Annotated in this window: 55 protein-coding genes, 2 pseudogenes and 1 riboswitch (2 of these 58 only partly in view); of the genes and pseudogenes, 26 read left to right on the forward strand and 31 right to left on the reverse strand. The window is 61.1% G+C overall.

Going from position 1 to position 56,102, the window contains the following annotated elements; all coding sequences use genetic code 11:
- The 4 genes from mdtD to yccS form a co-directional block, all read left to right on the forward strand.
- Nucleotides 1-940 carry the 3' portion of a multidrug transporter subunit MdtD gene (gene mdtD / locus L6D74_RS00740; protein WP_039767988.1) on the forward strand. It extends 488 nt beyond the left edge of the window, so 940 of the gene's 1,428 nt are visible here — the last part of the coding sequence; its start codon lies off the left edge, out of view; the stop codon is at nt 938-940.
- Nucleotides 941-1,061: 121 nt separating this feature from the next.
- Nucleotides 1,062-2,447, forward strand: a complete 1,386-nt coding sequence (dbpA, locus tag L6D74_RS00745) for an ATP-dependent RNA helicase DbpA (protein WP_007959732.1) — start codon at nt 1,062-1,064, stop codon at nt 2,445-2,447.
- A 158-nt stretch (nt 2,448-2,605) separates the two neighbouring features.
- Complete coding sequence (locus L6D74_RS00750) at nt 2,606-3,784, forward strand: BaiN/RdsA family NAD(P)/FAD-dependent oxidoreductase (RefSeq protein ID WP_236187476.1); 1,179 nt, start codon at nt 2,606-2,608, stop codon at nt 3,782-3,784.
- A gap of 135 nt (nt 3,785-3,919) precedes the next feature.
- Nucleotides 3,920-6,103 carry a YccS family putative transporter gene (gene yccS, locus L6D74_RS00755; RefSeq protein ID WP_085611943.1) on the forward strand — a complete coding sequence of 728 codons (2,184 nt, stop codon included), beginning with the start codon at nt 3,920-3,922 and terminating at the stop codon, nt 6,101-6,103.
- Nucleotides 6,104-6,109: 6 nt separating this feature from the next.
- Here yccS and L6D74_RS00760 read toward each other — a convergent pair whose 3' ends face one another.
- A complete protein-coding gene (locus L6D74_RS00760; protein WP_064599988.1) occupies nt 6,110-6,847 on the reverse strand; it encodes a substrate-binding periplasmic protein in 738 nt (245 codons plus the stop codon).
- Between the two features lie 256 nt (nt 6,848-7,103).
- Here L6D74_RS00760 and L6D74_RS00765 point away from each other — a divergent pair, with 256 nt between their 5' ends.
- Nucleotides 7,104-7,556 carry a GNAT family N-acetyltransferase gene (locus L6D74_RS00765; RefSeq protein ID WP_085646937.1) on the forward strand — a complete coding sequence of 151 codons (453 nt, stop codon included), beginning with the start codon at nt 7,104-7,106 and terminating at the stop codon, nt 7,554-7,556.
- Nucleotides 7,557-7,813: 257 nt separating this feature from the next.
- Here L6D74_RS00765 and L6D74_RS00770 read toward each other — a convergent pair whose 3' ends face one another.
- From L6D74_RS00770 to L6D74_RS00780, 3 genes are read right to left on the reverse strand one after another with little or no spacing between them, the layout of a single operon-like run.
- Complete coding sequence (locus tag L6D74_RS00770; protein ID WP_007894945.1) at nt 7,814-8,110, reverse strand: winged helix-turn-helix domain-containing protein; 297 nt, start codon at nt 8,108-8,110, stop codon at nt 7,814-7,816.
- Between the two features lie 24 nt (nt 8,111-8,134).
- On the reverse strand, nt 8,135-8,626 hold the full coding sequence (locus tag L6D74_RS00775) for a YgjP-like metallopeptidase domain-containing protein (RefSeq protein WP_236187477.1): 492 nt from the start codon (nt 8,624-8,626) through the stop codon (nt 8,135-8,137).
- 41 nt (nt 8,627-8,667) lie between these two features.
- On the reverse strand, nt 8,668-10,791 hold the full coding sequence (locus L6D74_RS00780) for a putative bifunctional diguanylate cyclase/phosphodiesterase (RefSeq protein ID WP_236187478.1): 2,124 nt from the start codon (nt 10,789-10,791) through the stop codon (nt 8,668-8,670).
- A gap of 351 nt (nt 10,792-11,142) precedes the next feature.
- On the opposite strand from L6D74_RS00780, the gene L6D74_RS00785 reads away from it, so the two are divergent.
- Nucleotides 11,143-11,811 (forward strand): polysaccharide lyase family 7 protein, encoded by a 669-nt coding sequence (locus tag L6D74_RS00785; protein WP_011336318.1) that lies wholly within the window; start codon nt 11,143-11,145, stop codon nt 11,809-11,811.
- A 103-nt stretch (nt 11,812-11,914) separates the two neighbouring features.
- Here L6D74_RS00785 and L6D74_RS00790 read toward each other — a convergent pair whose 3' ends face one another.
- A complete protein-coding gene (locus L6D74_RS00790) occupies nt 11,915-12,289 on the reverse strand; it encodes a hypothetical protein (protein ID WP_236187479.1) in 375 nt (124 codons plus the stop codon).
- A 331-nt stretch (nt 12,290-12,620) separates the two neighbouring features.
- On the opposite strand from L6D74_RS00790, the pseudogene L6D74_RS00795 reads away from it, so the two are divergent.
- From L6D74_RS00795 to L6D74_RS00815, 5 genes and pseudogenes are all read left to right on the forward strand, one after another.
- Nucleotides 12,621-12,890 (forward strand): annotated as a pseudogene (locus tag L6D74_RS00795) (DUF6124 family protein); the annotation flags it as partial.
- Between the two features lie 85 nt (nt 12,891-12,975).
- Complete coding sequence (locus L6D74_RS00800) at nt 12,976-13,416, forward strand: hypothetical protein (RefSeq protein ID WP_236187480.1); 441 nt, start codon at nt 12,976-12,978, stop codon at nt 13,414-13,416.
- A gap of 249 nt (nt 13,417-13,665) precedes the next feature.
- A complete protein-coding gene (locus L6D74_RS00805; protein ID WP_476748349.1) occupies nt 13,666-13,782 on the forward strand; it encodes a polysaccharide lyase family 7 protein in 117 nt (38 codons plus the stop codon).
- Nucleotides 13,783-14,148: 366 nt separating this feature from the next.
- Complete coding sequence (locus tag L6D74_RS00810; protein WP_064599999.1) at nt 14,149-14,511, forward strand: DUF6124 family protein; 363 nt, start codon at nt 14,149-14,151, stop codon at nt 14,509-14,511.
- A 277-nt stretch (nt 14,512-14,788) separates the two neighbouring features.
- Complete coding sequence (locus tag L6D74_RS00815; protein ID WP_064600001.1) at nt 14,789-15,217, forward strand: hypothetical protein; 429 nt, start codon at nt 14,789-14,791, stop codon at nt 15,215-15,217.
- Nucleotides 15,218-15,321: 104 nt separating this feature from the next.
- Here the strand turns inward: L6D74_RS00815 and L6D74_RS00820 are convergent.
- From L6D74_RS00820 to tkt, 7 genes and pseudogenes are all read right to left on the reverse strand, one after another.
- A pseudogene (locus L6D74_RS00820) lies at nt 15,322-15,600 on the reverse strand (class II fructose-bisphosphate aldolase); the annotation flags it as partial.
- 306 nt (nt 15,601-15,906) lie between these two features.
- A complete protein-coding gene (fba, locus tag L6D74_RS00825; RefSeq protein ID WP_085646941.1) occupies nt 15,907-16,971 on the reverse strand; it encodes a class II fructose-bisphosphate aldolase in 1,065 nt (354 codons plus the stop codon).
- Between the two features lie 125 nt (nt 16,972-17,096).
- Entirely contained in the window at nt 17,097-17,429 is a 333-nt protein-coding gene (locus L6D74_RS00830) for an MliC family protein (RefSeq protein WP_039767975.1), read from the reverse strand.
- Between the two features lie 57 nt (nt 17,430-17,486).
- A complete protein-coding gene (locus L6D74_RS00835; protein WP_007959706.1) occupies nt 17,487-17,708 on the reverse strand; it encodes a hypothetical protein in 222 nt (73 codons plus the stop codon).
- Between the two features lie 34 nt (nt 17,709-17,742).
- Nucleotides 17,743-18,906 carry a phosphoglycerate kinase gene (locus L6D74_RS00840; protein WP_236187481.1) on the reverse strand — a complete coding sequence of 388 codons (1,164 nt, stop codon included), beginning with the start codon at nt 18,904-18,906 and terminating at the stop codon, nt 17,743-17,745.
- 12 nt (nt 18,907-18,918) lie between these two features.
- Nucleotides 18,919-19,971, reverse strand: coding sequence for an erythrose-4-phosphate dehydrogenase (epd, locus tag L6D74_RS00845; RefSeq protein WP_064600007.1), 1,053 nt, complete (start codon nt 19,969-19,971; stop codon nt 18,919-18,921).
- A 165-nt stretch (nt 19,972-20,136) separates the two neighbouring features.
- Complete coding sequence (tkt, locus tag L6D74_RS00850) at nt 20,137-22,134, reverse strand: transketolase (RefSeq protein WP_039767973.1); 1,998 nt, start codon at nt 22,132-22,134, stop codon at nt 20,137-20,139.
- 271 nt (nt 22,135-22,405) lie between these two features.
- On the opposite strand from tkt, the gene L6D74_RS00855 reads away from it, so the two are divergent.
- The 4 genes from L6D74_RS00855 (at nt 22,406) to L6D74_RS00870 (ending at nt 26,920) form a co-directional block, all read left to right on the forward strand.
- Nucleotides 22,406-23,401, forward strand: coding sequence for an ArsR/SmtB family transcription factor (locus L6D74_RS00855; RefSeq protein WP_236187482.1), 996 nt, complete (start codon nt 22,406-22,408; stop codon nt 23,399-23,401).
- Between the two features lie 18 nt (nt 23,402-23,419).
- The gene (gene metK, locus L6D74_RS00860; RefSeq protein ID WP_011336330.1) at nt 23,420-24,610 is read left to right on the forward strand and encodes a methionine adenosyltransferase; all 1,191 of its coding nucleotides are present in this window, start codon (nt 23,420-23,422) and stop codon (nt 24,608-24,610) included.
- A gap of 143 nt (nt 24,611-24,753) precedes the next feature.
- The gene (gene ligB / locus L6D74_RS00865; protein WP_236187483.1) at nt 24,754-26,427 is read left to right on the forward strand and encodes an NAD-dependent DNA ligase LigB; all 1,674 of its coding nucleotides are present in this window, start codon (nt 24,754-24,756) and stop codon (nt 26,425-26,427) included.
- 97 nt (nt 26,428-26,524) lie between these two features.
- The gene (locus tag L6D74_RS00870; protein ID WP_236187484.1) at nt 26,525-26,920 is read left to right on the forward strand and encodes a DUF1090 domain-containing protein; all 396 of its coding nucleotides are present in this window, start codon (nt 26,525-26,527) and stop codon (nt 26,918-26,920) included.
- A gap of 42 nt (nt 26,921-26,962) precedes the next feature.
- Here L6D74_RS00870 and L6D74_RS00875 read toward each other — a convergent pair whose 3' ends face one another.
- Nucleotides 26,963-27,412 carry a c-type cytochrome gene (locus tag L6D74_RS00875; RefSeq protein ID WP_074692066.1) on the reverse strand — a complete coding sequence of 150 codons (450 nt, stop codon included), beginning with the start codon at nt 27,410-27,412 and terminating at the stop codon, nt 26,963-26,965.
- A 128-nt stretch (nt 27,413-27,540) separates the two neighbouring features.
- Here L6D74_RS00875 and mltA point away from each other — a divergent pair, with 128 nt between their 5' ends.
- Complete coding sequence (gene mltA / locus L6D74_RS00880; protein WP_085646946.1) at nt 27,541-28,713, forward strand: murein transglycosylase A; 1,173 nt, start codon at nt 27,541-27,543, stop codon at nt 28,711-28,713.
- Nucleotides 28,714-28,762: 49 nt separating this feature from the next.
- Here mltA and L6D74_RS00885 read toward each other — a convergent pair whose 3' ends face one another.
- Nucleotides 28,763-29,146 (reverse strand): MAPEG family protein, encoded by a 384-nt coding sequence (locus L6D74_RS00885; protein WP_039767967.1) that lies wholly within the window; start codon nt 29,144-29,146, stop codon nt 28,763-28,765.
- Nucleotides 29,147-29,185: 39 nt separating this feature from the next.
- On the reverse strand, nt 29,186-30,019 hold the full coding sequence (locus tag L6D74_RS00890) for an EamA family transporter (protein WP_064600018.1): 834 nt from the start codon (nt 30,017-30,019) through the stop codon (nt 29,186-29,188).
- 218 nt (nt 30,020-30,237) lie between these two features.
- Between L6D74_RS00890 and L6D74_RS00895 the strand changes: the two genes are divergently transcribed.
- Nucleotides 30,238-31,407 (forward strand): MFS transporter, encoded by a 1,170-nt coding sequence (locus L6D74_RS00895; RefSeq protein ID WP_007959692.1) that lies wholly within the window; start codon nt 30,238-30,240, stop codon nt 31,405-31,407.
- 104 nt (nt 31,408-31,511) lie between these two features.
- Nucleotides 31,512-32,777 carry a cation:proton antiporter gene (locus L6D74_RS00900; RefSeq protein WP_064600020.1) on the forward strand — a complete coding sequence of 422 codons (1,266 nt, stop codon included), beginning with the start codon at nt 31,512-31,514 and terminating at the stop codon, nt 32,775-32,777.
- Here L6D74_RS00900 and L6D74_RS00905 read toward each other — a convergent pair whose 3' ends face one another.
- Together L6D74_RS00905 and L6D74_RS00910 are read right to left on the reverse strand one after the other, a co-directional pair.
- Complete coding sequence (locus L6D74_RS00905) at nt 32,778-33,683, reverse strand: formate/nitrite transporter family protein (RefSeq protein ID WP_039767964.1); 906 nt, start codon at nt 33,681-33,683, stop codon at nt 32,778-32,780.
- 73 nt (nt 33,684-33,756) lie between these two features.
- On the reverse strand, nt 33,757-34,164 hold the full coding sequence (locus tag L6D74_RS00910) for an acyl-CoA thioesterase (RefSeq protein WP_011336338.1): 408 nt from the start codon (nt 34,162-34,164) through the stop codon (nt 33,757-33,759).
- Between the two features lie 197 nt (nt 34,165-34,361).
- A riboswitch (S-adenosyl-L-homocysteine riboswitch) is annotated at nt 34,362-34,460 on the forward strand.
- 23 nt (nt 34,461-34,483) lie between these two features.
- On the opposite strand from L6D74_RS00910, the gene ahcY reads away from it, so the two are divergent.
- From ahcY to L6D74_RS00930, 4 genes are all read left to right on the forward strand, one after another.
- Nucleotides 34,484-35,893, forward strand: coding sequence for an adenosylhomocysteinase (gene ahcY, locus L6D74_RS00915; RefSeq protein WP_007961892.1), 1,410 nt, complete (start codon nt 34,484-34,486; stop codon nt 35,891-35,893).
- 189 nt (nt 35,894-36,082) lie between these two features.
- Entirely contained in the window at nt 36,083-36,928 is an 846-nt protein-coding gene (metF, locus tag L6D74_RS00920) for a methylenetetrahydrofolate reductase [NAD(P)H] (protein ID WP_007959683.1), read from the forward strand.
- 148 nt (nt 36,929-37,076) lie between these two features.
- Entirely contained in the window at nt 37,077-37,889 is an 813-nt protein-coding gene (locus tag L6D74_RS00925) for a substrate-binding periplasmic protein (RefSeq protein WP_039767962.1), read from the forward strand.
- A gap of 222 nt (nt 37,890-38,111) precedes the next feature.
- Nucleotides 38,112-39,980, forward strand: a complete 1,869-nt coding sequence (locus L6D74_RS00930) for an RNA helicase RhlE2 (RefSeq protein ID WP_064600025.1) — start codon at nt 38,112-38,114, stop codon at nt 39,978-39,980.
- 140 nt (nt 39,981-40,120) lie between these two features.
- Here the strand turns inward: L6D74_RS00930 and L6D74_RS00935 are convergent, their stop codons facing one another.
- The 3 genes from L6D74_RS00935 to L6D74_RS00945 form a co-directional block, all read right to left on the reverse strand.
- A complete protein-coding gene (locus L6D74_RS00935) occupies nt 40,121-40,699 on the reverse strand; it encodes a YceI family protein (protein ID WP_045121911.1) in 579 nt (192 codons plus the stop codon).
- Nucleotides 40,700-40,731: 32 nt separating this feature from the next.
- Nucleotides 40,732-41,283 carry a cytochrome b gene (locus L6D74_RS00940; protein WP_236187485.1) on the reverse strand — a complete coding sequence of 184 codons (552 nt, stop codon included), beginning with the start codon at nt 41,281-41,283 and terminating at the stop codon, nt 40,732-40,734.
- 215 nt (nt 41,284-41,498) lie between these two features.
- Complete coding sequence (locus L6D74_RS00945; protein WP_085646952.1) at nt 41,499-43,277, reverse strand: flavin monoamine oxidase family protein; 1,779 nt, start codon at nt 43,275-43,277, stop codon at nt 41,499-41,501.
- A 223-nt stretch (nt 43,278-43,500) separates the two neighbouring features.
- On the opposite strand from L6D74_RS00945, the gene L6D74_RS00950 reads away from it, so the two are divergent.
- Nucleotides 43,501-44,907: an adenosylmethionine--8-amino-7-oxononanoate transaminase gene (locus tag L6D74_RS00950; RefSeq protein WP_236187486.1), complete on the forward strand. Its 1,407-nt coding sequence runs from the start codon at nt 43,501-43,503 to the stop codon at nt 44,905-44,907.
- Nucleotides 44,908-45,045: 138 nt separating this feature from the next.
- A complete protein-coding gene (locus tag L6D74_RS00955) occupies nt 45,046-45,765 on the forward strand; it encodes a 16S rRNA (uracil(1498)-N(3))-methyltransferase (RefSeq protein WP_064600035.1) in 720 nt (239 codons plus the stop codon).
- Nucleotides 45,766-45,769: 4 nt separating this feature from the next.
- Here L6D74_RS00955 and L6D74_RS00960 read toward each other — a convergent pair whose 3' ends face one another.
- A complete protein-coding gene (locus L6D74_RS00960) occupies nt 45,770-46,672 on the reverse strand; it encodes a transporter substrate-binding domain-containing protein (protein WP_236187487.1) in 903 nt (300 codons plus the stop codon).
- Between the two features lie 41 nt (nt 46,673-46,713).
- On the reverse strand, nt 46,714-47,955 hold the full coding sequence (locus L6D74_RS00965) for a D-amino acid dehydrogenase (RefSeq protein WP_236187488.1): 1,242 nt from the start codon (nt 47,953-47,955) through the stop codon (nt 46,714-46,716).
- 108 nt (nt 47,956-48,063) lie between these two features.
- On the opposite strand from L6D74_RS00965, the gene L6D74_RS00970 reads away from it, so the two are divergent.
- Nucleotides 48,064-48,975: a LysR family transcriptional regulator gene (locus L6D74_RS00970; RefSeq protein WP_085646957.1), complete on the forward strand. Its 912-nt coding sequence runs from the start codon at nt 48,064-48,066 to the stop codon at nt 48,973-48,975.
- On the opposite strand, the gene trhA is transcribed toward L6D74_RS00970, so the two are convergent.
- Nucleotides 48,972-49,589: a PAQR family membrane homeostasis protein TrhA gene (gene trhA, locus L6D74_RS00975; RefSeq protein WP_011336351.1), complete on the reverse strand. Its 618-nt coding sequence runs from the start codon at nt 49,587-49,589 to the stop codon at nt 48,972-48,974. The two genes, L6D74_RS00970 and trhA, sit on opposite strands and share 4 nt — an antisense overlap.
- Nucleotides 49,590-49,731: 142 nt before the next feature.
- On the opposite strand from trhA, the gene L6D74_RS00980 reads away from it, so the two are divergent.
- Complete coding sequence (locus L6D74_RS00980) at nt 49,732-50,652, forward strand: LysR family transcriptional regulator (RefSeq protein ID WP_085646958.1); 921 nt, start codon at nt 49,732-49,734, stop codon at nt 50,650-50,652.
- Between the two features lie 201 nt (nt 50,653-50,853).
- On the opposite strand, the gene madM is transcribed toward L6D74_RS00980, so the two are convergent.
- The 8 genes from madM to L6D74_RS01020 all read right to left on the reverse strand — a co-directional run.
- Complete coding sequence (gene madM / locus L6D74_RS00985) at nt 50,854-51,618, reverse strand: malonate transporter subunit MadM (RefSeq protein WP_007953314.1); 765 nt, start codon at nt 51,616-51,618, stop codon at nt 50,854-50,856.
- A 1-nt stretch (nt 51,619) separates the two neighbouring features.
- A complete protein-coding gene (madL, locus tag L6D74_RS00990; RefSeq protein ID WP_064380127.1) occupies nt 51,620-52,036 on the reverse strand; it encodes a malonate transporter subunit MadL in 417 nt (138 codons plus the stop codon).
- Nucleotides 52,037-52,100: 64 nt separating this feature from the next.
- Entirely contained in the window at nt 52,101-53,021 is a 921-nt protein-coding gene (gene mdcH / locus L6D74_RS00995) for a malonate decarboxylase subunit epsilon (protein WP_236187489.1), read from the reverse strand.
- Complete coding sequence (locus L6D74_RS01000; protein WP_236187490.1) at nt 53,018-53,638, reverse strand: malonate decarboxylase holo-ACP synthase; 621 nt, start codon at nt 53,636-53,638, stop codon at nt 53,018-53,020. The genes mdcH and L6D74_RS01000 overlap by 4 nt, the downstream gene beginning before the upstream one ends.
- A complete protein-coding gene (gene mdcE, locus L6D74_RS01005) occupies nt 53,632-54,417 on the reverse strand; it encodes a biotin-independent malonate decarboxylase subunit gamma (protein ID WP_236187491.1) in 786 nt (261 codons plus the stop codon). The genes L6D74_RS01000 and mdcE overlap by 7 nt, the downstream gene beginning before the upstream one ends.
- Nucleotides 54,414-55,265, reverse strand: a complete 852-nt coding sequence (locus L6D74_RS01010) for a biotin-independent malonate decarboxylase subunit beta (RefSeq protein ID WP_236187492.1) — start codon at nt 55,263-55,265, stop codon at nt 54,414-54,416. The genes mdcE and L6D74_RS01010 overlap by 4 nt, the downstream gene beginning before the upstream one ends.
- Nucleotides 55,258-55,557 carry a malonate decarboxylase subunit delta gene (locus tag L6D74_RS01015; RefSeq protein ID WP_039767948.1) on the reverse strand — a complete coding sequence of 100 codons (300 nt, stop codon included), beginning with the start codon at nt 55,555-55,557 and terminating at the stop codon, nt 55,258-55,260. The genes L6D74_RS01010 and L6D74_RS01015 overlap by 8 nt, the downstream gene beginning before the upstream one ends.
- Nucleotides 55,557-56,102 carry the 3' portion of a triphosphoribosyl-dephospho-CoA synthase gene (locus tag L6D74_RS01020; protein WP_236187493.1) on the reverse strand. Its footprint extends 327 nt past the window's final position, so the window shows 546 of its 873 coding nt (coding positions 328-873); its start codon lies off the right edge, out of view; it ends in the stop codon at nt 55,557-55,559. Before L6D74_RS01020 ends, L6D74_RS01015 begins: the two co-directional genes overlap by 1 nt.

Here is a 56,102-nt window from a genome sequence, read left to right on the forward strand (position 1 = left end):
ATACCTGACGTGGCACTGGATCTTCCTGATCAACCTGCCGGTCGGCGTCATCGGTTGCTATGCGGTGTGGAAATTCATCCCCGACCTGCGCGGCACCGAGCGCACGCGCTTCGATAGCCTGGGGTTCCTGCTGTTCGGCGCGGCGATGGTGCTGATCACCATCGCCATGGAAGGCCTCGGCGAACTGCACCTGCCGCACCTGCGGGTAATGTTGTTGCTGTTCGGCGGCATGGCGTGTCTGGCGGCGTACTGGCTGCGCGCCGGGCACATTGAAAACCCGCTGTTCGCGCCGTCGCTGTTCAAGACCCGCACCTTCGCGGTCGGCATCCTCGGCAACCTGTTCGCCCGCCTGGGCAGCGGCGCCCTGCCGTTTCTGGTGCCGTTGCTGCTGCAAGTGGCGCTGGGTTATTCGCCGTCCCAGGCCGGGATGAGCATGCTGCCGCTGGCGGCTGCGGCGATGGTCGCCAAATGGGGCGCGCGGCCGCTGATCGAGCGCCTGGGCTATCGCATCGTGCTGACCGGCAACACCCTGTTTCTGGGGATCATGCTGGCGAGCATGGGGCTGGTCAGCGAGCAGACGCCGTACTGGCTGCTGCTGTGCCTGCTGGCGGTTCTCGGGGCGATCAACTCGCTGCAATTCACCGCGATGAACACCGTGACCCTGATTGACCTCGACGACGCCAGCGCCAGCAGCGGCAACAGTTTGCTGTCGGTGGTGGCGCAGTTGTCGCTGAGCCTTGGCGTGGCGTGTGCCGGTGCGCTGCTCGGCGGCTTTACGGCGGAGATCGGCAACGATGGCGTCGAGACCGTGTTGGGCGCTTTCCAGCTCACGTTCGTGACCGTCGGGATCATGGCGATGCTGGCGGCGACGATTTTCTCGCAGCTCTCGAAAGAGGACGGACGGCGCGCCAAGCGCCGGGAAGAACACATCGAGCATTGACCGGGGTCTGCGTGGCGAGGGGACCGGCCCTCGTCACAGGCTTTGCGTTCGTCCAGAACTTTCGAGGAAAGTGGCCAGAGGCTGCTACACTGCGCGACATTTTGTTTTGCAGGCCAGTCCCGTGACCACCATCGCCACCGCTTTTAATACTTTGCCGCTGTCCGCCGCCATGCTGGCTAACCTCGACTCCCTCGGTTATGCCCAGATGACGCCGATCCAGGCGCAAAGCTTGCCGGTGATCCTCAAGGGGATGGACCTGATTGCCCAGGCCAAGACCGGCAGCGGCAAGACCGCCGCGTTCGGCATCGGCCTGCTGAACCCGATCAATCCGCGCTACTTCGGTTGCCAGGCGCTGGTGATCTGCCCGACCCGCGAGCTGGCCGACCAGGTCGCCAAGGAAATCCGTCGTCTGGCCCGTGCCGAAGACAACATCAAGGTTCTGACCCTGTGCGGCGGCGTATCCTTCGGCCCGCAGATCGGCTCGCTGGAGCACGGCGCGCACATCATCGTCGGCACCCCGGGCCGCATCCAGCAGCACCTGCGCAAGGGTTCGCTGGTCCTCGACGGCTTGAACACGCTGATCCTCGACGAAGCCGACCGCATGCTCGACATGGGTTTCTACGACGCCATCGAAGACATCATCGAGCAGACCCCGGCCCGCCGTCAGACCCTGCTGTTCTCGGCCACCTACCCGGTGGGCATCAAGCAGCTGGCGTCGAAGTTCATGCGCGACCCGCAAACGGTCAAGGCCGAAGCCTTCCACGACGACACCCAGATCGAACAGCGCTTCTACGAGATTTCCCCGGAAGAGCGCATGAGCGCGGTGACCAAGGTCCTGCACCACTTCCGTCCGGCCTCCACCGTGGCGTTCTGCTTCACCAAGCAGCAGGTACAGGAAACCGTCGATCACCTGACCTCCAAAGGCATTTCCGCCGTCGGCCTGCACGGCGATCTGGAACAGCGTGACCGCGATCAGGTGCTGGCGATGTTCGCCAACCGCAGTACTTCGGTATTGGTTGCCACTGACGTTGCCGCCCGTGGTCTGGACATCGATGCGCTGGACATGGTGATCAACGTCGAACTGGCCCGCGACTCGGAAATCCACATTCACCGCGTCGGCCGTACCGGTCGTGCCGGCGAGAAAGGCATCGCGGTCAGCCTGGTGGCGCCGTCCGAAGCGCACCGCGCGCAAGCCATCGAACAACTGCAGAAAACCCCGCTGAACTGGGATCAGGTGGATAACCTCAAGTCCCAGGGCGGTGCCCCGCTGCAACCGCCGATGAGCACGCTGTGCATCGCTGGCGGCCGGAAAGACAAGGTACGTCCGGGCGACATTCTTGGCGCACTGACCGGTGAGGCTGGCATTCCGGGCGCCCAGGTCGGCAAGATCGCGATCTTCGACTTCCAGTCCTATGTAGCCGTTGAACGCACCGTGGTCATGCAGGCGCTGCAGCGTTTGAACAACGGCAAGATCAAGGGTCGTTCGCTGCGCGTTCGGGTTTTGTAAGCGATCTACCATCCAAAGTAGATCCCCTGTGGGAGCGAGCCTGCTCGCGATGGCGGACTGTCAGCCAACAACTATGTTGCATGTGCCGACCTCATCGCGAGCAGGCTCGCTCCCACATTGGTTTCCGGTGAATTTGAATTTAGTGTGAGGACACCGTTTTGCGCTCTACCGAAGTCGTGATCATTGGCGCTGGCGCCGCAGGGTTGATGTGTGCACTGACCGCCGCGGGGCGTGGGCGTCAGGTGATGCTGCTCGACCACGCGAACAAGGCCGGCAAGAAAATCCTGATGTCCGGCGGTGGGCGCTGCAACTTCACCAACATGTACACCGAACCGAGCAATTTCCTCTCGCAGAATGCGCACTTCTGCAAATCCGCGCTGGCCCGCTACACCCAGTGGGATTTCATCGGCATGGTCGCCAAGCACGGCGTGCCGTATCACGAGAAGAAACTCGGCCAACTGTTCTGCGATAACAAATCCAGCGACATCCTCGGCATGCTGCTGGACGAGTGCGATCAGGTCGGCGTCAACCTGCACCTCGACACCTCGATCCAGACCATCGAGAAAATCGAGGGCGGTTACCTGCTCGACACCACCCTCGGCCAGATCCAGTGCCAGTCGCTGGTGATCGCCACCGGCGGGCTGTCGATCCCGACGCTGGGCGCGACCGGTTTCGGATATCAAGTCGCCAAACAGTTCGGCCATGAACTGCTGCCGACCCGCGCCGGTCTGGTGCCGTTCACCATCACCGATCAGCTCAAGGACTTGTGCACCGAACTGTCCGGCACCTCGGTGGATTGCCTGGTCAGCTGCAACGACCAGAGTTTTCGCGAGAACATCCTGTTCACTCACCGCGGCCTCAGCGGCCCGGCGATTCTGCAGATTTCCTCATTCTGGGCGCCGGGTGACACGGTCGAGATCAACCTGCTGCCCGATCACGACGCCGCAAGCTGGCTGCAACAGCAAACCGCCGAGCGCCCGAACAGCGAACTGAAAACCCTGCTCGGCGAAATCTTCACCAAGAAGATGGCCAACCTGCTGGCGGACAACTGGTTCGTCTCCAAACCGATGAAGCAGTACACCCACGCAGAACTGGCGGACATCGCCGAGAAGCTCGGCAGCTGGAAAGTCGTGCCGGCCGGCACCGAAGGCTACCGCACCGCCGAAGTCACCCTCGGTGGCGTCGACACCCGCGAAGTGTCGTCCAAGACCATGGAATCGCTGAAAAGCCCGGGCCTCTACTTCGTCGGCGAAGTGCTGGACGTCACCGGGCATCTGGGCGGATTCAACTTCCAGTGGGCCTGGGCATCGGGTTACGCCGCCGCGCAGTACGTCTGACCCAAAGCCCGCTCCCACAGTGGTGTGTGGTGCATGAAAGGAACACTTTTTGCTGTCAGATGTGATCGGCGCCATTGCGTCGGCGTCATTACTGGCTCAATTTAGCGGCATCGCCTCGGAAGGCCTTCGCACTTCATGTCCTCGACCTCGTTTCGTCAGTCTTTGCGGCGCCTGTGGGCGCTGGATAAATTCAGCTACAGCGTGCGGGTGTTCATCGCCCTGACCGGCAGCATGGCGCTGTGCTGGTATCAGGATGAAATGGGGCTGCTGATCCCGTTGTTCCTCGGGATCATCGCCAGCGCCCTGGCCGAGACCGACGACAGTTGGCAGGGCCGCCTCAACGCACTGGCGGTGACGCTGGTGTGTTTCAGCGTCGCGGCGCTGTCCGTGGAATTGCTGTTCCCCTACCCCATCGTATTCGTCATCGCGTTGGCACTGGCCAGTTTCAGCCTGACCATGCTCGGCGCGCTCGGCGAACGTTACGGGGCGATTGCTTCGGCGACGCTGATTCTTTCCGTCTACACCATGATCGGCGTCGACCAGCGCGGCGGCGCGGTCACGGATTTCTGGCATGAGCCGATGCTGCTGGTGGCCGGTGCCGCGTGGTACGGCCTGCTGTCGGTGCTGTGGCAGGCGATGTTTTCCAATCAGCCGGTGCAGCAGAGTCTGGCGCGGCTGTTCCGCGAACTCGGCTATTACCTGAAGTTGAAATCCTCGCTGTTCGAGCCGATCCGTCAGATGGACGTCGAAGCACGGCGACTGGAGCTGGCCCAGCAGAATGGCCGGGTCGTCGCAGCCCTGAACAGCGCCAAGGAAATCATCCTGCACCGGGTCGGCAACGGTCGTCCGGGCTCGAAAGTCAGCCGTTACTTGAAGCTGTACTTCCTGGCGCAGGACATTCACGAACGCGCCAGTTCTTCGCATTACCCGTACAACGCCCTGGCCGATGCGTTCTTCCACAGCGACGTGCTGTTCCGCTGCCAGCGCCTGCTGCGCCAGCAAGGCAAGGCCTGCCGGGCGCTGGCCGAGTCGATCCAGATGCGCCAGCCGTTCACCTACGACGCGAGTTTCGCCGAAGCCCTGAGCGACCTGCACGCCTCCCTCGAACACCTGCGCATCCAGAGCAACCCGGCCTGGCGTGGCCTGCTGCGTTCACTGCGGGCACTGGCGGCCAACCTCGGCACCCTCGACCGTTTGCTCAGCGACGCCAGCAACCCCGATGCCCTGGCAGATGCCACCGACAGCAGTCTGCTTGACCGCTCGCCGCGCAACTTCAAGGATGTGTGGATTCGCCTGCGCACGCAGCTGACGCCGACCTCGCTGCTGTTCCGCCATGCCCTGCGCTTGCCGCTGGCGTTGAGCATCGGCTACGGCATGGTGCACCTGATACACCCGTCGCAAGGCTACTGGATCATCCTCACCACGCTGTTCGTCTGCCAGCCGAACTACGGCGCCACCCGGCGCAAACTCGGCCAGCGGATTTTCGGCACGGCGATCGGCCTGACGATTGCCTGGGCGCTGTTCGATCTGTTCCCAAGCCCGCTGGTGCAGTCGTGCTTCGCCATCGCCGCCGGCGTGGTGTTCTTTACCAACCGCACCACCCGCTACACCGTGGCGACCGCCGCGATCACGATCATGGTGCTGTTCTGCTTCAACCAGGTGGGCGACGGTTACGGGCTGTTTGTGCCGAGGCTGTTCGATACCTTGCTCGGCAGCCTGATTGCGGGGCTTGCGGTATTCCTGTTCCTGCCGGACTGGCAAGGTCGGCGCCTGAACAAAGTGCTGGCCAACACCCTCACCTGCAACAGCATCTACCTGCGCCAGATCATGCAGCAATACGCCGCCGGCAAGAGCGACGACCTCGCCTATCGCCTGGCCCGGCGCAACGCGCACAACGCCGACGCCGCACTATCAACAACGTTGGCGAACATGCTGATGGAGCCGGGGCATTTCCGGAAGGAAGCCGACGTCGGCTTCCGCTTCCTGGTGCTGTCGCACACCTTGCTCAGCTATCTGTCAGGGCTTGGCGCACACCGCGAAACCCAGTTGCCGGCCGAGGTGCGCGAACATTTGATCGACGGCGCCGGGGTGAGTCTGGCGTCGAGCATCGATGAGATCGCCCAGGGTCTGGCGAGCAAACAGCCGATTGCCATTCAAAGCGACGAGGAAGAAGCGCTGGCCAACGAGCTGGAGCAGATGCCGGACGAAATCGACGAGGGCCAGCGGCTGGTGCAGACACAACTGGCGCTGATCTGCCGCCAGCTCGGCCCGTTGCGCACGTTGGCGGCGCATCTGATCAAGGACACAGCCGAGGATTGAGCCGCCTCACATTCCGTGCTGCCTGAGCAGCTTTTCATAGCTGCCATCGGCCTTCATCGATGCAATCGCCTTGTCGAACCCGGCCACAATCTGTTCGTGCTGCGGGTTCTTCAGGCTGACCAGAATATGCAGGCTGTTCTCGCTCAGCGGCTTGGGCAGAAACTCCACCGCGTTACGTACCTTCTGTGATTCCCGGGCCAGGTAATAGCGGGCCACGTATTCGTCTTCCAGGGTCAGCTTGACCCGGTCCGCCGCGAGCATGCGCACGGCCATGGCGAAGTTATGCACAGGGACTTTCTGCAACGCGGTGTCGGCATCGAACGGCGCCGAATAGGCGTAGCCGCGCACTACCGCAACCGGATAGGTGTGCAGTTCCTGCAGGTTGTTGTATTCGATGGGCGCGTCTTTGCGCTTGAGGAAGCGCACGCGATTGAGCAGGTACTCGGCGGAAAACTGCCCGATCTTCGTGCGCTCGTCGTTGTACCAGGCGTTGACCAGCACGTCGTAACGCCCTTCGCCAACACCTAGCAACGCCCGCGCCCACGGCACCTGCTCATAACCGCTGGCATAACCGGCACGGGCCAGGGCCGTGCTGACGATGTCGGTCGCCAGCCCACCGTTGACCAGCGTGTCATCGGTAAAGGGCGGCCAGACGTCGAACACCAGACGCAATTTCTCCGCTGCCGCGCTTTGACCCAGCAACAGCAATCCGATCAAAGCAAAGGCTCGATGCAATCGCGGCATGCTTGAAAATCCTTAGCGGGCGGGCCGCCCGGCGTGTTTTCAGTCAAAACCCCAAGGCCCCTTACCGGCGAATCCCAGGCCCTAACCTTAGCTCATTGAAGCCATTGCACAGTGCTTCCCAGCAGATTACACAAAGTACGGCGAGCCGCGATATTGGAATGATGGCATTTTGGCCTTTGTCACAGATTTCTCAGCCATACAGACATATTTCGGCGGGGCGCTTAGTATCGGGCGACGTTGTTCAAGGAATCGGAAGATGACAATCGAGTGGGTCTGCAAACATCACAGCGATCTGGGACTGGAGCAGCTGTACGCCATTTTGAAATTGCGCTCGGAAGTGTTCGTGGTCGAACAGCGCTGCGCGTACCTGGATCCGGACGGTCAGGATCTGGACGGTGACACCTGCCATTTGATGGGCTGGGACGATGATCAACTGGTGGCGTACCTGCGCCTGCTGGACCCGGAATCCCAGGGTGGCGACGTGGTGATCGGCCGCGTGCTGACCGCGCCGGCCGGGCGTGGCAAAGGGTTGGGGCATGAAATGATGGAACAGGCGCTGAAACAGGCCGAGAAGCGTTGGCCTGAAGTGCCGATCTATCTGTCGGCCCAGGCGCATTTGCAGGGGTATTACGGGCGGTACGGGTTTGTGGTGGCCGGTGAGGAATATCTTGAGGATGACATTCCACACATAGGTATGCGGCGGTCTTGAGCTGTCGCTTGGCTGATGATCGCGGCCCTCACCCCAGCCCTCCCGAAACGTCGGACCGCCCAGAGGTAGAGGGAGCCTACCGTGGGAAATTACAGAGATACACCGACGTGAGCGATCGCGGTTGAATCCACAATCGACTCGGTTTTTCAGGTCGATGTATAACGTAAGACTCCTCGGTCGGCTCCCTCTCCCTCCGGGCGGTCCGACGTTTCGGGAGGGCTGGGGTGAGGGCAACAATCCAGAGGCGAACACCCAACTCAGGGATATTCCAAAACCGCTTTTATCTGCCGCAAATTCCGCTCGATCCACCCCCGATCAATCGCCCCCCACTCCCGAATCCGGTAGCGCCCCGCATGATTGCGCGCGCCCTCTTCCTGTTCGAACTCGCAGACGATATCCAGATCCGCCAGCGCCGCAATCGTGTCCTGCGCCGTGCGCCGGGGCATGCCGGTGACCTCGGTCAGCGCCGGCACGCTGCTGGCCAGGCCGCTGTCGATCAGGTACGCCACGTACAAGCGCCGGTAGAAACTGCTCTTGGTCTTGCTTACGTCCATGCACGCGCTCCGTTGTTTGATGTCTTATTGCATGTCCCGCCAGGTCAGATGCACCCGCAGGTCGAACTCGACCTGGTGGTAGCCCGGCAGCATGTGCTCACATAACTTATAGAACGCCTTGTTGTGATCCGACTCCTTGAAGTGCGCCAGCTCGTGCACGACGATCATCTTCAAAAACTCCGGCGCGGCGTCCTTGAACAGCGAGGCGATACGAATCTCTTTCTTGGCCTTGAGCTTGCCGCCCTGCACCCGCGACACCGTGGTGTGCAGGCCGAGGGCGCGATGAGTCAGATCGAGGCGGTTGTCGAACAGCACCTTGTCAATGGCCGGGGCGTTGCGCAGGTATTCCTGCTTCAGGTCCAGCGCGTAGCCGTACAACGCCTTGTCGCTCTGCACATCGTGGCGGCCCGGATAGCGTTGGCTCAGGTAATCACCGAGGCGGTTGTCGGCGATCAATTGGCGCACCTGATCCTGCAGATTCGCGGGATAGGCCTGGAGGTATTTCAACGCAGTCATGGGGCGGCACGGGTCATGAAAAGGCCGCCAGTGTAGCGAATTCAACCGGCCAACGCGCTCCAGTCGAACGGCTCGGTAAAGCGTGCGGTGTCCTCGGCGACCAACGGCCGCGCCACCAGAAAGCCTTGCACGTACTGACAACCATGGGCTTGCAGCCACTGGTATTGCTCGACGGTTTCCACGCCTTCGGCAATCACCAGCAAGCCGTATTCCTTGCACAGGTCGATGACCGTGCGCACCAGTGAAGCGTCGCGGGACGAGTCCGGCAATCGGGCGATCAGGTGGCGATCGAGCTTGAGAGTGTCCAGTTCCAGATCGCGCAGATGCGCCAGCGAGCAGGCTCCGGAACCGAAATCATCCAGCGCCACCCGCACCCCGAGATTGCGCAGCAGCTTCAGCTGCTTGCGGGTCTCGTCCGGGTTGACCGTCAGCGCCTCTTCGGTGACTTCCACTTCCATCTGGTGCGGCTGCAAACCATGGCGCTCCAGCACCTGGCGCAATTCAGTCACCAGATTCGGCAGGCCGAACTGAGTGTTGCTCAGGCTCACGCCGATCACCAGTTCCTTGGAGAACTCGGCCTCCCACGCCTTACGCTGCCCGGCGCTGCGATGATAGATCCAGCTGCCGAGGCGGCTGATCAACGTCGCCTCTTCCAGCAACGGCAGGAACAGCCCCGGCGGCACGTCGCCGACGCTCGGGTGCTGCCAGCGCAGCAACGCCTCGAAACCACGAACGCGACCATCGCCAATGGCCACCTGCGGCTGATACACCAGATTGAAATCGCGGTTCTCGATGGCATTACGCACGCTTTCTTCCAGCATCAGCCGTGAGCGCGCGCGGCCGTTCATTTCATGATCGTAGAAGCGATATTGCTGACGCCCGGCACGCTTGGCCTCGTACATGGCGATGTCCGAAGCACGCAGCAAACCGTCGACGTTGTTGCCGCAATCCGGGTAAGTGGCGATGCCGATACTCGCACCCAGCGCAATATCCAGCCCTTCAATCTGCTGACAGATCGACACCCGCTCGATGAGCTTCTCGGCGATCTTCGCCGCTTGCTCGGGGAATTCCAGATCCAGCAGCGCGGTGAACTCGTCACCGCCCATCCGCGCCAGAATGTCGAACGGCCGCAGGCAGGCTTTCAATTGTTCGGAGACCCAGCGCAACACCCGGTCCCCGGCATCATGGCCGAGGGAATCGTTGACCCTTTTGAACCCATCGAGATCGAGGTACATCAACACCCAACTGCTGTCCGTGCGCTCGCCGCGCAGCAGCAGGTTTTCCACAGTCTGGTAAAAACCCCGGCGATTGAGCAGCCCGGTCAGCGGGTCGGTGACCGCCTGAAATTCCAGCTGTTGATGCAGATGACGCACCACCGACATGTCCAGCACCGTCACCACCATAGCGTGCTGTTCACTCGGCAGCGGCGCACAGGACAAGGCCACCGGCACCTGCTGCCCCGGCGCGGTGCGCAGCGACGCGTCGTGTAGACGCAGCGTCTCGCCACGTTTGTAACCGGCGTAAAACTCGGAATCGGCCCACAGCGGAATATGCGGTTTCTGCAGGTAATCGAGAAATTCCTGCCCTTCCAGTTCCTTGACCGGCGCATTGAGCAGCCGGGAAATCGCCGGGTTGGCGAAGCGGATCAAGCCATCCTCGCCCAACACCAGAATCCCTTCGGCGGCGTTATCCAGCACCGAGGCATTGAAGGCCCGCGCCGATTCCAGATCCTGACTCAAGCGCTGCAAGGCCCGGCGATTGCGCTGGTGTTCCAGCAGCGCCTGGACTTTGGGTTTGAGAATCTGCGGATCGAAGGGTTTGAACAGGTAATCCACCGCCCCGCTGGCGTAACCCTTGATCACGGCGTCCTGGGACTGCTCGTTGGCGGTAAGGAAAATGATCGGGGTCAGGCGCGTGCGCTGACTGCCGCGCATCAGCCGCGCGACTTCGAAACCGTCCATGCCCGGCATCTGCACATCCAGCAGCACCAGGTCGATGTCGTGTTCGAGCAACAGGTTGAGCGCTTCGTAACCGGAAGCGGCGGTCAATACCTGCCAGTCCTGGCGCTGCAGCAACGCGCGCATGCTGATCAGGTTTTCAGGGTAATCATCGACGATCAAAAGGACTGAGCTGCCTTCACCTGGCTGGGGTTGCGCGCATTCCATGCTGCTTCTCTTGTCGGGACAACTCGTGTCGGGGCATCTCGGGTCAGTGTTCCGGGCGGCTTCTCGTGAAAACCGTACAGTCACCGAGTCTTCACTCTAGTCCGGGATCTGTAAAAGCAATAGCTGTCATCCAGCCATCATTTAAACAAACCAGCAGGCAGCCGACTAACGGTCACCGCTGAAGCCCCCGAAAACCGGGAAAGGTGGCATTTCGACAGGATGTTGACGCCAATCATCTGCCGGACGGCCATTAACAAAAAATCCCTCTACGCTTATAAAGGCCGCCCCCAAGAGGCGCGGGCTAGAGCTTCTGGCACGCGCGTGCAAGAGAAATAGAGTGGAAGAACCGACATGATCGACCTCGCAACCTGGAACCTCAGCGTTCCCGTTGGCAGCCCGCCCTACACCGTCGAAACCTCCAAACTGGTGAACGGCTTCAAGGATCAGTACTTCCATTCCGACACCGGCACCCTGTTCTTCTGGTCCCCGGTGACCGGCTCGAAAACCGAAAACGCCATCTACCCGCGCACCGAACTGCGCGAAACCTACAGCAACGGCACCCTGCGCAACTGGTATTACCCCGACGCCGACAACCTGCTGCGCGCGACCCTTTCGGTCAACAAGGTGCCCAGCTCGGGCAAGATCGTCATCGGCCAGATCCACGCCTACGAAAGCCAGAAGCCGATGCTCAAGCTTGAGTACCAATACAAAGAAAAAACCGAGACCGGCAACCTGGTGATCAAACTGCGCACCCATCCGGATCAGGACGAAAGCCGCGTCATCACCCTCGCCACCGGGATCAAACTCAATCGCGAGTTCAACTACCTCATTCATCTGAGCCCCGGCGGTGCACTGGGCGTGAGTGCGGCCGGGTATCAGTGGGATTCGCAGATCAGCGCGACGTGGCGCAACAAACCGCTGTACTTCAAGGCGGGCGTGTATGTGCAGGACAACACCGGGTACACCAGCGAGGGTGGGCAGGTGACGTTCAGCAAGTTGGATATCGATCATGACAAATAACAGGACACTGACCTGAGCATCAATTATCGATGACATAGAATAAAAAACGGCAGACTTTCGAAAGTCTGCCGCATGAAACTGATATCGCACCGATGATGAAAAATTAATTATTTTTAAAGTCAAACATCGCAATCAAAGAAAATGCCTTTTCTTCCGCACAAAAGATCACCCCTTTCGGATAATCTCCGCCTCGTTCCAAACAAACAAAGCCCTTGGCCCTCCTGGAATTATCAATCCCGTCCAACTCCAGATGCACGCCGGCAACTGATCCAGGGCCTCCCAGTTCGTGCGGCACATTAAGCTGAAGGTTTTTGTAGAATGTGGAACCAACATAAAACTCATTACTGCCTAGATACTGGAAAAATTTAAAATGGAAATGTTCGCCAGAGTGTTGCAAAAACTCTCTTCCACGAATTGAGACGGTAAAGTGCCCCCCCGGGAATCGCCAGAAACATTTGAACATCGCCAACACCAACACTAGTGACTCCTTTGTCCTTTTGCACTTTTTCCATCTGAAAGATAATTGAGCCCTAACAATAATTCGCTAACGAACTCTCCGCACCTGTAACATCTGACAGATTTGTATATTTTAAAAGCATAGACAGAGCGCTTTTAACAACTAAACAAACAAATCCTAGTCATTTATCCAGTTAAAAGCTGGATAGTGGGTTGAACGCTCTCAAATTCGGAATGGCATCAGCGCACTGATCGCGTACTGCAGAACCATCGGCATCAACAGCACGCTTCTCGAAGCCATCGTAAAGCGCAATAGAGAGCTACGTCTGGGGCCTTGACTCTATCGAGTGTGCAAAGCCGCCGAACGCGCCCTCGACCACTACCTCTGCTCCGGCGCCCGCATCATGGCCACGGTCAACGAACCCGACTGCATGTACTTCGCCAACCCCGCCTACAACACCGAATCCCTGCTGGCCAACGCCAGCGAAACCCTCGGCTCCGCCAGCGAAATGCACAACAACTTCGCCGCCTCCCTCACCCCCGCCGACCGCAAAACCGCGATTGGCATTGCGCAACCTGACATCATGAACAATTTACGGACCTGGTTGAACTGTCAGTTATGACAGTTGACGTACAAATTACTACAGCGATACTGAAAGCCCTCTTGGCAGGGCCATCGTAAAAATATCAAAAACTGGAGATACCGATATGAGCACCACAAATTTCAATGCCATTCTAACTACTGGCAGTGCCGACGTTGTCGTTTCGGTCAACGGCCCTTTCAAAGCTGACAATCTATTAATATTTGAGCAACACGACGAAAGCATTAAACTACTTTTCACGAATAATGGGACAACTAACGGTGACCTGGGAGTTTCTTTTACAATCCCAAAAAGAAATGGAAGATATTCGGGCCAGGTCGATCTCATCGGGTATACCGCTTACGCGGCCTATCTTTATAGAATGGGATCCGCAACAGGATTTCTTGATTCAATAGAAGGGCATTACGATGTGGAACATAACCCGGCGAACCAGGAATTAACCGGCAGATTTTATTTCATCGTATGGAACAATCAAGGTTACAAAGCCCCGATTGATGTAACTTTTACAGCTCAAGGCTATTCCCAACAATCCGCCCCAGCTATTTGACTGTCTACTCAGGTGGTGAGACCCGAGAGCTGACCCTGCCAAGTAATACCTACCGCCCAGATACGTTGATCCTCACCCCTACCTCCTTCACCGTTGCCCAACCTTAAACGTCAGCCGCTTAAAGACACTTCGCGTTACTTCATCCAGCCGTAAACTTGTGCCATTGCCTACCAGCACGCCAGACTCCACCGGTTTGGAGAACCAAAGAGAACCAGAGGCAACCGAAGGGGACGGAACCAAAGGCAACAGATTTATTTATCAGCTCTGTATTTCAAGGCGGGCGTGTATGTGCAGGACAACACCGGGTACACCAGTGAGGGTGGGCAGGTGACGTTCAGCAAGCTGGATATCGATCACGATAGATAGCGGCGGCGCGCACGTTTAAGGCCGCTGTTTAAAAGCAGTGCGCGTAACGTCCCGAAGCCTACAACGGCTTGCGTCACGGCCTACCGGTACGCCAGAATCCGCCGGCTTGTGCGCCTGGAGGGCCATCGGTAACTTGATTCGGGTCACTGATTCGCAGTGATCGGGTTTAGTAGCCCGTGGTGTTTTCAGCTACGTGCAACGCGCTATCCATCAGACGTTCCCGTTTGATTGTGATGGCGGCTGTGTGCAGGGCGCTTCGGCGCGCCGGTCAATGCTGAATACTCCCCGGTCTACTAACCTGCGCACAGCTGCCACCCTTCTTTTAGTAGGGAAGGACCGGCAGCTCCTTACAGGAGTTTTCAGCATATGTTCAAAATTACACCGAATCCGCCAGAAACCGATCTGGCCTCCCCCTACGATCCCCTCGACCCCACCAAACTCAACGAAGCAGCCGAACGCGCCCTCGACCACTACCTCTGCCCCGGCGCCCGCATCATGGCCACGGTCAACGAGCCCGACCGCATGTACTTCGCCAACCCCGCCTACAACACCGAATCCCTGCTGGCCAACGCCAGCGAAACCCTCGGCTCCGCCAGCGAAATGCTCAACAACTTCGCCGCCACCCTCCCTCCCGCCGACCGCAAAACCGCGATAGGCATTGCGCAACTGGTGATGCTTGGGGAATTGGCGGTGAATCAGGCGCTGGATCATGTTGAGCTGACGCCGTAACCGGGAACCGGCTACACAAGGAAACCGCCTCTCGGCGGTTTTCTTTCAAATCTGAAGTCACTAGCTTTTGCTGCGTTTTCTCCACTCGAAATAAAAACCTGCTTTCTAATTCTCAATAAATCATCTCACCTGTAAAAACTGACAGTTGGCAATCCGCTTTCGCTCATCAACAATAATGGTGCACCCAAAAACTCCACAACAATAAGTTATCAAGCATTGGCCCGTTTCGATTCAAAAAACTTCTGCATAAAACACTTGATAAACACTGGAGAAAAAAATGCCAACGTTAACGAGCATCCTTCAACCAGCGGTTTCCGGCATCAACCCCGGCTCACAACCAAAAATATACAATGCGCAACCGCCCGGCTCGTTTGCTACAGGCCCGCAAGTGATGCCAACCTTCAAATTTTCCAATAACTACATGGTGCTTTACCACCTGCTCGACCCCGACACCCGAGTAAATGACGTAATTACCTATTACACTTATCCGATCCCTTCGGCGGGCATCCCTACCGTCACGATTTGTACTGTAACGCTAACCCTGCAATATCTGACACCCTGCATTAACAACAAACGGGAACACTTTGAGTTCGAGGCATTTTATAAATTTCCTCGACCAGGGACCTACGACGTTTATTTTGAACAAGTAAATGCCAGCGGCACCTATAACGTAATTTCGCAAAACCTTCGCTTCATTGTTCAATAGAGAAAAAGACTCTCATCTAACGACGATGAAAGTGGGCCGGCTAAATCCCGACCATAAAAACCCGCCTCACGGCGGTTTTTTATGGTCGCGGTAAACGCTAAGACTTAGTTAACCTTCGCGTTCAACTCACCCTTCAGATAACGCTGATACATCGACTCCAGCGAGATCGACTTGATCTTCGAAGCGTTGCCAGCGGTACCGAAAGCTTCGTAGCGAGCGATACATACATCGCGCATCGCCTTGACGGTTTCGCCGAAGAATTTACGCGGGTCGAACTCGCTCGGGTTGGTGGCCATCAAGCGACGCATGGCGCCGGCGGATGCCAGGCGCAGGTCGGTGTCGATGTTGACCTTGCGCACGCCGTGCTTGATGCCTTCGACGATCCGTCTGCGGTAAGCCTACGAAACACTACCCCTACGAGAATGTTGTGCTAACGTAACATACATATATTTATGTTCCGGTAGCAGCACATGGATTATGTTTTGTTGATCGCTCGCCTTGGCGACCAGTTGCGCGAAAAGCGTATTCGCCGATATCGGGAACAGGCGCCTCATGTGGTGAGTGCCATTGAGCGAGCAGCAGCGCCGTTTACTCTGACTTTTGGATAGCCTCATGACCCGAGGATATCGTCGCTCATAAAAAATCCGCCTCTCGGCGGATTTTTTATTCAGTCAGCTCAACACCCAGTCTCAATTGACCTTGGCGTTCAACTCACCCTTCAGATAACGCTGGTACATGGCTTCCAGCGAGATCGGCTTGATCTTCGAAGCGTTGCCAGCGGTACCGAAAGCTTCGTAACGAGCGATACATACGTCGCGCATCGCCTTCACGGTTTCGCCGAAGAATTTACGTGGGTCGAACTCGCTCGGGTTGGTGGCCATCAGGCGACGCATGGCGCCGGTGGATGCCAGACGCAGGTCGGTGTCGATGTTGACCTTGCGCACGCCGTGCTTGATGCCTTCGACGATTTCTTCAACCGGCACGCCGTAGGTTTCTTTGATGTCGCCGCCGTACTGGTTGATGATCGCCAGCCACTCTTGCGGAACCGACGAGGAACCGTGCATCACCAGGTGGGTGTTGGGGATGCGTTTGTGGATTTCCTTGATGCGATCGATCGCCAGCACGTCACCGGTAGGTGGCTTGGTGAACTTGTAGGCGCCGTGGCTGGTGCCGATGGCGATGGCCAGGGCATCAACTTGGGTCTTCTTGACGAAGTCAGCGGCTTCTTCCGGGTCGGTCAGCATCTGGCTGTGATCCAGAACGCCTTCGGCGCCGATGCCGTCTTCTTCACCGGCCATGCCGGTTTCCAGCGAACCCAGGCAGCCCAGCTCGCCTTCAACCGAAACGCCGCAGGCGTGAGCCATGGCCACGGTTTGTTGGGTAACGCGGACGTTGTATTCGTAGTCGGTCGGGGTCTTGCCGTCTTCGCCGAGGGAGCCGTCCATCATGACCGAGCTGAAGCCCAGCTGGATCGAGCGTTGGCAGACGTCAGGGCTGGTGCCGTGGTCCTGGTGCATGCACACCGGGATGTGCGGGAATTCTTCGATTGCCGCCAGGATCAGGTGACGCAGGAACGGGGCGCCGGCGTATTTGCGGGCACCGGCCGAAGCCTGGACGATCACCGGGGAGTCAGTCTTGTCAGCGGCTTCCATGATGGCGCGCATCTGCTCAAGGTTGTTGACGTTGAAGGCTGGAACGCCGTAGCCGAACTCGGCTGCGTGGTCCAGCATCTGGCGCATGCTGATAAGTGCCATTGTGTGTGTCTCTCCCGGTTTGGGTCGTTAATCGTGCCAGCCTGCCGGAGCGGCGGCGGCTATTCAAGTGATTGCAGATCGGGGGTTGAGGCCCGGCCTGGTGATTCGATAAAGCAAATTCTGTTTTATTCGGCTTTGCAGCCCCGACCGATCAAATCATTGGTGGCGACCCAGTAGACCAGGCCTTCATTACCTTTGATGTGAAACGCCAGCATGTCGTCGCTGTACAGCGCGCCCGAGGCGCCCGGCTCTTCTTTCAGGCGATAGACCTGATCACCGCCGCCCAGGCGTACATCGACTTCCTTGCGGGCGGCATCGGTGAAGCGCCACAGCACCTTGGCCTGGCTGTCGCAGGTCCAGGTGGTCCAGTTATCCACAGGGGCGGATGACTGGAACGGGTTCCACTGCGCGCAACCACCCAACAATCCCAGTGCCGCAACGGCGATCAAGCCTTTCATCCGTGTTCCTCGACCGGCAGCGCAGGCCGCCGGCCCTGAGTTAAAGAGTCAGACCGGTCAAGGACAACCATGTTCCTTGGCCGGGGTTTGCGTCTCGTATTTGTCCAGACCGTCCGGGCCCGAGCGCTTGTTCAGCACCGGGTTGGTTTCGGCCTGCCAGTCGGCCTGGTAGCAGCCTTTCTGTGCCTCGCCCGGTGCCGGTGTCGGCTCGGCCTTCGGGTTACTCCCGCAGGCCGCCAGCGTACCGGTCAGCAGCAACAGCGCTAACGACTTGACCATCTGAACACTCCTTTGCCTGGCCAATCGGGCGGCCTCAGGCCTTGGCCCGGCTTTCCAGAACTTCAACGGCCGGCAGCACCTTGCCTTCGACGAATTCGAGGAACGCGCCACCGCCGGTGGAAATGTAGGAGATCTTTTCAGCCACGCCATATTTATCGATGGCCGCCAGGGTGTCGCCACCGCCGGCAATCGAGAACGCCGCGCTTTCGGCGATGGCTTCGGCCAGCACTTTGGTGCCGTTGCCGAACTGGTCGAATTCGAACACGCCGACCGGGCCGTTCCACAGGATGGTTTTCGACGACTTCAGCAGTTCGGCGAAGTTGGCCGCGGTTTGCGGGCCGATGTCGAGAATCATGTCGTCGGCAGCCACGTCAGCGATCAGCTTGACGGTCGCTTCGGCGCTTTCAGCGAATTCCTTGGCAACCACCACGTCCACCGGCAGCGGCACGCTGACCTTGGCGGCAATGGCGCGAGCGGTGTCCAGCAGGTCCGGCTCGTACAGCGACTTGCCGACCGGGTGACCGGCCGCAGCCAGGAAGGTGTTGGCGATGCCGCCGCCGACGATCAGTTGATCGCAGATTTGGCTCAGGCTGTTCAGCACGTCGAGTTTGGTCGAGACCTTGGAGCCGGCAACGATGGCCGCCATTGGCTTGGCCGGGGCGCCCAGGGCTTTGCCCAGTGCGTCCAGCTCAGCGGCGAGCAGCGGGCCGGCAGCGGCGACTTTGGCGAACTTGGCCACGCCGTGGGTCGAACCTTCGGCGCGGTGAGCGGTGCCGAAAGCGTCCATCACGAACACGTCGCACAGGGCGGCGTATTGCTGGGCCAGTTCGTCGGCGTTCTTTTTCTCGCCCTTGTTGAAGCGCACGTTTTCGAACAGCACGATGTCGCCGGCCTTGACGTCTACGCCGCCCAGGTAGTCGGCCACCAGCGGCACTTCGCGGCCCAGGGCGTTGCTCAGGTAGTCGGCGACAGGCTTGAGGCTGTTCTCGGCGGAGAATTCGCCTTCGGTCGGACGACCCAGGTGCGAGCAGACCATCACGGCCGCGCCTTTTTCCAGGGCCAGCTTGATGGTCGGCAGCGAAGCCAGGATACGCGCATCGCTGGTGACAACACCGTCCTTGACTGGGACGTTGAGGTCTTCGCGGATCAATACGCGCTTACCTTGCAGATCGAGGTCGGACATCTTCAACACGGTCATGGGTCGCACTTCCTACGGTTTTTTTGAAGTCGCTGTTTGCAGATAGTGTTCTGCAACATCCAGCATTCGGTTGGCAAAACCCCATTCGTTGTCGAACCAGGCCAGGATGTTCACCAGCCGAGGGCCGGAAACGCGGGTCTGACTGGCATCGACGATGGCCGAATGTGGGTCATGGTTGAAATCACAACTGGCGTGAGGCAATTCTGTGTAGGCCAACAGACCTTTGAGCGGGCCGCTGGTGGCGGCGTCGCGCAGGATCCGGTTGACCTCGCCGGCGTCGGTGTCGCTCGCGGTCTGCATCGTGATGTCGAGGCAGGACACGTTGACCGTCGGCACGCGTACGGCTTTGGCCTGAATTCGCCCGGCAAGTTCCGGCAGCAGGCGCTCGATACCACGCGCCAGACCGGTGGATACCGGGATCACCGACTGGAACGCAGAACGGGTGCGGCGCAGGTCTTCGTGGTGATAGGCGTCGATCACCGGCTGATCGTTCATCGCCGAGTGAATCGTGGTGATCGATACGTAATCCAGGCCGACCGCCTGATCCAGCAGACGCAACAGCGGCACGCCGCAGTTGGTGGTGCAGGAGGCGTTGGACACCAGCAGTTCGTCGCCGGTCAGGCAATCCTGATTGACGCCGTAGACGATGGTGGCGTCGACATCCGCCTCGCTGGCCATCGGCTGCGAAAACAGCACACGCGGCGCGCCGGCGTCGAGGAAACGCTGGCCGTCTGCGCGGGTGTGCCAGGCGCCGGAGCATTCGAGCACCAGATCGACGCCCAGCGACGCCCAATCGATGCCTTCGGGGGTGGCACTGCGCAGGACCTTCACGCAGTCGCCATTAATATGCAGACAATCGCCGTCGACCTTCACTTCGCCGGGGAACCGGCCGTGGGTGGAGTCGAAGCGTGTCAGGTATTCGATGCTGGCCATGTCGGCCAGATCGTTGATCGCGACAATTTCAAACCCTGCCGCCGGGCCTCGCTCGAACAACGCACGCAAGACGCAACGACCAATCCGGCCGTAGCCGTTGAGTGCAACTTTGTAGGGACGCGGTTGAGGCATGGGGTTCTCGATTACCGTGGTGAAACCGTCAGTGTTGCGGTGCTTCAACTACCGCTATCGCGAGCAGGCTCGCTCCCACAGGAAAATGCATTCCAATGTGGGAGCGAGCCTGCTCCGGGCGGCGTTCCGACGATGGACCGCAGTCCAGACGACAAAACTTCTGGATCAGTCTTCCAGCAGCTCTTCAGCCTGACCCAGGATGTTTTCCAGGGTGAAGCCGAACTCTTCGAACAGTGCCGAAGCCGGAGCCGATTCGCCGTAGGTGGTCATGCCGATCACGCGACCTTCCAGACCCACGTACTTGAACCAGAAGTCGGCGTGGGCCGCTTCGATCGCAATACGTGCGCTGACCTGCAACGGCAGGACCGATTGCTTGTAGCTGGCGTCCTGAGCGTCGAACGCGCTGGTGCATGGCATGGAAACCACGCGCACCTTGCGGCCCTGCTCGGTCAGTTTGTCGTAAGCCTGAACCGCCAGGCCAACTTCGGAACCGGTGGCGATCAGGATCAGCTCTGGCTCGCCTGCGCAATCCTTCAGCACGTAACCACCTCGGCGGATGTCGGCGATCTGGCCGGCATCACGGGTTTGGTGCTGCAGGTTCTGACGCGAGAAGATCAGCGCCGACGGGCCGTCCTTGCGCTCCAGAGCGTTTTTCCAGGCCACGGCCGATTCAACGGCATCGGCTGGACGCCAGGTGTCGAGGTTCGGCGTGCTGCGCAGGCTGGTCAGTTGCTCGATCGGCTGGTGCGTCGGGCCGTCCTCGCCCAGACCGATGGAGTCGTGGGTGTAGACGTGGATCACGCGCTGCTTCATCAGAGCGGACATGCGCACTGCGTTGCGGGCGTATTCCATGAACATCAGGAAGGTCGCGCCGTAAGGCACCAGACCACCGTGCAGGGCAACGCCGTTCATGATCGCGGTCATGCCGAATTCGCGCACGCCGTAGTACATGTAGTTGCCGCTGGCGTCTTCGGCGCTGACGCCTTTGCAACCTTTCCACAGGGTCAGGTTGGAACCGGCCAGGTCAGCCGAACCGCCCAGCACTTCCGGCAGCAGCGGGCCGAACGCGTTCAGGGCGTTCTGGCTGGCTTTACGGCTGGCGATGGTTTCGCCTTTGGCCGCAACGTCGGCGATGTAGGCGTCAGCTTTCTCGGAGAAGTCAGCCGGCAGTTCGCCGCTCAGGCGACGGATCAGTTCGTTGGCTTCGGTCGGGAACGCGGCGGAGTAGGCAGCGAAACGCTGATCCCACTCGGCTTCGGCGGCGCGGCCTTTTTCCTTGGCATCCCACTCGGCATAGATGTCGGCCGGGATTTCGAACGGGCCGTGGTTCCAGTTCAGCGCCTGACGGGTCAGGGCGATTTCCGCGTCACCCAGCGGGGCGCCGTGGCAATCTTCCTTGCCTTGCTTGTTAGGCGAACCGAAACCGATGGTGGTCTTGCAGCAGATCAGGGTCGGCAGCGGGCTCTTGCGCGCAGTCTCGATGGCGGTCTTGATCTCTTCCGGGTCGTGACCGTCGACGTTGCGGATCACTTGCCAGTTGTACGATTCGAAACGCTTCGGCGTGTCATCGGTGAACCAGCCTTCGACTTCGCCGTCGATGGAGATGCCGTTGTCATCGTAGAAGGCGATCAGTTTGCCCAGGCCCAGAGTGCCGGCCAGGGAAGCGACTTCGTGGGAAATGCCTTCCATCATGCAGCCATCACCCAGGAACACGTACGTGTGGTGGTCGACGATGTTGTGGCCGGGACGGTTGAACTGCGCGCCCAGTACTTTTTCTGCCAGGGCGAAGCCCACGGCGTTGGCCAGACCCTGACCCAGCGGGCCGGTGGTGGTTTCAACGCCCGGGGTGTAACCGAATTCCGGGTGGCCCGGGGTGCGGCTGTGCAGTTGACGGAATTGCTTGAGGTCGTCGATCGACAGGTCGTAGCCGGTCAGGTGCAGCAGCGAGTAGATCAACATCGAGCCGTGGCCGTTGGACAGCACGAAGCGGTCACGGTCGGCGAACGATGGATTGCTCGGGTTGTGCTTGAGGTAGTCGCGCCAAAGCACTTCGGCGATATCTGCCATACCCATAGGGGCACCGGGATGGCCGCTGTTGGCTTTTTGCACGGCATCCATGCTGAGGGCACGAATGGCGTTGGCACGCTCACGACGGCTAGGCATCGCTGATCTCCTGGGTGTGAATAGATTGAAACGGAAAAAAGGAGGGCATTTTCCCTCACCCGAGCGCCTCGGGGCAATGACAGATAGTCATCCGGAGGCGTTTTTCCCATGGATAACATCGGTTTCGGTTGGTGAAACCTTTCCGCTGTTGGTTTGTAGAGTTAACCGGGCGGTGAGAAGTGCAATCGAATGCGCCATCCATCGAGCAATATCAAAACTTTTTGATATAGACCTTGCGATGCTTTCAGGCCGTCACTAGACTGCCAGCCCTATGAACCTACGCGTGCCTTCCATTCGCCATGACGATTGCGACGAGCTGGCGGCCCTGTGCAAGGCCGGCGGCGATCCGCTGCGGCTGAATGTATTGCGCGCCCTGGCCAACGACTCGTTCGGCGTACTGGAACTGGCGCAGATTTTCGGTATCGGCCAGTCCGGCATGAGCCATCACCTTAAAGTGCTGGCGCAGGCGGATCTGGTGGCGACTCGCCGCGAAGGCAATGCGGTGTTCTATCGCCGCGCCCTGCCCCACACCGAGTTGCTGGGCGGCAAGCTGCATGCGGCATTGTTAGAAGAAGTCGACAATCTGCCGCTGCCGGCCGACGTGGAAGCCCGGATCGCACAGGTTCACGGGCAACGCGCGGCCAACAGCCAGGACTTTTTCGCCCGGGTCGCGGAGAAATTTCGCGCCCAGCAGGATTTGATTGCCGGCCTGCCGCAGTACCGTGAAAGCGTGCTGGCCCTGCTCGACAAACTGAATTTCAATGGCGCAGCCACGGCCATTGAAGTCGGCCCCGGCGATGGTGCATTCCTGCCGGAACTGGCGCGTCGCTTCGGCACCGTAACCGCACTGGACAACAGCGCGGCGATGCTCGAACTGGCCCGTCAGGTATGTGAACGTGAACAGCTGGCTAACGTCAGCCTGCAATTGGCCGATGCATTGAATGGCACAAGCCTTCAGGCCGATTGCGTGGTGTTGAACATGGTGTTGCACCATTTCGCCGCGCCGGCCGAAGCGCTCAAGCACCTGGCCAGCCTGCTGCAACCGGGCGGTAGCCTGCTCGTGACAGAGTTATGTAGCCACAACCAGAGTTGGGCCAGGGAGGCCTGCGGTGATCTGTGGTTGGGGTTTGAACAGGACGATCTGGCCCGTTGGGCCACCGCTGCGGGACTCGTTCCCGGGGAAAGCCTCTATGTAGGCTTACGTAATGGTTTCCAGATCCAGGTCCGCCATTTTCAGCGACCGGCTGGCGACACTCACCATCGGTAAATTCAGGAAAACATCGAGATGAGCGAATACTCCCTCTTCACCTCCGAGTCCGTGTCTGAAGGACATCCGGACAAAATCGCCGACCAGATTTCCGATGCAGTGCTGGACGCCATCATTGCCCAGGACAAGCACGCACGCGTTGCGGTGGAAACCCTGGTCAAGACTGGCGTGGCCATCGTTGCCGGTGAAGTGACCACCAGCGCCTGGGTCGACCTGGAGCAGATCGTTCGTGACGTGATTTGCGACATCGGCTACACCAGCTCCGACGTCGGCTTCGACGGCGCGACCTGCGGCGTGATGAACATCATTGGCAAACAGTCCCCTGACATCAACCAGGGTGTTGACCGTGCCAAGCCTGAAGATCAGGGCGCCGGCGACCAGGGCCTGATGTTCGGCTACGCCAGCAACGAAACCGACGTGCTGATGCCGGCCCCGATCACCTTCTCGCACCAGCTGGTACAGCGTCAGGCCGAAGCCCGTAAATCGGGTCTGCTGCCCTGGCTGCGTCCGGACGCCAAGTCGCAAGTGACCTGCCGTTACGAAGGCGGCAAGGTTGTCGGTATCGACGCCGTGGTTCTGTCGACCCAGCACAACCCTGAAGTGTCGTACAACGACCTGCGCGAAGGCGTGATGGAGCTGATCGTCAAGCACGTGCTGCCTGCCGAACTGCTGAGCAAGGACACCCAGTTCCACATCAACCCGACCGGCCAGTTCATCATTGGCGGCCCGGTCGGTGACTGCGGTCTGACCGGTCGCAAGATCATCGTCGACAGCTACGGCGGCATGGCCCGTCACGGCGGCGGCGCGTTCTCCGGTAAAGATCCATCCAAGGTTGACCGTTCGGCTGCCTACGCTGGCCGTTACGTTGCCAAGAACATCGTGGCTGCCGGCCTGGCCGAGCGTTGCGAGATCCAGGTTTCCTACGCGATCGGTGTGGCCCAGCCTACCTCGATCTCGCTGAACACCTTCGGCACCGGCAAGATCAGCGATGACAAGATCATCAAACTGGTCCGCGAAGTGTTCGACCTGCGTCCATACGCAATCACCACCATGCTCGACCTGCTGCACCCGATGTACCAGGAAACCGCAGCCTACGGCCACTTCGGCCGTGCTCCGCAGACCAAGACCGTTGGCGAAGACACCTTCTCCACGTTCACCTGGGAAAAAACCGACCGCGCCGACGCTCTGCGTTCCGCTGCCGGCCTGTAATTTTCCTGGCGGTACAAGAAGCTCCGCACGGTTCGCCGTGCGGGGCTTTTTCATGGCCGCGAAACAACCGGCAAAACAGCCGCCCGGCCCGCTTCAAAATCCCGGCTAGCCTTCAGGTATCTCTCTGAGCAAGGACGCTCACGATGCTTGCCACACTGCGCCTGTTTTTGTTTTTCCTGCCGGTTTTCCACCTCAACGCCTTCGCCGACTGCCCCGACTGGGCCGCCGCCCGGGCTTCGAGCGAAGTCGCCGCCCTGCAACAACAGATCGACCGCTGGGACGACGCCTATCATCGCGAAGGTCGTTCGGTGATCGCCGATGAGCTCTACGATCAGTCCCGCCTGCGCCTGAACCAATGGCGCCGGTGCTTCAAACTTCCCTCACCGCCCGAGCCGTTGCGCACCGCATCAGGCCTGGTTGCGCACCCGATCGCTCACACTGGTCTGGACAAACTTCATGACGCGGCGGACATCGCCACCTGGCTGCGCGACCGCCTAAATGTATGGGTGCAACCCAAGGTCGATGGCGTGGCGGTCACCCTGATCTATCGCGACGGCCGATTGCATCAGGCGATCAGTCGCGGTGATGGTGTTCGCGGGCAGGACTGGACGGAGTCGGCAAAAAGAATCGGAGCCATTCCGCAACAGCTGACGCAACCGCAGGACCTGCTGGTGCAAGGCGAACTCTACTGGCGTTTGAACGGACACACACAGGCACGTGCCGGCAGCGCCAACGCCCGCGCCACCGTGGCCGGGCTGCTGGGGCGCAAGGATCTCGACGCGGAACACGCTGCAGGCATCGGGCTGTTTGTCTGGGACTGGCCGCAAGGGCCGAAGGACTTGCCGGAGCGAATCGCGGCCCTTACGCAGTTCGGTTTTCCTACCACGGAGCCCTACACCCAGGCCGTCGCCAGCCTGAACGAAGCGCAACACTGGCGCGATCACTGGTATCGCTCGCCACTGCCATTTGCCACGGACGGAGTGGTTCTGCGCCAAAGCCTGCGGCCACCGGCAGAGCGCTGGCAGGCTCGTCCGCCCTACTGGGCTGTCGCCTGGAAGTACCCTTTTGCCCAGGCACTGGCCGATGTGCGCAAGGTGAACTTCAAGATCGGCCGCACCGGGCGCATTACGCCGGTGCTTGAACTGTCGCCGGTGATGCTCGATGACCGGCAGATCAAACGGGTCAGCGTCAGTTCGCTCAGACGCTGGCAGGAGCTGGACATTCGGCCCGGCGATCAGGTGGCAATCAGCCTGGCCGGGCTGACGATTCCGCGCCTCGACAGCGTGGTGCTGCGCAGCACTGAACGCGTGGAGCTGAACGTTCCGCTCGCCCGCGACTTTCACGCCCTGAGCTGCTGGCAACCGACACCGGGCTGCGAAAGCCAGTTCCTCGCCCGCCTGACCTGGCTCAGCGGCAAGCAGGGACTGGCCCTGCCCCATGTCGGTCGCGGCACCTGGGAGAAACTTCTGGAAACAGGCCGCCTGAACAGCCTGCTGGATTGGTTGACCCTCGACGGGCCGGAGCTTGCTAACATTGCCGGTCTCGGCGAGCGCAGCAGTGCCCGCCTGCTGCACAGTTTTCACAGCGCCCGCCAACGGCCGTTCCTGCAGTGGCTCAAAGCCCTGGGGCTGCCACCGACCGGTCAGGCAACACTCGCCGATTCATGGCAGACGCTGGCACAACGCAACACCGAACAATGGCAGGCAGAAGCCGGAATCGGCCCGGGTCGCGCGGCGCAATTGAGCGCCTTTTTTCGTGACCCGCAGGTACTGGCCCTGAGTAAAACCTTGCAAGCCGCCGGTGTCGACGGCTTCTGAACACGCAATCCCCGGCCCACCGGGAACCCAAGTCCCCCGGAGCGCTCCAACAGCGCAGTGCTTCACCGATACGATTGCCTTTGCACATGGAGCTTTTATGAAATTTCTCGCACCGCTCGCCCTGCTGTCTTTCTGCGCAGTCCTCGCCGGCCCCGTGATGGCCGACGAAGACGCGCCGGGCCTGACCGGTTGTGCTGCCAAGAAGCAGGGCATCATCAATCAGATCGAACAGGCCAAGTCCCGCGGCAATGCCGACCAGCAGGCCGGCCTCGAAACCGCCCTGCGCGAAGTCACCGAACACTGCACCGACGCCGGCCTGAAGAAAGAGCGGGAAAACAAGGTACTCGACGCCAAGCACGAAGTGAGCAGGCGTCAGGCTGATCTGGACAAGGCCATGAAGAAGGGCGATCCGGAGAAGATCGACAAGCGCAAGAACAAGCTCGCCGAATCGCGCAAGGAATTGCAGGACGCGCTGGACGAACTCGACAAGTAAGAAAGCCGGGGATCACGGCCAAAGGCTGTGATCCCTTGAACATCAGTGGTCGCGAAACTCTTTATGGCAGGCACTGCAGGCATCTTCGACTTTCTGCACGGCCGGCCCCAGGTTGCTGGCCTTGTAGGGTTGAACCTTGCTGGCGATCACCAGTTCACCGGTGGCCGCCTCAAGGGTGCGGGCCATTTCCTGGAAACGGGCCTGTTTCTGCCAGACATCGTCCTTGGCGCTGGTGTGATCTTCTTCGCGCACCTGCGGAAAATGTTTCCACGGCTCATGGGACAACGCATCGAGCTTGACCGCGCCTTCGGCGAATTTCGCTCCGTCGAACGGGATGCGCCCACGCAACATGCCACCCAGGTCTTCGCCGGTCTTGAGCATCTGCTTGAAGATCGCCTTGCGCTGACCCAGCGGGGAATTCGGGTCTACACCGCCACAGGCGGACAAGGTCAGACAGGCCAGCAATACAACAGAAATTCTTTTAAGAGTCATGGTGGCTTCAGGTCACGGAAATCGGCGGCCAGTATCCTCGCGTCACCGCCAAACACCAATAGCCCTATTAACAATAAGGGTTGCTTGAGCGCATGGAGCACTTCAGCAACCGGCACAGGAAATTCTCCATGAACAGCCGCTTCAAGGCCTGGCGTCATCCGCTCATCGTCACCCTGCCGCTGCTGGCGATCCTCGCCGGCTGCACCGGTGGCGACAGCGCCAAGCCGAAAACCCACGCCCTGGCCACCTACTCCAGCGCCACTTGGGAAGCGTTGCCTGCGGTGTCCGACAGCGATCTGGTGGCCGGATTCAGCTCGTGGCGCAGCGCGTGCACCCGGCTCAAGGCTGACCCGGTCTGGGGCCCGACCTGTGCGGCAGCCGCCAACGTGCCGCAAAGCGCCGGCGACATTCGCGCCTTCCTCAAGCAGAACCTCGACGTCTTCGGCCTGCGCGCCGAAAACGACAATCCCAACGGCCTGATCACCGGCTACTACGAACCGGTCTATCCCGGCAGCCTGACGCAAACCGCCACCGCCAACGTGCCGGTGTATGGCGTGCCCGAAGACATGATCATTGTCTCGCTGGAAAGTATTTACCCGGAACTCAAAGGCAAGCGCCTGCGCGGCCGCCTCGAAGGTCGCGTGCTCAAGCCTTACGACGACGCAGCGACCATCGAGACCAAAGGCGTCAAGGCGCCGGTCGTGGCGTGGCTGACCGACCCGATGAACCTGCAATTCCTGCAGATTCAGGGGTCGGGGCGAATTCAGACCGATGACGGCCGACAACTGCGCATCGCCTACGCCGACCAGAATGGTCACCCGTACCGACCGATCGGCCGCTGGCTGGTGGAACAGGGCGAGCTGAAAAAAGAAGAAGTCACCATGGGTGCGATCAGCAACTGGGCCAAGGCCAACCCATCGCGCATTCCGGAACTGCTGGCGAGCAATCCGAGCTACGTGTTTTTCACCCGCAACCCGGACAGCAACGAAGGGCCGCGCGGCTCGCTGAATGTGCCGCTGACCGCCGGTTACAGCGCGGCAGTGGACCGCAAGGTGATTCCGCTGGGCAGCCTGTTGTGGCTGTCGACCACTCGCCCCGACGGCACGCCGCTGGTACGCCCGGTGGCTGCGCAGGACACTGGCGGCGCGATTGCCGGTGAGGTTCGCGCGGATCTGTTCTGGGGCACCGGCGATGCCGCCGGGCAACTGGCGGGCGACATGAAACAGCAAGGACAGATCTGGATGCTCTGGCCAAAAGGCGCGGCGTTGCCGCAAGTGCCGCAGGTAGCCGACAAGCCGTAAGCACAATGCAAAAGATCGCAGGCCTCGTCAGCCTGCGATCTTTTCAGGTTCAGATCGAAACGAAGAAGAAGCTAGCAATCAGCACCATCCCGACAAACCATACCAACGAGCGCAAAGCCGCCCAGTCCGCCAGATAGCAAATGATGTAGAGCAGGCGACTGGTGATGAACAGCACCGCCAGCACATTGACCGTCACCAGCTCTGCCGTGCCCACCAGGTGCGCGACGATCACCGCCGCCGCAAACGCCGGGGTCACTTCAAAACTGTTCAGTTGCGCCGCATGGGCACGGCGCGCCACGCCATCCACGCTGTCCAGAAAGTCCCGGGGATCATGATTGTCCCGCAGTCTGAAACCGCCCGAGGCCTTGGCCACGACGGTGCACAGATAGGGCAGAAAAATCGCGATCAACACACACCACAAAGCCACCGTCATAACACCGTCCTTCTTTCGAGTTTTAGAGTTGCCGGGCGGTCAGAACTTCATCACCAACATGCCGATCAGTACCAGCCCACAGGCTAAGAGCCGCGGCCGGCCGAAAGGTTCTTTCAGGTAACGCATGCCGAACAGCACCACCAGGATCACGCTGATTTCACGCAACGCCGCCGCTTCGGCAATCGAGCCCAACTGCATCGCCCACAGCACCAGAGCGTAGCTGAACAACACGCAGAACCCGACCGCCAGTCCCAGCTTCCATTGCTCGCGCCAGAACAGCTTGAACGCCGGCCGCTTGGCCACCCACGCCAGCAACGGGAAAGGCCAGGCACTGAGCAGCGTGACCCAGACCAGGTAATCCAGCGGATGCGACCAGCGCCGCAACGCCTGACCGTCGATGTAGGTGTAGCAACCGATGCACAAGCCGATCAGCGCCACTACCGGCAGCATCGCCCACGGCAAATGTTTCCCGCCGCCGCCCTGCCAGAGCAGGCAAGCCATGCCCAGCGGGATCAGCAGGATCCCGAAGATCTGCTGGGTGGTCAGCACTTCGCCGGCGAAGATCAGGGTCAGCGCCAGCACCACCAGCGGCGACAATCCGCGCATCAACGGATAGACCAGCCCCAGGTCGCCGACCCGATAGGCCTGAATCAACAGGTAGCGATAAAGCAGCTCGAACGCTGCCGACGCCAGAATCCACGGCCAGATTTCCGCCGGCGGCAGGCTGATGAAAGGCATCGCCAGCGCGACGAACAACAGCGCCACGGTGTCCATGCAGGCCACCACCAGCAGCCGTTCGGCGCTGAACTTGATCAACGTGTTCCACGCTGCGTGCAACAGCGCCGCCACCAACACCAGAGCTGTCGCCAGCACATGCCACTCCTTTGTTCTTGTTGTTGAACCTGAGCCAATTAGTCAGATTATTGATTCGCGATGTGTCAGCAGCTGTTTATACTGCAAGCGACCACGCCGCACTCAGTTGCGCACAGATAAATTCCAATAATTCCTGCCTGCCCGTTCTCGCCCGAGACCGGTCGCCGGCCTGCGTATGCCTGATCAAAGCGTCAAGACTACCGACAGAGACCTTGCGCATGCCACTCGCCTTGCTTGCACTCGCTGTTGCCGCTTTCGGCATCGGCACCACTGAATTCGTCATCATGGGCCTGCTGCCCGATGTCGCCCGCGACCTCGCGGTGAGCATTCCCCACGCTGGCCTGTTGATCACCGGCTACGCCCTGGGCGTGGTGTTCGGTGCGCCGATCCTCGCGATCGGCACCGCCAACATGCCGCGCAAGGCCACGCTGCTGGGCATGACGCTGATGTTCATCCTCGGCAACGTGCTGTGCGCACTGGCGCCGAACTACGCAACGCTGATGGCGGCGCGAGTGGTCACCGCGCTGTGCCACGGCGCGTTCTTCGGCATCGGTTCGGTGGTGGCCGCCGGGCTGGTCGCACCGAACAAGCGAGCGCAGGCGATTGCCATGATGTTCACCGGCCTGACCCTGGCCAACGTCCTCGGCGTACCGCTGGGCACGGCGCTCGGCCAGTACGCCGGCTGGCGCTCGACCTTCTGGGCGGTCTCGGTGATCGGTGTGATCGCCGCCCTCGCCCAATGGCTGTGGTTGCCGAAACACATCCCGATGGACAAGGCCAACCTCGCCAGCGAGTTCAAGGTGCTGGGCAAGGTCAACGTGTTGCTGGCACTGGGCATGAGCGTGCTGGCCTCCACCAGCCTGTTCAGCGTGTTCACCTACATCGCGCCGATTCTGCAGGACATCACCGGCGTCAGCCCCCACGGCGTGACGGTGATGCTGCTGTTGTTCGGTGTCGGCCTGACCGGCGGCAGCATGCTCGGCGGACGCCTGGCCGACAGCCGTCTGTTGCCGTCGCTGGTGGGTGTTGCGCTGGCGGTGGTGGTGATTCTGGCGGCGTTCAGCCAGACCAGTCGCTCGGTGGTTCCGGCGGCGATCACGCTGGTGCTGTGGGGGATTTTTGCCTTCGCCCTGTGCCCGATCCTGCAACTGCTGATCATCGATCAGGCTCACGAGGCACCGAACCTCGGTTCGACCCTGAACCAGAGCGCGTTCAACCTCGGCAATGCCGCCGGCGCATGGATCGGCGGGCTGGTGGTGGCCAGTGGCGCGGACCTGGCGGACCTGCCGTGGACCGGCGCGCTGGTAGGCGTGCTGACCGTGCTGACGGCGCTGTTTTTCATCTACCTGCAACGTCGGGGTGTCGCTGCGGTCAATGTGTCCGGCTGATTTTCCCGGGGGACACAATTGTGTCCCCACCCGGCGTCAGCCCATCCAACCCTTGCGTCCATGAATGGCCGCGCTGTCTTTCACCCCCATCCAAAGGACCCCGGATGCTTGAACTCGTCGCCGCTTTCATCTGCCTCACCACCCTCCTCACCTTCGTGAATTTCCGCTTCATCGGCCTGCCTCCGACCATCGGCGTGATGGTTACCGCACTGATGTTTTCCCTGTTGCTGCAAGGCCTGAGCCTGCTCGGTTACCCCGGTCTGGAAGAGCGCGTGCAGCAACTGATCGGCCAGATCGACTTCGGCGATCTGCTGATGAACTGGATGCTGTCGTTCCTGCTGTTCGCCGGCGCCTTGCACGTGAACCTGAACGACCTGCGCAGCTATCGCTGGCCCATCGGCCTGCTGGCGACCTTCGGCGTACTGATCGCCACCGCCGTGATCGGCAGCCTCGCCTACTACATTTTTGCCCTGTTCGGCTGGCACGTGAGCTTCCTCTACTGCCTGTTGTTCGGTGCGCTGATTTCTCCGACCGACCCGATTGCCGTCCTCGGCGTGCTGCGTACGGCCAATGCCTCGAAGCCGCTGAAGACCACCATCGTCGGCGAATCGCTGTTCAACGACGGCACCGCCGTAGTGGTGTTCACCGTGCTGCTGGGCATCGCGCAACTGGGCGAAACCCCGACTATCGGCGCCACGGCCATGCTGTTTGCTCACGAAGCCATCGGTGGCGTGCTGTTCGGCGGGCTGATCGGTTATCTGGTGTACCTGATGATCAAGAGCATCGAGCAGCACCAGATCGAAGTCATGCTGACCCTGGCGCTGGTGATTGGCGGTTCGGCGATGGCCACCGAGCTGCATGTCTCGGCGCCGATTGCGATGGTGGTCGCCGGGCTGATCATCGGTAACCTCGGTCGCAACCTGGCGATGAACGACATGACGCGCAAATACCTCGACGGTTTCTGGGAATTGCTCGACGACATGCTCAACGCGTTGCTGTTCGCGCTGATCGGGATGGAGCTGTTGCTGCTGCCGTTCAACTGGCTGCACGTGGCGGCGGCGAGTTTGCTGGCGCTGGCGATTCTGCTGTCGCGCCTGCTCACCGTGGCCCCGGCCATCGTCTTGCTGCGGCGCTGGCGCACGGTGCCGCGCGGCACGATCCGGATCCTGACCTGGGGCGGATTGCGCGGCGGTGTTTCGGTGGCACTGGCCCTGGCCCTGCCGTTGGGCCCGGAGCGCGATCTGCTGCTGAGCATCACTTACATCGTGGTGCTGTCGTCGATCCTGTTGCAGGGCCTGACCATCGGCAAACTGGTCAAGCACGCAACCCGCGATGAGCCGGCGACCGCTGCCGAGCCCGCGCACCATTGATCATTTCTTGATCCGCTGCGGATCGGGCTTTTCGGCCTGGTCCGCAGATTCCTTCGGCGCATCCGTTTCTTTCGGCGCGCCGCTTTCACTGCGGATCTGCGCATGACTGATCAGGGCAAAGATGAAACTGCCGCCGATGATGTTCCCCGCCAGGGTCGGCCCGGCAAACACCGCCCAGAAGTCACTCCACGGCAACTCGCCGGCAAACACCAGATACGACACCTCCGCCGACCCCACCACGATGTGAGTGAAATCGCCCAGTGCCATCAGATAGGTAATGAGGATGATGATCCACATCTTCGCGCTTTCCATGGACGGGATCATCCAGACCATGGTGGCGATCATCCAGCCCGAGACGATGCCCTTGGCGAACATCTGACTCGCATGGTTCTCCATGACCTTGCGGCCGATTTCGAGGAAGGCCTCGTCGGTCTTGCTGTCGAAGATCGGCAGTTCGAGCATCACGTACGCCACCAGAATCGTCCCGCACAGGTTGCCGAACAGCACCACGGTCCAGAGCCGGATCAACCGGCCGAAATTGGCCAGGGTCGGCTTGGTCATCACCGGCAGCACGGCGGTCAGGGTGTTTTCGGTGAACAGTTGCTGGCGGGCGAGAATCACCGCGAGAAAACCCGCGCAGTAGCCGAAGCTGGCGATCACCTTGAATTCGTCGCCCTCGGGCAGACGCGAGTTGAGCAGGCCCATGCCCATCAGCGACAGGCCCATGGTCAGCCCGGCTGCCAGCGCCGACCACCACAGCGCGGCGATGCTGCGCTCCAGTTCCTGGTCGCCTTGTTTGCGGATGATTTCATGCAGGACCGCCGCCCGGGGCGGCTGGTTTTTCTCGACTTCGTGTTGTTCCTTGGCCGAGAGGTCGGGGGTCTTGCCGTCTGTTGGTGTGGTCATGGCGGGAAACCGGTGGCGGGGTCATAAGGCTACGACACGCGCCGCTCGGCTTCCGTTCGCCGGTGTGACGCGATTACTCGGTAACGGGCACGTCATCCTTGAACTGGTCTTTGACATACCTGATCTCGGTTCGCCCGTGCGGCGCCGGCAAGCCGTCTTCGCCGAGGTTGACGAAGACCATCTTCTCGACGGTCAGGATGCTCTTGCGGGTGATCTTGTTGCGCACTTCGCAGGTCAGGGTGATCGAGGTGCGGCCGAACTCGGTGGCGGTGATGCCCAGTTCGATGATGTCGCCCTGGCGCGAGGCGCTGACGAAGTTGATTTCGGAAATGTACTTGGTCACCACACGCTGGTTGCCCAGTTGAACGATGGCGTAGATCGCCGCTTCCTCGTCGATCCAGCGCAGCAGGCTGCCGCCGAACAGGGTGCCGTTGGGGTTGAGGTCTTCGGGTTTTACCCACTTGCGGGTGTGGAAATTCATCTTCACTCCTGAGCGTCTTGCCGAATGATGGCGCCATCTTGGCAGACTGAGCGGTCATGCTCCATGAGGCTTCTACTATGGTCGCGATTGGCGATCTTCATCTGGCCGACAGAAACCCTTTGGAAGATCAGTCTAGACGGCTATAATCGCCCCCGTTTCAAAACCGTAACGTTCACTTGATACCGTTTTCCCGCCACCTGTCCGAGGGGCGCTGCAGCAGGTTCAACCTGTCAGGCTCGGATGGGGCGTTGACCGGCTCAGGCCGGACACTAAACGCACAACGGCGCCCATTCGCATACATTACGAATGGAGGCTCTTCATGAGCGCTGTTATCACGCCTGCCGATTTTAACGATTACAAAGTTGCCGACATGTCCCTGGCTGCCTGGGGCCGTCGCGAAACCATCATCGCCGAATCGGAAATGCCGGCCCTGATGGGTCTGCGCCGCAAGTACGCTTCCGAGCAGCCTTTGAAAGGCGCAAAAATCCTCGGCTGCATCCACATGACCATTCAGACCGCCGTGCTGATCGAAACCCTGGTTGCCCTGGGTGCCGAAGTGCGCTGGTCGTCCTGCAACATTTTCTCGACTCAGGACCAGGCCGCTGCTTCCATCGCTGCTGCCGGCATCCCGGTTTTCGCCTGGAAAGGCGAGACTGAAGAAGAGTACGAGTGGTGCCTGGAGCAGACCATCCTGAAGGATGGCCAGCCATGGGACGCCAACATGATCCTCGACGACGGCGGCGACCTGACCGAGCTGCTGCACAAGAAATACCCACAGGTTCTGGACCGCGTTCACGGCGTGACCGAAGAAACCACCACCGGCGTGCACCGTCTGCTGGACATGCTGGCCAAGGGCGAGCTGAAAATCCCGGCCATCAACGTCAACGACTCGGTGACCAAGTCCAAGAACGACAACAAGTACGGCTGCCGTCACAGCCTGAACGATGCCATCAAGCGCGGTACCGACCACCTGCTGTCCGGCAAGCAAGCGCTGGTCATCGGCTACGGTGACGTGGGCAAGGGTTCGGCCCAGTCCCTGCGTCAGGAAGGCATGATCGTCAAAGTCTCCGAAGTCGACCCGATCTGCGCCATGCAAGCCTGCATGGACGGTTTCGAACTGGTTTCGCCGTTCATCGACGGTATCAACGACGGCACTGAAGCGAGCATCGACAAAGCGCTGCTGGGCAAGATCGACCTGATCGTGACCACCACCGGTAACGTCAACGTTTGCGACGCAAACATGCTCAAAGCCCTGAAGAAGCGCGCCGTTGTCTGCAACATCGGTCACTTCGACAACGAAATCGACACCGCTTTCATGCGCAAGAACTGGGCATGGGAAGAAGTGAAGCCACAGGTACACAAGATCCACCGTACCGGCCCGGGCGCTTTCGACGCTCAGAACGACGACTACCTGATCCTTCTGGCCGAAGGTCGTCTGGTGAACCTGGGCAACGCCACCGGTCACCCGAGCCGCATCATGGACGGTTCGTTCGCCAACCAGGTGCTGGCGCAGATCTTCCTGTTCGGCCAGAAGTACGCCGACCTGTCGCCAGCCCAGAAAGCCGAGCGCCTGACCGTTGAAGTACTGCCGAAGAAACTCGACGAAGAAGTGGCCCTGGAAATGGTTCGCGGCTTCGGCGGCGTGGTCACTCAACTGACCAAGCAACAGGCTGACTACATCGGCGTGACCGTCGAAGGCCCGTTCAAGCCGCACGCTTACCGCTACTAAGAGCAGCTGCGAGCTTCAAGCTTCAAGCGGCAAGCAAGGCCACAAGCCGGGCTTGCCGCGCGAAGCCCGAAAGCTCTGCCCCTATTTGTCAAAACAGTGTCAGGCCGCAAGCTTCAGGCACAAGAGACCAGCGCACCTCCGCTGCTCTTGCAGCTTGAAGCTTGCAGCTTGTAGCTGGAGGTCCCCTCCATGTCCCAAGACCGTCGCTACAGCTTCGAGTTCTTCCCGACCAAGACCGATGCTGGGCATGAAAAACTGCTCGCCACTGCCCGTCAGCTGGCCACCTACAACCCCGACTTCTTTTCCTGCACCTACGGCGCTGGCGGTTCGACCCGTGACCGCACGCTGAACACCGTGTTGCAGCTGGAAAGCGAAGTCAAAATCCCCGCCGCCCCGCACCTGTCGTGCGTCGGCGACAGCAAGGACGACCTGCGCGGCCTGCTGAACGAGTACAAGGCCGCCGGCATCAAGCGCATCGTCGCCCTGCGCGGTGACCTGCCGTCCGGCATGGGCATGACCAGCGGCGAGCTGCGTCACGCCAATGAACTGGTTGAATTCATTCGTGAAGAAACCGGCAATCATTTCCACATCGAAGTCGCCGCCTACCCGGAAATGCATCCGCAAGCGCGCAACTACGAGGACGATCTCGCCAACTTCGTGCGCAAGGCCCGTGCCGGGGCCGACAGCGCGATCACTCAGTACTTCTTCAACGCCGACAGCTACTTCTACTTTGTCGACCGTTTGCAGGCGCTGGGCGTGGACATTCCGGTCGTGCCGGGGATCATGCCGATCACCAACTACAGCAAACTCGCGCGTTTCTCCGATGCCTGCGGTGCGGAAATCCCGCGCTGGATTCGCAAGCAGCTGGAAGCCTACGGCGATGACAGCCAAAGCATTCAGCGTTTTGGCGAACAGGTCGTCACGGAGATGTGCGAGCGCCTGCTGCAAGGCGGCGCACCCGGCCTGCACTTCTATTCCATGAACCAGGCCGAACCGAGCCTGGCGATCTGGAACAACCTGAAGCTGCCGCGCTAAAAAGACGTAACCGCAGAACCAGAAGATCGCAGCCACGACAGTGCCTACAGCGCTTTCGCCGCTGCGATCTTTTGCTTTTAAACGCCCGAAACAGAGCTTCTGCGGCCAGTTTCTGGCTCTTTGCCGTTTCTCGTCGTAATCTCAAGCCATGCCTTTGATCACGCAGTTATTCGCCGTGCTGGTTTTTGCTTGCCTGAGCTTTGCCGCTCGGGGCGAGAAGCTGCGTATCGTCACCGAACCGTGGGCGCCGTACGTCTATGAACAAGACGGCAAGAACCTCGGACTGGACTACGAAACCACCGCCATCGTGTTCAAGCGCCTGGGCATCGAAGTCGAATGGCAGTTCCTGCCGTGGAAACGCTGCCTGTCGATGCTCGAAACCGGCCAGGCCGACGGCGCGCTGGACATCTTCCACAGCGATGAACGCGACGCCACCCTGCTCTATCCGAGCGAACCGCTGTCGGACGTCGAGTTCGTGATGTTTTACGCCAACGACCGCCCGCACCCTTTTCGCAGCCTCGAAGACCTCAAGGGCCTGACCATCGGTACGTCGCCGGGCTACCTGTACAGCCCCGATTTTCGCGAATCAACGTTATTCACCCGCGAGCCGGCCCCAACCCACGAAGCCAACTTCGGCAAACTGGTGCGCGGGCGCATCGACCTGTTGATCACCGACCGCCGGGTGGGTCAGCATTTGCTCGATGAATTGGATATCCGCAACCAGATCACTGAAAACCCCACGGTCATCAGCCGCCAGAGCCAGTTTCTGGCCGTGCGACGCAATGCGGGGATGGATTTGCTGGTGCAGCGCTTCGGCGCCGAACTCAAGCGTTTCAAGCGCGAACCGGCCTATGCCGAGCTCAGCGCTCGCTACGGCGCAGCCCCCGCCCTGGCGGCACCGCTGGGCAACGCCACCGCCAGCGGCAAAACCGTTGAGCAGCAGGAAAGCGGCGCGCAGTGATTGCTCTGTTATACTCCGGCGTTCCCGCCAGGCTCACGCCCGGACGCCCGGAACCGTAACAGGCCTCCCGACCCGCTACAGCGCAGCTTTTCAGCCCGCGCGAGCGCTCCGGACGTGCCTTCGGAACCGCAGCAGGACCGGACGGGATTGCGTCCTCTTAAACGCCATTCGCGCCAGGCAAGACTCCCATTGGGCCAAGCCCTAACTGAAACAGGATTACTCATGTCCTTTGCTTCCCTCGGTCTCTCCGAGGCTTTGGTCCGCGCTATCGAAGATGCGGGCTATACCGAGCCTACTCCGGTGCAACAGCGGGCCATTCCCGCCGTGTTGCAAGGTCGCGACCTGATGGTTGCGGCTCAGACAGGTACTGGTAAAACCGGCGGTTTCGCCCTTCCGATCCTGGAGCGGCTGTTTCCCAACGGTCACCCGGACAAATCCCAGCGTCACGGCCCGCGCCAACCGCGCGTGCTCGTGCTGACCCCTACCCGCGAACTCGCGGCGCAGGTTCACGACAGTTTCAAGATCTACGCCCGCGACCTGAAATTCGTCAGCGCGTGCATCTTCGGCGGCGTCGGCATGAACCCGCAGGTTCAGGCCATGTCCCGTGGCGTTGACGTGCTGGTGGCGTGCCCCGGTCGACTGCTCGACCTGTGCGGCCAGGGCAGCGTCGATCTGTCCCACGTCGAAATTCTCGTGCTCGACGAAGCCGACCGCATGCTCGACATGGGCTTCGTCCACGACGTGAAGAAAGTCCTCGCGCGCCTGCCGGCCAAGCGTCAGAACCTGCTGTTCTCGGCGACCTTCTCCAAAGACATCACGGATCTTGCCGGCAAACTGCTGCACAACCCGGAACGCATCGAAGTGACGCCGCCGAACACCACGGTCGAGCGCATCGAACAACGCGTCTTCCGTCTGCCGGCCAGCCACAAGCGTGCGCTGCTGGCCCACCTGATTACCGCCGGCGCGTGGGAACAGGTGCTGGTGTTCACACGCACCAAGCACGGCGCCAACCGTCTGGCCGAGTACCTGGACAAACACGGCCTGCCGGCTGTGGCGATCCACGGCAACAAGAGCCAGAACGCCCGCACCAAAGCCCTGGCCGACTTCAAGGCCGGTGAAGTGCGCATCCTGGTTGCCACCGACATCGCCGCCCGTGGCCTGGACATCGACCAGTTGCCACACGTGGTCAACTTCGAACTGCCGAACGTCGATGAGGACTACGTCCACCGTATCGGCCGTACCGGCCGGGCCGGTCGTTCGGGCGAGGCGATCTCGCTGGTCGCGCCGGACGAAGAAAAACTGCTGAAAAGCATCGAACGCATGACCAAGCAGAAAATCGCCGACGGCGACCTGATGGGTTTCGATGCCAGCACCATCGAGGCCGAGAAGCCGGAAGCCCGTGAACGTCCGGACATGCGCAACCCGCGCAATGCCCGTGGCCCACGCGGCGACGGCCCGAATGGCGGCGGCGGTGGCGGCGGTCGTAAAGACAAAGGCAAAGACAAGGGCAAGGAAAAACCGGCCGGCGAACGTGGCGAGCGTCCAGCCCGTCAACAGAAGCCGCGTGAAGGCACCCCGGCCCGCGAACAACGCCAGCCAAGCCAGCCACCACGCGCCGCTGCTGACCGTGCTCCGGACGAATTCCTCGACGACGATATCGATAACTTCGGTAACCGCGTTGATTACGTGCCGAAGCAGGCTCCGGCCGGTGGTCGCAACCGTCGTCCAGGCGCTCCGGCGCAAGGCGCAGGTTCGGGCGCACCACGCGGCGGTCAGTCGCAAGGTCGCCAGAACGGCCCGCGCAACAGCAACGGCTCGAGCACCGGCACCCCGCCAGGCAAACGCAGTGGCCCACGCAACGGTGCTCCGCGTGACGGCCAGGGTCGTCGCGATGAAAATCCGCGCAACCGCCGCCCGGCCCGTGACGATCAGCAGCGCGCCGAACCGGCCGTGCAGAACCCGCGCAGCAGTGGCCCGAAGATCATGCACAAGGAGTCGAAAGCCGACCGCTTCCCGACGCCTGAGCAGCTGGATCAACTGCCAAGCCGCCCACGCGGTGAAAAACCGGCCTTGCTGACCCGCAATCGCTGAGTTTTCGACTGCAATGAAAAATGCCCCGGCCTGAAAACCGGGGCATTTTTTTGCGCGTTGCTGAGACGAGAGTTACGGCAGGCCATAAAAAACGCCCCCGATCGCAAGACCGGGGGCGTTTTTTGTGTGGCCGGCGAAAATTACTTCGCTTTCACACCTTCAAACGAAACGTACAGCTCGACCGCGTCGGACTTCGGACCCAGGTCTTTCTGCTTGCCGAAATCGGAACGCTTGATGGTGGTGGTGCCTTCGAAGCCGGCACGGTAGCCACCCCATGGATCCTTGCCTTCGCCCAGGAAGGTCGCCTTCACGACCACTGGCTTGGTGACGCCCAGGATGGTCAGGTCGCCGGTCACGTCAGCGGTGTTGGCACCGGTGGACTTGACGCTGGTGGAGACGAAGGTCGCCTTGGCAAACTTGCTGGCGTTCAGGAAGTCAGCGCTGGCGATGTGCTTGTCGCGCTCGGCGTGGTTGGTGAACACGCTGGCGGTGTTCACGTTGAACTCGATCTTGCTGTCTTCAGGCTTGGCAGCGTCGAAGCTGAACTTGCCATCGATGTCCTTGAAGGTACCGGTGATGAAGCTGTAGCCCAGGTGGCTGATCTTGAAGTCGACGAAGGCGTGCTGGCCTTCTTTGTCGACTACGTAGTCAGCGGCCATCACATTGGCGGACAGGACGGCAGAGCCGATTGCCAGAGCGGCCAGAGTCTTTTTCAACATGCTTTGTTTTCCTTTGGAGTCGAGGTTGAACATCAGGCTTTGCGTCCCAGCATTCGTGTCAGGGTCGCATCACGATCGATAAAGTGGTGCTTCAATGCTGCCAACGCATGGAGACCGGAAAAAATTACCAGCGCCCACGCCAGCCAGAGATGAATCACACCGGCGGTATCTGCCTGATCCGGTAGTCCGGAAACCAGTGCAGGAACTTCAAACAGGCCAAACACCGGGATCCCGACACCGTCTGCGGTGGAAATCAGGTAACCGGCAATCATCACGGCGAACAGCGCAAGGTAGAGAAACCCATGGCCGAACCTAGCGCCGATGCGGGTCATGCGGCTGTAGCTCTGCAACGTTGGCGGCGGTGGGCTGACAAAGCGCCACAACACCCGCAACACCATCACAGCCAACAGCACCAGACCGATGCTCTTGTGCAGATCCGGCGCGTCTTTGCGCCAGGTGCTGTAGTAATCCAGCCCCACCATCCACAGACCGAGCGCGAACAGCCCGAAGACCGCCAGCGCCACACCCCAGTGCATGAAGATGCTGACCCAACCGTAGCGCGAAGAAGAGTTACGTAGCTGCATTGCCCAAATCCTGTGAGAACTGCGAACCAAGACTAGCGAGTTATCTATCGAATTAAAGCGGAAAATTTTGCTTTGAAATATCGAGAAATACGATCAAGAGTCTTGAACAGGGGAGTTAAGGAAAGATTAAAGACAAAAGTGTGGCGGGATGTTGTGAATCCCACGCAAAAAAAAGCGCGGCTTGAAAGCCGCGCTTTTTCATTCACCGCAAAGCCTTACTGCGCTTTGGTCTCGGTGGTTGCCGCCGGTTTGGCCGCTGGCTTCTTCGCCGGCTCAGCCTTTTTCGCTGCAGGTTTGGCCGGGGCTTTTTTCGCCTCGGTCTTGGCCGCCGGTTTCTTCGCTGCTGGTTTGGCTGCCGCTTTCTTCGCCGGCTCGGCTTTCACCGGGGCCGCTGGCTTCGGTGCTTCCACCGGGGCTGGCGCAGGGGCCGGAGCCGGTGCAGGCGCTGGAGCGGCTGGAGCAGGTGCCGGCTCTGGCGCTTTCACTGGCTCTGGCTTCTTGTCGTCGTCCGAACCGCCGAACAGGTTGGTGAAGAAGTTGCCTTTCTTCGCCGCTACTGCCGCACCCGCACCCGCCGCTGCGGCGGTGGCCGCTGCCGGGCCGACCTTGACCGGTTCGAAGGATTTGCCCGCCGCCAGGTCTTCAACCTGACTGGCAGCACGCTGACCGGTGCGCAGTGCGCCTTCCAGCGTGCCCGGGTACAAGGTGTCGGTGTGTTCGCCGGCAAACGCTACGCGCTGCAGCGGACGCTCCCACAGGCGCCAGTATTTGCTGATCTGGCCAGGGCCGAAGGCGAGGTAGGAACCACCGGTCGATGGATCGGTGCTGTAGCGACGGATTTCATAACCGGTAAACGAACCACGAGCCTGTGGATAAAACGTGTGCAGGCGAATCAGCACCTGATCGACCATCTGCTTGTCGCCAAAGGCCTGCATGACGCGGGCGTTATCGCCGGACAGGTTGATCACCACGTTGGCGCCACCCTTCAGGGCCGGCTCGATCCACAACATGCCAAGGCCGGTGTTGCTATAGATCTCGCCGGACATCCGCGCCTTGCTTTCCCATACCGGCGTCTTGAACTTCAGCATGATCTGGTCACGCCAGCCGTAGTTGGTGCCTTTGATCGCGGCCAGGTGCTGGGCGTCCAGCGCCGGAGTCAGCTGGATCTTGTTGAGGGCGCGCAACGGCACCGCCAGCACAACGTAATCGGCCTGGTAGCCAACGCTGCCGACCTTGACGGTCACGCCGTCCTTGTCTTGGGTGATGGCAGATACTGGCGAGTTGGTCTTGATGGTTTTCAACTGTTTGACGAAGGCCTGGGCCAGCACCGGGCTGCCACCGACCAGACGCGAAGCGCGCAGGTCACGGTCGGACACGCCGCGATACACCCGGCTCTGCTGTGCGAAGTACAGCAGCGACAGGCGCGAAGGCTCGTCGTAGTGGGTGCGGATGTCCTGGTTGATCAGCTGACGTGCGGTGGCCGGCAGGTTCTGCTTGTCGAGCCAGCTCGAGACGTTGATCTGATCAAGGGCGTGCAGAGTGTTGGTCGCCGCCGGGTTTTGCGGATCGTCGATCGAACGCGCCAGATCGTCACGGGTTTTCTCGTAACGCTTCAGCGCTTCAGCCGTGGCAGGCTGTTTGGCGGTCAGGTCGGCGGCGGAGAAATACTCGCCGTCGATCAGGTACCCCGGGGTCCGAACGAATTCAGGGGCCGGCGTGGTGCTCAGCTTGAACGTCGAAACGTACTTGTTCAGCACCGGTTGAGTCTTGTCGTTGCCGATCCACTCGCTGGTGGCCATGCCCGAGCGACCGCCCAGGCTCGGCTTGGCTTCGAGCAGCGTGACCTGCCAGCCCTTGTTCTGCAGTTCGTAAGCCGCCGTCAGGCCCGACAGGCCGCCGCCGATCACGATTGCGGTTTTATCCTTGGCCAGCGCCGTAACGCTGAACAGCCCCAACACCACCAGCGCACAGGCGCGCAGCCAACCGACAGACATTCAGCGAACTCCGGAAATACACGTAGGAAAAAGCAGTTTTGCGGGTCAGACGACCCAAAGAACCGCGAAGAATACGTCAGCCATCAAAACGCCGCCAGCGACGTCTATCGGCCCATACAAAGTAGCTCAATCGACACAATGGGTTGTTCCGGCGCGATGCATTGCATAGGCTTGCGCGATTGTTTGCCCGCGCCTGACGCGAGCCGCCTCGAGGAGACTGAACATGGGCCTGAACAACCAGTGGATGCAACGCGATCTCGCGGTGCTGTGGCATCCCTGCACCCAGATGAAAGACCACGAACAGCTGCCGCTGATCCCGATCAAGCGCGGTGAAGGCGTCTGGCTCGAAGACTTCGAAGGCAAGCGTTATCTGGATGCGGTCAGCTCCTGGTGGGTCAACGTGTTCGGCCACGCCAACCCGCGCATCAACCAGCGCATCAAGGATCAGGTCGATCAGCTGGAACACGTGATTCTGGCCGGTTTCAGCCATCAGCCAGTGATCGAGCTGTCCGAGCGTCTGGTGAAGATGACGCCGGAAGGCCTGAACCGGGTGTTCTACGCCGATAACGGTTCGTCCTGCATCGAAGTCGCGCTGAAAATGAGCTTTCACTACTGGCTCAACCGCGGCCAGCCGAACAAGAAACGCTTCGTCACCCTGACCAACAGCTACCACGGCGAAACCATGGCGGCGATGTCAGTCGGTGACGTGCCGTTGTTCACCGAAACCTATAAAGCGCTGCTGATGGACACCATCAAGGTGCCGAGCCCGGATTGCTACCTGCGCCCGCAGGGCATGAGCTGGGAAGAACACTCGCGCAATATGTTCGCGGCAATGGAGCAGACGCTGGCGGAAAATCATGACAGCGTCGCTGCGGTGATCGTCGAGCCGCTGATCCAGGGCGCCGGCGGCATGCGCATGTATCACCCGGTGTACCTCAAGCTGTTGCGCGAGGCCTGCGACCGTTATGGCGTGCACCTGATCCACGACGAAATCGCCGTCGGCTTCGGCCGCACCGGAACGATGTTCGCCTGCGAACAGGCCGGCATCCGCCCGGACTTCCTGTGCCTGTCGAAAGCCCTGACCGGCGGTTATCTGCCGTTGGCCGCGTGCCTGACCACCGACGAGGTGTACAGCGCGTTCTACGACGATTACCCGACCCTGCGCGCCTTCCTGCATTCGCACAGCTACACCGGCAACCCGCTGGCCTGTGCGGCGGCGTTGGCGACCCTGGATATCTTCGAACAGGACAACGTGATCGAAAACAACCGGGCGCTGGCTCAACGCATGGCGTCGGCGACGGCGCATCTGGTGGATCATCCGAATGTTTCGGAAGTCCGGCAGACCGGCATGGTCCTGGCGATCGAGATGGTCAAGGACAAAGCCACGAAAGAGGCTTATCCGTGGCAGGAACGTCGCGGCCTGAAGGTGTTCCAGCATGCGCTGGAGCGTGGTGCGCTGCTGCGTCCGCTGGGCAGCGTGGTGTATTTCCTGCCGCCGTACGTGATCACCCCGGAGCAGATCGACTTCCTCGCCGAAGTCGCCAGCGAAGGCATCGACATTGCCACCCGTGACAACGTCAGTGTGGCGGTGCCGAAGGATTTCCATCCCGGGTTTCGTGATCCGGGCTGATTCGGCTTACTTCACTCGTTCCCACGCTCTGCGTGGGAATGCAGCCCGGGACGCTCCGCGTCCCAAAAGCGGACGCAGAGCGTCCAATGAGGCATTCCCACGCAGAGCGTGGGAACGATCTACTTAAAGAGACCCACCATGAGACTGTCCCGCTTTTTTATCGACGCCCCGCTGAGCACTGGCGAACACGAACTGCCGGAAGCCCAGGCGCACTACATCAGCCGCGTGCTGCGCATGGCCGAAGGCGATGCGGTGCAGTTGTTCGACGGCTCCGGCCATGAGTTTCGCGGATCGCTGGTGGAAGTCGGCAAGAAGCGCGTGGTGGTGCAGATCGACGAGCAGTTCGCCGGTCAAGTCGAATCGCCGCTGCACATCCACCTCGGCCAGGGCCTGTCCCGGGGCGAGCGGATGGACTGGGCGATCCAGAAAGCCACCGAACTGGGCGTGACTGAAATCACCCCGATCTTCAGCGAGCGCTGCGAAGTCCGCCTCAAGGACGAACGCGCCGACAAACGCCTGCTGCACTGGCGTCAGGTGGCGATCAGCGCCTGCGAGCAATGCGGTCGTTCGCGGGTGCCGGTGATTCATCCACCGCTGTTGCTGGCCGACTGGCTGAAACAGACGCAAGCCGAACTGAAACTGGTGCTGCACCCGGTGGCCGAGCCGCTGGTCAGCCATGCCAAGCCATCAACGCTGGCGTTCCTGATCGGCCCGGAAGGCGGTTTGTCCGACGCCGAAGTCGAGCAGGCCAAGGCCAACGGCTTCCACGCCGCCCGCCTCGGCCCGCGCGTGCTGCGCACCGAGACCGCGCCGGTTGTGGCACTGGCGGTAGCGCAGCAACTGTGGGGTGATTTCTAACCCGTCACTGCACCGGATCACTGGTTGGTCTGGCGATGATTGCCTTGAGTTCGCTGGTCATCGGGAACTCAAGGTTCAGGCCCTTCGGCGGGATCGGCTGCTCGAACCACTTGCGGTAAATCCCGTTGATCTCCCCCGAGCTGTACAGGTCGGCCAACACGCCGTTCACCAGCGCAAGAAACTGCGGATCATCCTTGCGCACCATGCAGCTGTAGATTTCCCGCGACTGCTCCTCCCCCACCACGACCCAGTTATGCGGATCGCGCGCCTTGGCCCGCTCGCCGTAGAGCAACGCATCGTCCATGTAGAATGCCGCAGCGCGCCCCGATTGCAGCATCTGGAATGCCTCGCCGTGATCCTTGGCGCTGATGACGAACATGTTCAGTTTGTGGTCGAGGTTGTAGCTCTTCAGATAGCGCTCGTTGGTGGTGCCGGCGGTGGTCACCACGTTCTTGCCGCGCAGGTCATCGAAGCTTTTGATGCCGCTGTCCCTGGCAGTCAGGAGCTGACCTTTGACGTAGATGAAACCGTAGGAGAACGCGACCTGCTTCTGCCGTTCGGCGGTTACCCCGGTGGAGCCGCATTCAAGGTCGACCGTGCCGTTCTGAACCAGCGGAATCCGCGTCTGCGACGTCACCAGGTTGTACTTCACCTTCAGCTCCGGCAGCGCCAGTTGCTGCTGGATGCGCTCGACGATCTTGCCTGCCAGTTCCACCGAATACCCCATCGGCTGCCCGGTGTGATCGCCCACATACGAAAACGGCACCGACGCATCGCGATAACCCAGGGTGATGCTATTGGTGCTGGCAATCTTGCCGAGCGTACCGGTCAGCGGCACTTCATTGGCCTGCGCCTGAGCGCCGAAAACCAGCGCCAGAGTGCAGCCGAGCAACGTGATTTTTTGCATTGTTATTCTCCGTTGTGGGTGGGGTGTTTTAGCAGAAACCGTCACGCCGCACGGGGATTGAACCCGTGCAGATCAATGGATGTGCGCTGCTCGCCGATCAGTTCGCTGAGCAACTGCCCGCTGCCGCAGGCCAGGGTGAAACCCAGCGCACCGTGGCCGAGGTTGAGCCACAGATTGCGATACGCCGTGGCGCCCAACAGCGGAACGCCGGTGGGGGTGGCCGGGCGCATGCCGGCCCATTCGACGGCGGCGTCGTAGTGGCCGGCGTCGGGAAAGGTGTCGCGGGCCTGGCGCTTGATCAGCGCCAGCCGCTCGGGGTCCACCGCCGGGTCGAAACCGACGATGTCGACCATTGCCGCCACGCGCAGTTGTTCGCCGATACGCGCGTAGACGATCTTGCGGTCGTAGTCGGTGATGCTCACGTCCGGTGCTCGATGCACTTTGCCAATCGGCACGGTCAGGCTGTAGCCCTTCAGCGGATACAGCGGCAGGCGCAGGCCGGGCAGCGCGAGCAACGGGCTGCGATGGCCGGCGGCGATTACCAGTTGTTCGACCGGCAGGGTCTCTTCGCCAAGTTCAATGGCCGTGACGGCGCCGTGACTATGGCGAATGCCGGTGACTGCCTGACCGAGACGAAACTCGCAGCGACCCGACGCCTTCAAGCGCGCCGCCAACTGCTGGCAAAAGCCATGACAGTCGCCGACTTCCTCATCCGGCGTGTAGATCGCGCCTACAAACGGCGCATCGGCCAGTTCCAGTTCAAGTTGCGCACATTCGGCGGCGGACAACACCTGCTGTTGCTGCGGATCGGCGAGGCCTTTGCGTGCATGCTCGAAGCTGGCGGCGTTGCGGAAGGTCACCAGTTTGCCGTTGCGCCGCCAATTGAAACCGGTGAGCCCGTCGTCCTCACGCCAGCGTTTCAGGGTGCTCTGGCTGAACAACGCCAGACGCAACAGATGCGCGGCGTTTTCGCGGTTGACCGAGGTGCGGCACGCGGCGAGAAACGAGGCCATCCAGCGCCACTGCGCCGGGTCCAGGCGCGGGCGCAATTTCAGCGGTGAATCGCCGCGCAGCATCCAGCCGATTGCCTGCAACGGTACGCCGGCATCGGCCAGCGGCGCGACGTAGCGATAGGACAACTGGCCGCCGTTGGCAAAACTGGTTTCGCTGCCCAGCGACTGCCGCGCCTCGACCACCGTCACCTCGAAGCCGTCGCGCACCAGCGCCCAGGCCGTTGCCAACCCGATCACGCCGCCGCCGATGATGCACACACGCTGAGCCATGTCTGTCCTTAACCGTTCTTGAAGACGAGGCCAAGGTTAGGGTGAGGTGACAGGCGCCGAACAATGAATAAAGATGCCAGGCCTATAAACAAAGGTTATGGGATCATCATGCGCCTTCGTCACATCGAGATTTTCCAGGCCATCCGCCAGACCGGCTCGATCAGCGCCGCTGCGCAATTGCTGCATGTCTCACAACCGGCGGTGACCAAGGTCTTGCAGCACGCCGAGCAGCAACTGGGCTTTCCGTTGTTTCTGCGGGTGCGCGGCAAGTTGCAGGCAACCCCGGAAGCGCTGGAGCTGGAGCGCGAAGTCGATAAGGTCACCGAAAGCCTGCAAGGCGTGCGGCGTCTGGCCCAGAGCCTGCGCCGCGAACCCGGCCACAGCCTGCGGATCGGCGCGACCCCGGCGCTGGCGCTGTCGTTGCTGCCTCCAGCGATCCAGCAGTGGACCGCGCAGTTCCCGGACATCGCCTGCGAACTGTCGAGCGCCCACAGCCGCGAGCTGATGCAGAACCTGCTGATGCGCGAAGTGGACGTGGCGCTGACGTTGCAGCTGCCGGACCATCCGGGGCTGAAGGCCCAGGCATTGGCATCGGGGGTGCTGGTGGCGCTGGCGCCCAAAGGTTACTGGCCGGAGAAAGACTCCGGTCAGCCGTTGCCGCTGATGGCATTGGCCGGGGCGCCGCTGATCGGACTGTCCAGCGCGGACCCACTGGCAGCACGCCTCGATAGTTATCTGGAAGCGGTTGAACCGCCGCCGCGTGTGCGGATCGCCGTGCAGACGTATTCGCTGGCGCGAGCGATGGTGGAGTCCGGCGCCGGGGTCGCGGTGATCGATCCGTTCACCGCGCTGGGTGCCTCATCGGCCACCACCACTATCCGCCCTCTCGCCCCGCCGCTGCCGATCACGCTGTACGCGGTGACTCGCGCCACCGAACCACCGCCACATACGCTGAATGATTTGCTGCAGATCTTCAGTCAGCGCGCCAGCGAACAACTCGGCCGACTGATAGGCGCTTAAAGGACGTAAAACAGAATCGCCACAAAGTGCAGCAAACTCCCGGCGATCACGAACAGATGCCAGATCCCGTGGGCATGCCGCAACCGATGGTCGAGGGCAAAGAAGATGATCCCCACGGTGTACAGCACGCCGCCCGACGCCAGCCAGGCAAACCCCGCCGTCCCGAGCGCGGCGATCAGCGGCTTGACCGCCACCAGCACGATCCAGCCCATCACCGCGTAGATCACGATCGACAGGATCCGCGCCTCGGAGCGTGGCTTGATCTCCTGCAGGATGCCGATCAGCGCCAGCCCCCAGACAATCCCGAACAGCGTCCAGCCCCACGGCCCGCGCAGGGTCACCAGGCAGAACGGCGTGTAACTGCCGGCGATCAGCAGGTAGATCGAAAAGTGATCGACCTTCTTCATGATCGCTTTCTTGCGCCCGCGCACGCTGTGGTACACGGTGGACGCGCTGTAGAGCACCAGCAACGTAAAGGCATAAATCGCCACGCTGACGATCTTCCAAGGGCTGCCGTCGAGGCTGGCAATCACCAGCATCCAGACGCCCCCGACAAACGCCGCTACCGCACCGACCAGATGCGTCCAGGCGTTCAGTTTTTCTCCGTGATACATGTGTCGCACACCTCGATTTCATTTACCGCAACGCGCAAGGCTCGGGCCTTGAGCGTAAAAGCGCAATGTTTCCGTTCAACGCAGGCCTGCACCTGTCCTGATATTTGGGCACAATCGAGCGATACCAAGAAGAGTCCGCGCCATGCTGATCGACGAAGAATTGACCCTGAAGAAACTCGAGGTGTTCCTCGCCTTCATGCGCACCGGCAACCTCGCCCGCGCCGCCGCCGAGTTGCAGACCAGCAACGTCAGCGTGCACCGCGCGATCCATTCGCTGGAAAGCGCCCTGCGCTGTCCGCTGTTCAAACACGAAGGGCGCAACCTGACACCGCTGGAAAGCGCCTACGTGCTCGAAGAGCGGGCGCAGAAGCTGATTCAGGACGTGGTCGAAAGCGTGCGCCTGACCCGCGAAGCCGCCGGATTCTCGGCCGAGCGCTTCAAGCTCGGCTCACTGTATTCGCTGACGGTGAAGACCGTGCCGCAATTGATCATGGGTTTGAAGATCCGCCGCAGCGAACTCAACATCGACCTGATCCTCGGCTCGAACATCGACCTGCTCTACAAGCTGAAAAACATGGAAGTCGACGCGATCCTGGTGTCGCTGGACGACACCGTCAACGACCCGGACTGCGAGCAGATTCCGCTGTTTTCCGACGACATCTTCCTCGCCACCCCGGCGGATTCGCGATTCGCCCAGCGCAGCGAAGTGGACCTGGCGGAGGTGCGCGACGAAACCTTCATCACCCTCACCCAAGGCTTCGCCACCCATCAGGACGGTATTCGGGTGTTCAGGCAGGCGGGGTTCGAGCCGAAGGTGGCGATGCAGGTCAACGACATCTTCACCCTGCTGAGCATGGTCAGTTCCGGGGTCGGTTATGCGTTGCTGCCGGGGAGGATTGCGGCGGTGTACGAGAACCGGGTGAAGCTGATTCCGCTGCAGGAGAAGTACCGGTTGCAGCAGCACATTGGGGTGGTGTTTTTGAAGGCTAAAGAGCGGGATCCGAATCTGCTGGCGTTGTTGGCGGAGTGTCGGATGTATGCCAATCGCCAGACTGGGGTTTGATCAAGAGCAGATCAAGATCAAGAGCTTACCCCCTCACCCCAGCCCTCTCCCCCAAGGGGGCGAGGGGGAAAGGGAGCAGATCGGGGGCTTTTCAAGACCTGAGTTCGACTCAGAAATCTCAGGTCGATGTATAACGCCAAAACACCTCGGTCAGTCCCCTCTCCCTCCGGGAGAGGGTTAGGGTGAGGGTGCTTTTGACTGTTAGCCAACAATCCCGCGAACAATGAAGAACAGCAGCGAAGGCCCAAGCAGGCACCCAAGTCCGGTGTGGAACGTCGCCGTCAACGCCCCATAAGGCACCAACCGCCGATCCGTCGCCGCGAGCCCCGCCGTCACGCCACTCACCGTCCCGGCCAGCCCGCCAAACACCATCGCCGAGCGCGGGTTATCCAGGCCCATCCAGCGCGCCGCCACGGGCGTGCCGACCATCACCAGAATCGCCTTGATCAACCCGGTGGCAATCGACAGCGCCATCACATCCGACGTCGCGCCAATCGCCGCACCGGTCACCGGGCCGACAATGTAAGTCACCGCACCCGCGCCGATGGTGGTCATGCTCACCGCATCGCGATAACCGAACGCGTAAGCCATGCACGCACCGACAATGAACGGCAGGATCGTGCCCAGCAGCAGCGCAATCACGCCGATCATCCCGGCCTTCTTCGCCTCGGTCGCCTGCACTTCAAACGCCGTGGCAACAATGGCGAAGTCCCGCAGCATCGCGCCACCCATCAGGCCGATGCCGGAGAACAGCGTCAGGTCCGCCAGGCCCTTCTGCCCGCCGGTCATGGTGCCGCCGACCCAGGCCAGCACCAGGCCGATGACGATGGCAATCGCCGAGCCGTGAATCCGTCCGAAGGTCAGGCGTTTGGAGAGAATCACCGAGACCCACATGATCACGCCGACGAAGGCGAACGCGGTGATCAGACCGTTGTGTTCCAGACCCTTTTCAATGAGATCCCACATATCAGCGACCTCCTACCGGTGTGCCGACCGGGGAGATTTCCGCCGGTTCGTCGGGCAAAGGCTCGCCTTTATGGGTGCGGCTGATCAAAGCAATCGTGCAGCCACAGACCAGCACCGAACCGATCGCCGCCAGCACCGCCACCGGGCCGCCGTGCAGGGCGGTGACGACGTTCTGTTGCGCGGCCATCGCCACCACCACGGGAATGTACATGGCGCCCCAGAAGCCGACGCCCATCTCACAATCCTTGGTCATGCCGCCGCGTTTCTGCATCCACAACCGCGCGCAGATCAACAGGATCATCGCGATGCCGACCCCGCCGACGTTGGATTTGACGCCCAGAAGAACACCGAGCATGTCACCCATGATCACCCCTGCCAGCGTACAGATCGCCAGCAGCGCCACACCGTAAATAATCATTGTTGTAGTCCTCAAAGTGCATCGTCGAATTGTTTTTGTTGTTCGAAGCCTGAGTCGCAGCGGTCTAGAGTCGGCGGCCCTCCTCTTCACGCAACAGCGCCTGCAAGGTGTCGAGCCGGGCACTGTCGAAGGCAGTGACAGTCCCCTGTTCGAACACCCGGCGCGCCAGCCCGGTCAGCACCGCACCGGGCGGCAGTTCGATCTGTAGACGTACGCCGCGCTCGTAGGCGCTTTGTACGGTGCCGCGCCAGTCCACCACGCGGCACATGTTGAAGGCGAGATCGTCGCGCAGCGCTTCTACCTTGGTCACAGGCCTGGCGCGACTGCCGCTCAGGTAAGCGATGTTCGGTGTTTTCAGTTCTACCCTGGTGAACGCTTCGGCGAGGGTTTGCGCAGGCTCATCCAGCAACGGGCAGTGCGACGGCACGCTGACCGCCAGCCGTTTTGCCAGACCGGCGCCACGACTGCGCGCCAGCTCGGCGACCGCTTGCATCGCCTTGTCGCTGCCGGCAATCACCACCTGGTTATCGGCGTTGATATTGGCCAGGTACACCGGTGTTTCTGCGCCGTGCACCTGCGCCAGCAGCATTTCGACTGTGGATAATTGCAGGCCGATGATCGCGGTCATGCCGAAGCCCTGTGGATAAGCCTGCTGCATCAACTCGCCGCGCAGGCTGACCAGATGCAGCGCATCGCTGAAGCTCAATGCTCCGGCGACCACCGCTGCCGGGTAGGCACCAATGGACAGGCCGGCGACGTAATCTGCGGTGAGTCCGCCCTGCAACAACTGCCGCGAGGCTGCGACCCCGGCGATCAGCAGGCAAAGCTGAACCGCTCGGGTGTTGCGCAACGCTTCGCTGGAATCCAGTTGCAAGACATCTTCACCGAGGCTATCGCTGGCCTCGATCAGCGTTTCCCGAGGCAAACGCTGAAGCATGCCGGGTTGCTGCGCGCCCTGGCCGGGAAACACCAGCAGGCTGCTCACGCTGCCTGCTCCTGCGGGTTCCACGGATCAGACACCAGACAGGCTTCATGGGCGTTTTTCAGCAGCACCCGCGAAGCATTTCCGGCCCATTCGCGCAGGGCGACGGCACCGAACGGCGTCTGCAATTGCAGGTCGACCCGGCAGATCGCCTGATCGAGATGCGCCACCAGTTTGCGCGCCTGATTACGGGTGATGAGCTGCGGTGTACGCAGGATCAAGTCGAGATCGCTGCGCTCGTGCATCGCAGTAAATCCACTGGCCAGTTCAAACCCGGCACTGCCACTGACACCCCAGATCCAACCGCAATCATCGAGCACCGGCCGCAGTTGCCGCAGCGCCTGCATGACCGGCAGATCACGCGCGCTCTCTACATGACAAAGCGCTTCCGGGCTGACCCGACAGGCAATCGAATCGACAGACATAAACGCCGCCAGCCGCTGCTCGCGCAACCGACCGCGCACGCCCACCGCCACGAATCCGTCTTCACTCAACGCCCGCCGCACCACCACCGGTTGCCCGCCAGCCAGCGAATTAATCGCCCACTGCGGCGCTTCCGCTGGCAACTGCGCTGGCGTCATGCCCCACAGCAGGTCGTGGGCCAGAGGCGTGTTCACCACTGCGCCCTCAGCAATTCACGTACGCGGCTGGAGGCTTCGCGATTTTTCGCGCCGAGACGATTGCTCAAATCAGTCGCACCAATATCTTCGATGGCTTGCTTCAGGCATTCGCCGACCCGCGCCAGATCCTCCGCCGTCGGCTGTTCGATCTGCTGCACCGACAAGGTTTCCCAGAGCAATCCGAGGCTGGCATAGCTGTCGATGTCATAGGCCATCGGCGGCACGCTGGACGCCAGAGCTTCCAGTTCTTCGACGCTGCGCAACGTCACCCGTGCCGCCGAAGCCTTACCCATCGCATGCACCATCACCCCCGGATCGCGCAGGGCGATCAAGCGATTGGCCTGATATCCGTGAGCGAGAAACGCCCCGGACATGGCCTTGCCCACCAGCAGCGCAATCACCGGATGCCCGGCCAGCCGCGCGCGGGCATAAGCGTCCGCCGCGCCGGCCAGGGCCTGGTGAATGCCGAGGGCTTCTTCGCGGCGACCGTAGGCCTGGCTCGGCACATCGACGATCGCGATCAAGGGACGCTTTTGCGTTTTGTCCTGGTCGGCGGTGATCGCGTCATCCACCGATTTGGCCAGCCCCCAGCCTTCGAGCAAACCGACTTCGCCGTTGCAAGCGCGAGGGAAACGGTTTTGCGGATCGGCGACCACCGCGATAAAACGCCCGAGTGCCCCGTCGGCGACCTTCAGCGATGGCGGCAAACCTTCAACGGCATTCGCGCCAGCGCTCAAGGCGTTGAACCAGTTCAAACCGCGCACGGAATAACCACTCATGAGCGCTCTCCTTGATACAGATCGCGAACCACCGAAGGCTCGATTTGCTTGTCAGTGCCCAGGCTCATCAGGCGTTGCAGGAACCACTCGGCCCGTTGACTGCGCGGTTGCGCTGGCAGGCCCTGTTGCAGCAACTCGCCGACCTGCCCGCGAATCTGCGCCACGTCATCGGCGACATAACGGTCCACCAGACCACTGGCGAAACGTTGCTCGCCACCGGTCAGGCTCCAGATGAAGGGCCGGTCGCGAGAGTCGTATTCCTCGATCCCGGCTTCCTGCTCGATCACCTGCGGGCCGTTCAGGCCTAGGCGTGCTTCCTGGGTCACCAGCAAATAGCTGCACAGCGCGGCGGCAATCGACATCCCGCCAAAGCAACCGACGCTGCCGGCCACCACGCCAACCACCGGTTGGTATTGCTGCAGATCGACAATCGCCGCGTGGATGTCGGCAATCGCCGCCAAGCCAAGGTTGGCTTCCTGCAGGCGCACGCCGCCGGTTTCCAGCAGCAGGATGGCGCGGGTCGGGATGCCTTTGCGGTTGTCTTCGGCGGCCAGTTCCAGCGCGCCGGCGATTTTTGCGCCGCCGACTTCACCGAGGCTACCGCCCTGAAACGCGCCTTCAATCGCCGCAATCACCACCGGCAAACCGTCGAGGCTGCCCTTGGCGATCACCACGCCGTCATCGGCTTGCGGCACCACGCCCTGACGTTCGAGCCACGGCGACATGACGCGTTGAAACGGATCGAGCAGTTCGCGGAAGGTGCCGGCGTCGAGCAAGGCTTTCGCCCGCTGCCGTGCGCCGAGTTCGACGAACGAATGTTTTTGCAAAAGCGTTGAGGTGTCAGTCATGGCCGATCTCCTCGAAGCCTTGTTCCAGCCGCAGGCGCACCACGCCCGGGGTCGCGCCGAAGTCGTGAATATCGATGGCCATCGCTGGCGGTGTGGTGCCGTCGAACATCCGCGCAAACAGATGCTGCCAGCGCTGCTCGGCGCCATTGACCGAGGTCTGCACATTGATCGTCAGCTTGCCGGCCAGGCCCGGTTCGATCAGCACTTCCAGATCACCGGAACCGACACAACCGACCAGCGCCCGACCGCGCGGCGGCTGCCCGGCGGGGAATTCAAAGGATAAGGTTTCCATCAAAACGCTCCCTGAAGGATGCCGTCGCGCTCGATCCGGTCGAGCAGCAGGCTGGCGGCGAGCAAGTCGGCGGCGCCACCGGGCGAGGCATTCAATGCGATGAGTTGTTGATCGAGTTCGTGCAGGCGGCGGCGACCGGTGAGGCTGGCGCTGCCACCGGCGTCGAGCACTGCCTGGGCGCCGTGCTGCATCGCGTGCAGGCCCTGTTCGCCAGCACGGTACAGGACGCAGGTGTCGGCGAGGTCGGTCATGATTGCGAGCAAGGCATCGAGCCGGGCGTTCTGTTCGCCATGGCCGGCGGCGCGGCTGCGTTTGAGCTGCGGCAGGCCACGCTGCACTACGGACGGGAAGCCGAGTTGCGCTTCTTCCCGGGCGCCGCGAGCGCCATAGCGTTGGGCGACTTGGGCGCCATGGCTCAGCGGACGCGGCGCATAACAATCATCGAGCAACGCCAGACGCGCAGCGCGCAGGGTGACGGCGCCAGCGCTGATGGACTTCGTGTCCAGCGCAGCCGCCGTGACCAGCAGGCCCAACGCCCAGATCGC

It is taken from the genome of Pseudomonas pharyngis (genome assembly GCF_021602345.1).
GTDB lineage: Bacteria > Pseudomonadota > Gammaproteobacteria > Pseudomonadales > Pseudomonadaceae > Aquipseudomonas > Aquipseudomonas pharyngis.

Excerpts from the sequence above, each read along its gene's own strand:
- yccS (WP_085611943.1), top strand. The coding sequence starts at position 3,920 with ATGTCCTCGACCTCGTTTCGTCAGTCTTTGCGGCGCCTGTGGGCGCTG.
- L6D74_RS00760 (WP_064599988.1), bottom strand. The coding sequence starts at position 6,847 with ATGCCGCGATTGCATCGAGCCTTTGCTTTGATCGGATTGCTGTTGCTG.
- L6D74_RS00765 (WP_085646937.1), top strand. The coding sequence starts at position 7,104 with ATGACAATCGAGTGGGTCTGCAAACATCACAGCGATCTGGGACTGGAG.
- L6D74_RS00770 (WP_007894945.1), bottom strand. The coding sequence starts at position 8,110 with ATGGACGTAAGCAAGACCAAGAGCAGTTTCTACCGGCGCTTGTACGTG.
- L6D74_RS00775 (WP_236187477.1), bottom strand. The coding sequence starts at position 8,626 with ATGACTGCGTTGAAATACCTCCAGGCCTATCCCGCGAATCTGCAGGAT.
- L6D74_RS00780 (WP_236187478.1), bottom strand. The coding sequence starts at position 10,791 with ATGGAATGCGCGCAACCCCAGCCAGGTGAAGGCAGCTCAGTCCTTTTG.
- L6D74_RS00785 (WP_011336318.1), top strand. The coding sequence starts at position 11,143 with ATGATCGACCTCGCAACCTGGAACCTCAGCGTTCCCGTTGGCAGCCCG.
- L6D74_RS00800 (WP_236187480.1), top strand. The coding sequence starts at position 12,976 with ATGAGCACCACAAATTTCAATGCCATTCTAACTACTGGCAGTGCCGAC.
- L6D74_RS00810 (WP_064599999.1), top strand. The coding sequence starts at position 14,149 with ATGTTCAAAATTACACCGAATCCGCCAGAAACCGATCTGGCCTCCCCC.
- L6D74_RS00815 (WP_064600001.1), top strand. The coding sequence starts at position 14,789 with ATGCCAACGTTAACGAGCATCCTTCAACCAGCGGTTTCCGGCATCAAC.
- fba (WP_085646941.1), bottom strand. The coding sequence starts at position 16,971 with ATGGCACTTATCAGCATGCGCCAGATGCTGGACCACGCAGCCGAGTTC.
- L6D74_RS00830 (WP_039767975.1), bottom strand. The coding sequence starts at position 17,429 with ATGAAAGGCTTGATCGCCGTTGCGGCACTGGGATTGTTGGGTGGTTGC.
- L6D74_RS00835 (WP_007959706.1), bottom strand. The coding sequence starts at position 17,708 with ATGGTCAAGTCGTTAGCGCTGTTGCTGCTGACCGGTACGCTGGCGGCC.
- L6D74_RS00840 (WP_236187481.1), bottom strand. The coding sequence starts at position 18,906 with ATGACCGTGTTGAAGATGTCCGACCTCGATCTGCAAGGTAAGCGCGTA.
- epd (WP_064600007.1), bottom strand. The coding sequence starts at position 19,971 with ATGCCTCAACCGCGTCCCTACAAAGTTGCACTCAACGGCTACGGCCGG.
- tkt (WP_039767973.1), bottom strand. The coding sequence starts at position 22,134 with ATGCCTAGCCGTCGTGAGCGTGCCAACGCCATTCGTGCCCTCAGCATG.
- L6D74_RS00855 (WP_236187482.1), top strand. The coding sequence starts at position 22,406 with ATGAACCTACGCGTGCCTTCCATTCGCCATGACGATTGCGACGAGCTG.
- metK (WP_011336330.1), top strand. The coding sequence starts at position 23,420 with ATGAGCGAATACTCCCTCTTCACCTCCGAGTCCGTGTCTGAAGGACAT.
- ligB (WP_236187483.1), top strand. The coding sequence starts at position 24,754 with ATGCTTGCCACACTGCGCCTGTTTTTGTTTTTCCTGCCGGTTTTCCAC.
- L6D74_RS00870 (WP_236187484.1), top strand. The coding sequence starts at position 26,525 with ATGAAATTTCTCGCACCGCTCGCCCTGCTGTCTTTCTGCGCAGTCCTC.
- L6D74_RS00875 (WP_074692066.1), bottom strand. The coding sequence starts at position 27,412 with ATGACTCTTAAAAGAATTTCTGTTGTATTGCTGGCCTGTCTGACCTTG.
- mltA (WP_085646946.1), top strand. The coding sequence starts at position 27,541 with ATGAACAGCCGCTTCAAGGCCTGGCGTCATCCGCTCATCGTCACCCTG.
- L6D74_RS00885 (WP_039767967.1), bottom strand. The coding sequence starts at position 29,146 with ATGACGGTGGCTTTGTGGTGTGTGTTGATCGCGATTTTTCTGCCCTAT.
- L6D74_RS00895 (WP_007959692.1), top strand. The coding sequence starts at position 30,238 with ATGCCACTCGCCTTGCTTGCACTCGCTGTTGCCGCTTTCGGCATCGGC.
- L6D74_RS00900 (WP_064600020.1), top strand. The coding sequence starts at position 31,512 with ATGCTTGAACTCGTCGCCGCTTTCATCTGCCTCACCACCCTCCTCACC.
- L6D74_RS00905 (WP_039767964.1), bottom strand. The coding sequence starts at position 33,683 with ATGACCACACCAACAGACGGCAAGACCCCCGACCTCTCGGCCAAGGAA.
- L6D74_RS00910 (WP_011336338.1), bottom strand. The coding sequence starts at position 34,164 with ATGAATTTCCACACCCGCAAGTGGGTAAAACCCGAAGACCTCAACCCC.
- ahcY (WP_007961892.1), top strand. The coding sequence starts at position 34,484 with ATGAGCGCTGTTATCACGCCTGCCGATTTTAACGATTACAAAGTTGCC.
- metF (WP_007959683.1), top strand. The coding sequence starts at position 36,083 with ATGTCCCAAGACCGTCGCTACAGCTTCGAGTTCTTCCCGACCAAGACC.
- L6D74_RS00925 (WP_039767962.1), top strand. The coding sequence starts at position 37,077 with ATGCCTTTGATCACGCAGTTATTCGCCGTGCTGGTTTTTGCTTGCCTG.
- L6D74_RS00930 (WP_064600025.1), top strand. The coding sequence starts at position 38,112 with ATGTCCTTTGCTTCCCTCGGTCTCTCCGAGGCTTTGGTCCGCGCTATC.
- L6D74_RS00935 (WP_045121911.1), bottom strand. The coding sequence starts at position 40,699 with ATGTTGAAAAAGACTCTGGCCGCTCTGGCAATCGGCTCTGCCGTCCTG.
- L6D74_RS00940 (WP_236187485.1), bottom strand. The coding sequence starts at position 41,283 with ATGCAGCTACGTAACTCTTCTTCGCGCTACGGTTGGGTCAGCATCTTC.
- L6D74_RS00945 (WP_085646952.1), bottom strand. The coding sequence starts at position 43,277 with ATGTCTGTCGGTTGGCTGCGCGCCTGTGCGCTGGTGGTGTTGGGGCTG.
- L6D74_RS00950 (WP_236187486.1), top strand. The coding sequence starts at position 43,501 with ATGGGCCTGAACAACCAGTGGATGCAACGCGATCTCGCGGTGCTGTGG.
- L6D74_RS00955 (WP_064600035.1), top strand. The coding sequence starts at position 45,046 with ATGAGACTGTCCCGCTTTTTTATCGACGCCCCGCTGAGCACTGGCGAA.
- L6D74_RS00960 (WP_236187487.1), bottom strand. The coding sequence starts at position 46,672 with ATGCAAAAAATCACGTTGCTCGGCTGCACTCTGGCGCTGGTTTTCGGC.
- L6D74_RS00965 (WP_236187488.1), bottom strand. The coding sequence starts at position 47,955 with ATGGCTCAGCGTGTGTGCATCATCGGCGGCGGCGTGATCGGGTTGGCA.
- L6D74_RS00970 (WP_085646957.1), top strand. The coding sequence starts at position 48,064 with ATGCGCCTTCGTCACATCGAGATTTTCCAGGCCATCCGCCAGACCGGC.
- trhA (WP_011336351.1), bottom strand. The coding sequence starts at position 49,589 with ATGTATCACGGAGAAAAACTGAACGCCTGGACGCATCTGGTCGGTGCG.
- L6D74_RS00980 (WP_085646958.1), top strand. The coding sequence starts at position 49,732 with ATGCTGATCGACGAAGAATTGACCCTGAAGAAACTCGAGGTGTTCCTC.
- madM (WP_007953314.1), bottom strand. The coding sequence starts at position 51,618 with ATGTGGGATCTCATTGAAAAGGGTCTGGAACACAACGGTCTGATCACC.
- madL (WP_064380127.1), bottom strand. The coding sequence starts at position 52,036 with ATGATTATTTACGGTGTGGCGCTGCTGGCGATCTGTACGCTGGCAGGG.
- mdcE (WP_236187491.1), bottom strand. The coding sequence starts at position 54,417 with ATGAGTGGTTATTCCGTGCGCGGTTTGAACTGGTTCAACGCCTTGAGC.
- L6D74_RS01010 (WP_236187492.1), bottom strand. The coding sequence starts at position 55,265 with ATGACTGACACCTCAACGCTTTTGCAAAAACATTCGTTCGTCGAACTC.
- L6D74_RS01015 (WP_039767948.1), bottom strand. The coding sequence starts at position 55,557 with ATGGAAACCTTATCCTTTGAATTCCCCGCCGGGCAGCCGCCGCGCGGT.